43 protein-coding genes and 1 pseudogene (2 of these 44 cut by a window edge) are annotated in these 57671 nt (G+C 55.8%); 31 read left to right on the top strand and 13 right to left on the bottom strand.

Annotated features, from left to right (window positions below; genetic code table 11):
* Positions 1-118: the start of a substrate-binding domain-containing protein gene (locus tag FHW04_RS03980; protein WP_031375948.1), read on the bottom strand. It extends 899 nt beyond the left edge of the window; 118 of the gene's 1017 nt are visible here — the first part of the coding sequence; the start codon lies at positions 116-118; the stop codon falls past the left edge of the window.
* A gap of 466 nt (positions 119-584) precedes the next feature.
* Between FHW04_RS03980 and FHW04_RS03975 the strand changes: the two genes are divergently transcribed.
* Together FHW04_RS03975 and FHW04_RS03970 are read left to right on the top strand one after the other, a co-directional pair.
* Entirely contained in the window at positions 585-779 is a 195-nt protein-coding gene (locus FHW04_RS03975) for a hypothetical protein (protein WP_031375949.1), read from the top strand.
* 659 nt (positions 780-1438) lie between these two features.
* Positions 1439-1738 (top strand): hypothetical protein, encoded by a 300-nt coding sequence (locus tag FHW04_RS03970; protein WP_031375950.1) that lies wholly within the window; start codon positions 1439-1441, stop codon positions 1736-1738.
* Positions 1739-1878: 140 nt separating this feature from the next.
* Here the strand turns inward: FHW04_RS03970 and FHW04_RS03965 are convergent, their stop codons facing one another.
* From FHW04_RS03965 to FHW04_RS03950, 4 genes are all read right to left on the bottom strand, one after another.
* On the bottom strand, positions 1879-2133 hold the full coding sequence (locus FHW04_RS03965; protein WP_046289544.1) for a biofilm/acid-resistance regulator YmgB/AriR: 255 nt from the start codon (positions 2131-2133) through the stop codon (positions 1879-1881).
* Between the two features lie 170 nt (positions 2134-2303).
* Positions 2304-2561 carry a hypothetical protein gene (locus FHW04_RS03960; RefSeq protein WP_371316820.1) on the bottom strand — a complete coding sequence of 86 codons (258 nt, stop codon included), beginning with the start codon at positions 2559-2561 and terminating at the stop codon, positions 2304-2306.
* A 218-nt stretch (positions 2562-2779) separates the two neighbouring features.
* On the bottom strand, positions 2780-3025 hold the full coding sequence (ycgZ, locus tag FHW04_RS03955) for a regulatory protein YcgZ (RefSeq protein ID WP_031375952.1): 246 nt from the start codon (positions 3023-3025) through the stop codon (positions 2780-2782).
* A gap of 251 nt (positions 3026-3276) precedes the next feature.
* Complete coding sequence (locus tag FHW04_RS03950) at positions 3277-3681, bottom strand: hypothetical protein (protein WP_240493219.1); 405 nt, start codon at positions 3679-3681, stop codon at positions 3277-3279.
* Positions 3682-4030: 349 nt separating this feature from the next.
* Between FHW04_RS03950 and FHW04_RS03945 the strand changes: the two genes are divergently transcribed.
* Genes FHW04_RS03945 through FHW04_RS03930 form a run of 4 tightly spaced genes read left to right on the top strand, consistent with a single transcriptional unit; the run spans position 4031 to position 7459 of the window.
* Positions 4031-4945, top strand: a complete 915-nt coding sequence (locus FHW04_RS03945) for a metal ABC transporter substrate-binding protein (RefSeq protein WP_031375954.1) — start codon at positions 4031-4033, stop codon at positions 4943-4945.
* The gene (locus FHW04_RS03940; protein ID WP_031375955.1) at positions 4942-5757 is read left to right on the top strand and encodes a manganese/iron ABC transporter ATP-binding protein; all 816 of its coding nucleotides are present in this window, start codon (positions 4942-4944) and stop codon (positions 5755-5757) included. Before FHW04_RS03945 ends, FHW04_RS03940 begins: the two co-directional genes overlap by 4 nt.
* 2 nt (positions 5758-5759) lie before the next feature.
* A complete protein-coding gene (sitC, locus tag FHW04_RS03935) occupies positions 5760-6620 on the top strand; it encodes an iron/manganese ABC transporter permease subunit SitC (RefSeq protein WP_089562259.1) in 861 nt (286 codons plus the stop codon).
* Entirely contained in the window at positions 6620-7459 is an 840-nt protein-coding gene (locus FHW04_RS03930) for a metal ABC transporter permease (protein WP_089562260.1), read from the top strand. The genes sitC and FHW04_RS03930 overlap by 1 nt, the downstream gene beginning before the upstream one ends.
* A gap of 22 nt (positions 7460-7481) precedes the next feature.
* On the opposite strand, the gene FHW04_RS03925 is transcribed toward FHW04_RS03930, so the two are convergent.
* Positions 7482-8378, bottom strand: coding sequence for a LysR family transcriptional regulator (locus FHW04_RS03925; protein WP_031375958.1), 897 nt, complete (start codon positions 8376-8378; stop codon positions 7482-7484).
* A gap of 458 nt (positions 8379-8836) precedes the next feature.
* Here FHW04_RS03925 and FHW04_RS03920 point away from each other — a divergent pair, with 458 nt between their 5' ends.
* From FHW04_RS03920 to FHW04_RS03900, 5 genes are all read left to right on the top strand, one after another.
* Positions 8837-9301 carry a (2Fe-2S)-binding protein gene (locus FHW04_RS03920; RefSeq protein ID WP_201306432.1) on the top strand — a complete coding sequence of 155 codons (465 nt, stop codon included), beginning with the start codon at positions 8837-8839 and terminating at the stop codon, positions 9299-9301.
* Positions 9298-10290, top strand: coding sequence for an FAD binding domain-containing protein (locus FHW04_RS03915; RefSeq protein ID WP_031375960.1), 993 nt, complete (start codon positions 9298-9300; stop codon positions 10288-10290). Before FHW04_RS03920 ends, FHW04_RS03915 begins: the two co-directional genes overlap by 4 nt.
* On the top strand, positions 10287-12614 hold the full coding sequence (locus FHW04_RS03910; protein WP_089562261.1) for a xanthine dehydrogenase family protein molybdopterin-binding subunit: 2328 nt from the start codon (positions 10287-10289) through the stop codon (positions 12612-12614). The genes FHW04_RS03915 and FHW04_RS03910 overlap by 4 nt, the downstream gene beginning before the upstream one ends.
* A gap of 110 nt (positions 12615-12724) precedes the next feature.
* A complete protein-coding gene (locus tag FHW04_RS03905; protein WP_084227921.1) occupies positions 12725-13291 on the top strand; it encodes a nucleotidyltransferase family protein in 567 nt (188 codons plus the stop codon).
* Entirely contained in the window at positions 13288-14277 is a 990-nt protein-coding gene (locus FHW04_RS03900; RefSeq protein ID WP_089562262.1) for an XdhC family protein, read from the top strand. The genes FHW04_RS03905 and FHW04_RS03900 overlap by 4 nt, the downstream gene beginning before the upstream one ends.
* Here the strand turns inward: FHW04_RS03900 and FHW04_RS03895 are convergent.
* Together FHW04_RS03895 and FHW04_RS03890 are read right to left on the bottom strand one after the other, a co-directional pair.
* Positions 14215-15420 carry an ABC transporter substrate-binding protein gene (locus FHW04_RS03895; protein WP_089562263.1) on the bottom strand — a complete coding sequence of 402 codons (1206 nt, stop codon included), beginning with the start codon at positions 15418-15420 and terminating at the stop codon, positions 14215-14217. The two genes, FHW04_RS03900 and FHW04_RS03895, sit on opposite strands and share 63 nt — an antisense overlap.
* Positions 15407-17536 carry a TonB-dependent siderophore receptor gene (locus FHW04_RS03890; RefSeq protein WP_089562264.1) on the bottom strand — a complete coding sequence of 710 codons (2130 nt, stop codon included), beginning with the start codon at positions 17534-17536 and terminating at the stop codon, positions 15407-15409. The genes FHW04_RS03895 and FHW04_RS03890 overlap by 14 nt, the downstream gene beginning before the upstream one ends.
* Positions 17537-18007: 471 nt before the next feature.
* On the opposite strand from FHW04_RS03890, the gene FHW04_RS03885 reads away from it, so the two are divergent.
* The 4 genes from FHW04_RS03885 to rluF all read left to right on the top strand — a co-directional run bounded on the left by FHW04_RS03885 (position 18008) and on the right by rluF (position 22621).
* Positions 18008-18898 (top strand): MurR/RpiR family transcriptional regulator, encoded by an 891-nt coding sequence (locus tag FHW04_RS03885; protein ID WP_031375964.1) that lies wholly within the window; start codon positions 18008-18010, stop codon positions 18896-18898.
* Positions 18899-19089: 191 nt separating this feature from the next.
* A complete protein-coding gene (locus FHW04_RS03880) occupies positions 19090-21072 on the top strand; it encodes an autotransporter domain-containing esterase (RefSeq protein ID WP_031375965.1) in 1983 nt (660 codons plus the stop codon).
* 76 nt (positions 21073-21148) lie between these two features.
* Positions 21149-21634 carry a GNAT family N-acetyltransferase gene (locus FHW04_RS03875; protein WP_089562265.1) on the top strand — a complete coding sequence of 162 codons (486 nt, stop codon included), beginning with the start codon at positions 21149-21151 and terminating at the stop codon, positions 21632-21634.
* A 111-nt stretch (positions 21635-21745) separates the two neighbouring features.
* Positions 21746-22621, top strand: coding sequence for a 23S rRNA pseudouridine(2604) synthase RluF (rluF, locus tag FHW04_RS03870; RefSeq protein WP_031375967.1), 876 nt, complete (start codon positions 21746-21748; stop codon positions 22619-22621).
* Positions 22622-22690: 69 nt separating this feature from the next.
* On the opposite strand, the gene FHW04_RS03865 is transcribed toward rluF, so the two are convergent.
* Positions 22691-23749 carry an SDR family oxidoreductase gene (locus FHW04_RS03865; RefSeq protein ID WP_031375968.1) on the bottom strand — a complete coding sequence of 353 codons (1059 nt, stop codon included), beginning with the start codon at positions 23747-23749 and terminating at the stop codon, positions 22691-22693.
* A gap of 98 nt (positions 23750-23847) precedes the next feature.
* Between FHW04_RS03865 and FHW04_RS03860 the strand changes: the two genes are divergently transcribed.
* The 7 genes from FHW04_RS03860 (at position 23848) to FHW04_RS03830 (ending at position 41975) form a co-directional block, all read left to right on the top strand.
* Positions 23848-24762 carry a LysR family transcriptional regulator gene (locus FHW04_RS03860; protein ID WP_094106303.1) on the top strand — a complete coding sequence of 305 codons (915 nt, stop codon included), beginning with the start codon at positions 23848-23850 and terminating at the stop codon, positions 24760-24762.
* Positions 24763-24871: 109 nt separating this feature from the next.
* A complete protein-coding gene (locus FHW04_RS03855; protein ID WP_031375969.1) occupies positions 24872-25543 on the top strand; it encodes a hypothetical protein in 672 nt (223 codons plus the stop codon).
* A 1324-nt stretch (positions 25544-26867) separates the two neighbouring features.
* Positions 26868-36956: a BapA/Bap/LapF family large adhesin gene (locus FHW04_RS03850; RefSeq protein ID WP_179420063.1), complete on the top strand. Its 10089-nt coding sequence runs from the start codon at positions 26868-26870 to the stop codon at positions 36954-36956.
* A 281-nt stretch (positions 36957-37237) separates the two neighbouring features.
* A complete protein-coding gene (locus FHW04_RS03845) occupies positions 37238-37924 on the top strand; it encodes a TolC family protein (RefSeq protein ID WP_158087045.1) in 687 nt (228 codons plus the stop codon).
* A 46-nt stretch (positions 37925-37970) separates the two neighbouring features.
* Positions 37971-38546: a TolC family protein gene (locus FHW04_RS03840; protein WP_089561833.1), complete on the top strand. Its 576-nt coding sequence runs from the start codon at positions 37971-37973 to the stop codon at positions 38544-38546.
* A gap of 31 nt (positions 38547-38577) precedes the next feature.
* The gene (locus tag FHW04_RS03835; protein WP_089561832.1) at positions 38578-40788 is read left to right on the top strand and encodes a type I secretion system permease/ATPase; all 2211 of its coding nucleotides are present in this window, start codon (positions 38578-38580) and stop codon (positions 40786-40788) included.
* On the top strand, positions 40785-41975 hold the full coding sequence (locus tag FHW04_RS03830) for an HlyD family efflux transporter periplasmic adaptor subunit (protein ID WP_084227939.1): 1191 nt from the start codon (positions 40785-40787) through the stop codon (positions 41973-41975). Before FHW04_RS03835 ends, FHW04_RS03830 begins: the two co-directional genes overlap by 4 nt.
* A gap of 88 nt (positions 41976-42063) precedes the next feature.
* Here the strand turns inward: FHW04_RS03830 and FHW04_RS03825 are convergent, their stop codons facing one another.
* On the bottom strand, positions 42064-42627 hold the full coding sequence (locus FHW04_RS03825) for a TetR/AcrR family transcriptional regulator (protein ID WP_069729714.1): 564 nt from the start codon (positions 42625-42627) through the stop codon (positions 42064-42066).
* A gap of 103 nt (positions 42628-42730) precedes the next feature.
* On the opposite strand from FHW04_RS03825, the gene FHW04_RS03820 reads away from it, so the two are divergent.
* Entirely contained in the window at positions 42731-44155 is a 1425-nt protein-coding gene (locus FHW04_RS03820; protein WP_227021902.1) for an amidase, read from the top strand.
* Between the two features lie 81 nt (positions 44156-44236).
* Here FHW04_RS03820 and FHW04_RS03815 read toward each other — a convergent pair whose 3' ends face one another.
* Positions 44237-45088 carry a Vmh family MBL fold metallo-hydrolase gene (locus tag FHW04_RS03815; protein ID WP_069729712.1) on the bottom strand — a complete coding sequence of 284 codons (852 nt, stop codon included), beginning with the start codon at positions 45086-45088 and terminating at the stop codon, positions 44237-44239.
* A gap of 201 nt (positions 45089-45289) precedes the next feature.
* Here FHW04_RS03815 and FHW04_RS03810 point away from each other — a divergent pair, with 201 nt between their 5' ends.
* Complete coding sequence (locus FHW04_RS03810) at positions 45290-46174, top strand: LysR family transcriptional regulator (protein WP_046289357.1); 885 nt, start codon at positions 45290-45292, stop codon at positions 46172-46174.
* 421 nt (positions 46175-46595) lie between these two features.
* The gene (locus FHW04_RS03805; RefSeq protein WP_089561831.1) at positions 46596-46907 is read left to right on the top strand and encodes a hypothetical protein; all 312 of its coding nucleotides are present in this window, start codon (positions 46596-46598) and stop codon (positions 46905-46907) included.
* 332 nt (positions 46908-47239) lie between these two features.
* Here FHW04_RS03805 and gabP read toward each other — a convergent pair whose 3' ends face one another.
* Together gabP and gabT are read right to left on the bottom strand one after the other, a co-directional pair.
* Entirely contained in the window at positions 47240-48655 is a 1416-nt protein-coding gene (gene gabP / locus FHW04_RS03800; protein WP_089561830.1) for a GABA permease, read from the bottom strand.
* Positions 48656-48734: 79 nt separating this feature from the next.
* Positions 48735-50021, bottom strand: a complete 1287-nt coding sequence (gene gabT, locus FHW04_RS03795) for a 4-aminobutyrate--2-oxoglutarate transaminase (protein WP_046289335.1) — start codon at positions 50019-50021, stop codon at positions 48735-48737.
* 110 nt (positions 50022-50131) lie between these two features.
* Between gabT and FHW04_RS03790 the strand changes: the two genes are divergently transcribed.
* The 6 genes and pseudogenes from FHW04_RS03790 to FHW04_RS03765 form a co-directional block, all read left to right on the top strand.
* Complete coding sequence (locus FHW04_RS03790) at positions 50132-51622, top strand: PLP-dependent aminotransferase family protein (protein WP_031375555.1); 1491 nt, start codon at positions 50132-50134, stop codon at positions 51620-51622.
* 801 nt (positions 51623-52423) lie between these two features.
* On the top strand, positions 52424-52648 hold the full coding sequence (locus FHW04_RS03785) for a hypothetical protein (protein ID WP_128088269.1): 225 nt from the start codon (positions 52424-52426) through the stop codon (positions 52646-52648).
* Between the two features lie 298 nt (positions 52649-52946).
* Positions 52947-55094 carry a glycoside hydrolase family 3 C-terminal domain-containing protein gene (locus tag FHW04_RS03780; RefSeq protein WP_094106321.1) on the top strand — a complete coding sequence of 716 codons (2148 nt, stop codon included), beginning with the start codon at positions 52947-52949 and terminating at the stop codon, positions 55092-55094.
* A 106-nt stretch (positions 55095-55200) separates the two neighbouring features.
* Complete coding sequence (locus FHW04_RS03775; RefSeq protein ID WP_227021908.1) at positions 55201-56568, top strand: glycoside hydrolase family 10 protein; 1368 nt, start codon at positions 55201-55203, stop codon at positions 56566-56568.
* Positions 56569-56651: 83 nt separating this feature from the next.
* Positions 56652-57392: a nitroreductase family protein gene (locus FHW04_RS03770; RefSeq protein WP_031375551.1), complete on the top strand. Its 741-nt coding sequence runs from the start codon at positions 56652-56654 to the stop codon at positions 57390-57392.
* A gap of 201 nt (positions 57393-57593) precedes the next feature.
* Positions 57594-57671: pseudogene (locus FHW04_RS03765) on the top strand (MFS transporter) (it continues 1091 nt past the right edge of the window).

The raw sequence follows: 57671 nt of genomic DNA, 5'->3' as shown, positions 1-57671 counted from the left end.
GACGGATGCGATGCTGCGTTTGAGCATGCACCCGGCCACGCTGATGCAGCGCCCGGTCAATCGTCGCCAGGCTTAAGCCGGACTGGGCAGCAATCTGTTTTAAGGTGAACTTAGCCATACGTCACTCGTGAGACGGGGAAACAGGCTTAGTTTTATCACACTGTTGGCGCTAAACCGCACCGGCTTTGGCTGGCGAAAAATTTTTTATCCGCCAACTGGCAGGTCAGTGAAGGAAACCGGTGGCCGTGAAGAAACAGGCACTGACGATGACGCATCAGACGGTGCCGGTTAACCTCCATCAGTTAACGGATCACATCCGGCGGCGTTGATAAGTTTCATAATATATATATGTTTAACCGTGGGCTTAAAGGCGGGATAAATATATTGCAGCAGTTCCCGCGCCATATCTGGCGATAATATCTTTGCCGTTACCCTGCTAACGAAATAGTACCAGATATTATTCTGAGCCTGTGCGAATAATAACCTTTTCTGCCGCTTCGCTTATATTTCCCTGAACCGGACACTTTTGTTTTTTGTCTTCCAACGGTGTTAAACTGTATATGCATACACCGTCTGGAGGTCGTGTGAAGTACGATGAAGAAAAAGATATTCGCGCGTTGGTTGGCGCAATTGTCAGTGATCTGATTAAGACAGGGCAGCCTGTTCATTTTCATCATATTACTGACGCGCTGTTTCGCCTCAGCGAAGAGACGCGTGATAGCCGGCTGAAAGCGCTGTGCCATGAAGCGATCGGCTTTTTTACCCGCAAAATGCATTAAGGCCAGGGGCGTTGTGAATAAACGCCCGCCTTGCTCAAACCTTTTGCTTTATTTATCAACCTCGGGCAACACGGATTAATCCGTGAACGCTGTATTGTTGTTGTATAGCGGCGCTAAATATTCGCGCTCATCGACGAAGAAATTACGCGTTGCCGCCAGTGCGCTTATTATCCGCGCAATACCGGCCGCTCTGATCGCGCGCGGGTGTTGCAAAAATTTCCTTTGCCAGATAAGACTATTCTTACTTAATCGGTTGCCCGCGGATAAGCTGAATAATATGCGGCATGGATGACAGATAGAGGTAAGGTTCTGGCGGACGTTCCTGTGCTCCGGCTGGAATAACATGTGCCGAAGGCGTTGCGTGGGCTGGTGTAGCAGGGAAAGCGGCGCTTCCGCCTTGAGCTGGCAATGACGGCTGGCAAGTTCCGGGTGGCGACGGGCGTGCTGCGCCCTGGCATTAGCCTGGCGAGCCCGGCAGAAAAGGGAAATGTTTCATTGGCGACCGCAACGCGTTATAAAGATTCTTCGCAGCGGCAAAGCCGGAGCGGGCTGCAGTCAGGCTGTTCACGCTGCGAGACGAGACGACAGTACGCTGCATCACCTGACTGTTAAGCAACAGCGGGTGGATTAACAGAGGTCAGCGCAATTAAGGATATGAGATGATCTTTTCAGATGTTGAAACGCACTATATCAGCAGCAATCAAAACAGTCGGCTGGTGAGATACGATGTTATCAAGACCGATGACGATACTTTCGTGGTGAAAGTGATTGATAATAAAGCACTTAATAACACTCAGCGTGACTATTTTACTGAAATTGCAACCCTGATCATTACCCGCGATGACTTCAACCTGGAAAACAACATCGGCTCAGCTTCGGTGGTCAGAAACCGTATGCCGACCACCTTTAATGGTCATGTGCTGGTGAAATGTCAGCAGCATCGCGATTCACTCGATTAATCACAGCGTCAGCTTTTGCAGGGGCTTGTTGTTCAGAGCCTGGCGGGCTGGCAAGGGTTGAGCAAGGCGGGTGAGGGGATAAGGCATTGTCGTCTGACGCTTCCTGCGCAACCGGCATGTGATTGCGCAGGAAGCCGGCATCAGACTCCGGCGTCGTCCGGCGTGCGGCCAACAACGATTTCCAGCGTTTTGCGTAACACATCCAGCTTAACTACGTCTGAGGTACTCTCCAGTTCCGCAATCAGATAGAGGATGATGGCTTTATTGGTCACGCGACCCTGGTCAGCCACGATATTTCTGATGATACCGCCCAGTAATTCGGTTTCTGGAGCAAGCTGATCGCCTGCGCTGCGAAAATAGTCAATGAGAGTTGAATCTGAAGATGAGTGTTGCATGATTTTTCTTTCTCTGCGGAAAATTTGTTAGATGCATCGACTGAAGTCAGAAAGCAGTGTAGTCGCTGTTACGGGTTTGCCCAGTGCGATCCGCAAAGTTTTTTCTGATGACCTTCAGCGCCTGGTGGACAGGTAAATTATGGCCACAGCTTCCGCAAAAAACGGATCGTTTAGTGTTTTTTTGAACCTTCAGGCGGGCCATCATTATTTAAACGGTGTGAAGCATTTTCGCGTTCGGGAAGCCCGCCACTGGCGCGCTTACGTGCCGCAACCATGCCATTACGCACTTCGGTAATCGCTTTGCGGATCGTCTTCACCTTTGTTTCCTCGTCCGTCTCAGCGGCCATCAGCTCCAGCTGATTGATCAGGGCATTGCTCGATACCGGTTTGTCTGACTTAAGTAATGTCAGTACGGCTTCGCCGATCATGACATCTGTCAGTTTCTCATCATCACTTCTGTACATACTGGCTTCTCTGATTTACGAATTATTGGCCACGTTGCGGCTCCTGATGTAGAAACAGGCGCCATTGACGGGGCGCCTGAAACGGGACAGCAACACTGGGCTTCGTTAATGCGAAAAATAGTCCGATCAGAATTGCTGTGAGCTGAGGCGTAATGCACCTTCATCAACGCCGGGTATCAGTATTACTCTTCCCGACGGAAAAGCAGCCCGATCAGTTCATGCAGATGACTCTCTTCCTCTGGCGTAGAAGCAAGTTCCAGACGGCGCAGCAGTTTGCTGCAAATAGCTTTACGACTCAGATTATGACCTGCGCGCAGAATTTCAACCACAATCTCACCCAGCGTCTCCTGCTGTGACGGCTGGCTGGCTTGATTGAAGTAACGGGCAATGTCGCTGATGGCTTCCGGTGCATGTCCGTTCTGACGCATAGTGTTGTCCTCAGATGGTTAAAATGTATCGCGCTCTGGATGCGCAAGTTATACATCTTTCAAAAACTTGTACAGAATTTTGAATTCCCGGAACAATTTTTTTTGTGCAAAAAATGCTATGCGTTATTAATCAGCATGTTACGAAGAGTTTACTGCGGGGTTAAAACGGTGTTTTGCTGGCTTTTTCAGCGCTAAACGAATCCGGCCTGTACAACACCTGCACAGGCCGACAGTGGGGAAGACCGGTCAGGTCAACCTTTAAACACAATATCATCAGCAGAATCAGTGCTCATTTTGTCAGCGTTCAGCGGCTTTGATAACCAGCCTGCCTGCTCAGTGTTACGTGCGCCAATCGTTTTGAAACCCATTAACCATTGTCGTACCTGATGCAGCTGTTCCAGACGGTTTTCATCCACTTCTGAAGCAGACATCGAAAGCAACTCACCAATCAGCAATTCTACATTAACCTCCTGACTGGCTTCAATCAGGTTCATTGCTGCTTCGCCAATGATGAAATTCGCTTTTTCGTCGCTGGAAAAATACAAATTATCCTCCCTGGTTTTATTGCGGTAAGTAACATTCACTGTAGCAAAAAAATTCGTCAAATTTAATTTATCCTGACTATCAATTTGTCTCTTTTGATAGCCATTAGTCACCGATCTCTCCCTGACAACCCGGCTGACCGTGCATTTCACTTCTTTTATCGCCTGGCCTATATCGTTTGATTCGACAGTAAAGCGGGCTTTTCAGGACGGTTCTGATCCGGTGCTGACCACCCGGCGCACAACCTCATTGATTCAGCGTTGCCGATCAGCGGGCAAAGCACATGCCTAAATAATCCAGTCTAATCAATCAATAACCACGCTTGTTGACATAACTTCGCATTACGACGCTGACGTTGAAGAAACTTCACAAATGGAGCCTGTCGTAAAGGTATAGCCTGTGCTATAAAAAATAGCACAGGCTAATTGTGTTTCAATTTTAATCATCTCTGGAGATCGTGCGATGGCCCCGATAAAAAAAAGCGTAACGCTCGTTTTCAGCCTGTTGCTGAGCGCGGTGATATCCACCAGCAGCTATGCAGCAGAAAAATTTAAGGTCGTGACCACCTTTACCGTGATTGCTGATATGGCAAAAAACGTGGCGGGCGATGCGGCAGAGGTGAGCTCAATTACCAAACCGGGTGCCGAAATTCATGAATATCAGCCGACGCCGGGAGACATTAAACGTGCGCAGGGCGCGCAACTGATTATGTCGAACGGGCTGAACCTTGAACGCTGGTTTCAGCGCTTCTATCAGCATCTTGAAGGCGTACCGGAAGTGGTAGTATCGCAGGGCGTCGAACCGATTGGCATTGGCGAAGGGCCATATAACGGCAAGCCCAATCCTCACGCCTGGATGTCCCCGGATAATGCGCTGATATATGTCGATAATATCCGGGATGCGCTGGTGAAGTACGATCCCGCTAACGCTGAAACCTACCGTCAGAATGCCGCCGCCTATAAGCAAAAGATCACGTCGGCGCTGGCGCCGCTGCGCCAGCAGGTGGCCGCAATCCCTGAAAATCAACGCTGGATGGTGACCAGTGAAGGTGCGTTCTCCTATCTGGCGCGCGATCTCGGTATGAAAGAGCTTTACCTCTGGCCGATCAACGCCGATCAGCAAGGTACACCGCAGCAGGTGAGAAAGGTGATCGATCAGGTGAAGCAGCATGCCATTCCGGCGGTATTCAGCGAAAGTACCGTCTCTGACAAACCTGCCCGGCAGGTGGCGCGCGAAACCGGTGCCTGGTATGGCGGCGTGTTATATGTCGACTCATTAAGTCAGGCGCAGGGGCCGGTGCCAACCTACCTTGACCTGCTGCGGGTTACCACCGCGACGCTGGTCGACGGTATTAATCACGGGAGGAGCGCGCCATGAGCGACACTATCGTGGTTTCCGGGGTCAGCGTCACCTACCGAAACGGCCATACGGCGCTGCGTGATGCCAGCTTCAGCATCCCCGGCGGCTCCATTGCCGCCCTGGTCGGCGTTAACGGATCGGGCAAATCGACCCTGTTTAAGGCGCTGATGGGCTTTGTCCGGCTCTCCGCCGGGACGATTTCAGTGCTGGGTATGCCGACCCGTCAGGCGCTGCGCCAGAGCCTGGTGGCTTATGTTCCCCAGTCTGAAGAGGTTGACTGGTCTTTTCCGGTGCTGGTGGAGGATGTGGTGATGATGGGCCGCTACGGCCACATGGGCCTGTTGCGGCGGCCTAAACGCCACGACCGCGATATTGTCGATGAGGCGCTGGCGCGGGTCGATATGCTGGCGTATCGCCAGCGACAGATCGGCGAACTTTCCGGCGGACAGAAGAAACGGGTTTTCCTCGCACGGGCGATTGCCCAGCAGGGCAGCGTGATCCTGCTGGATGAGCCGTTCACCGGCGTTGACGTCCAGACCGAGGCGAAAATCATTGCCCTGCTCGATGAGTTGCGTGACGAAGGTAAAACCATGCTGGTCTCAACCCATAATCTGGGATCGGTGACGGAATTCTGCGACTACACCGTGATGGTCAAAGGCACCATCCTCGCCAGCGGTCCGACCCGCACCACCTTTACCACAGCCAACCTTGAGCGGGCGTTTAGCGGGGTGCTGCGTCACGTGGCGGTCAACGGGCTGGACGATCAGATCATTACCGATGATGAGCGTCCGTTTATCGCGCCGCGCGCCTCGCTTCACGACGGGAAGTGACCATGAATCTGTTACTGGAGCCGTTCGGATACCACTACATGCTCAACGCGATGTGGGTCTCCGCCATGGTTGGCGGACTGTGCGCGTTTCTCTCCTGCTACCTGATGCTCAAAGGCTGGTCGCTGATTGGGGATGCGCTGTCGCACTCGATTGTGCCCGGCGTAGCGGGCGCTTATATGCTTGGGCTGCCGTTTGCACTGGGTGCGTTTCTGTCGGGCGGACTGGCGGCCGGCAGTATGCTGCTGCTTAATCAGCGCACCCGTTTAAAAGAAGATGCGATCATCGGTCTGATTTTCTCCTCGTTCTTTGGCCTTGGCCTGTTCATGGTGTCGCTGAATCCCACCTCGGTGAACATTCAGACTATCGTGCTGGGCAATATCCTGGCGATTGCACCGGCCGATATCCTGCAACTGGCGCTGATCGGCGGCGTGTCGATCATCATTCTGCTGTTTAAGTGGAAGGATTTAATGGTGACCTTTTTCGATGAGAATCATGCGCGCGCTATCGGTCTGCGGCCCGAGCGATTAAAGATCCTGTTCTTTACTCTGCTGGCGGTTTCGACCGTGGCGGCACTGCAAACCGTCGGGGCGTTTCTGGTGATCTGTCTGGTGGTGACGCCCGGCGCTACGGCATGGTTGCTCACCGATCGCTTTCCGCGCCTGCTGATGATTGCGGTGGCGATTGGCAGCATAACCAGCTTCCTCGGTGCCTGGGCGAGTTATTATCTCGACGGTGCAACCGGCGGGATTATTGTGGTGGCGCAGACGCTGTTATTCCTGCTGGCGTTTGTCTTCGCCCCGAAGCATGGCCTGCTGGCGAGTCGGCGTCGCGCCCGCAACCCTGCCGATGAGGAGCCTGCCTGATGTGGATGTTTGAACCTTTCCAGTTCGCTTTTATGCAGAGCGCGCTGCTGATCGCGCTGGTCGTGGCGATCCCCTGCGCCTTGCTGTCGGTCTTTCTGGTGCTGAAAGGCTGGGCACTAATGGGCGATGCGATGAGCCATGCGGTGTTTCCCGGCATCGTGCTGGCCTGGATGCTGGGCATTCCGCTGGCTATTGGAGCCTTTGTGGCCGGGCTGTTTTGTGCTGTGGCCAGCGGATTTCTGCAGGACAACAGCCGGATTAAACAGGACACCGTGCTGGGGATTGTCTTCTCAGGCATGTTCGCAGTCGGCTTGATTCTTTACATCGCGGTGAAGCCTGAAGTGCATCTCGACCATATTCTGTTCGGCGATATGCTCGGCATCACCCGCGCCGACATCATCCAGACGCTGATTATCGCCGCACTGATTGTCGCGGTGATTGCGCTGAAGTGGCGCGATCTGATGCTGTTCAGCTTCGATCCGCAGCAGGCACAGGTATGTGGCCTGCCGGCCCGGCTGATGCATTACGGCCTGCTGTGTATGGTGTCGTTAACCATTGTGGCGACCCTGAAAGCGGTGGGTATTATCCTGTCGATCTCGCTGCTGATCGCGCCGGGTGCGATTGCGGTTCTGCTGACAACCCGCTTTTCCCACGCGCTGCTGATTGCGGTGCTGGTGTCAGTACTGGTGTCACTCAGCGGCGTCTATCTCTCTTTCTTTCTCGACAGCGCACCGGCGCCGACTATCGTGGTGCTGTTTGCATTGGTGTTCATCGTCGCGATGATCGTCTCTGGTCAGAAGACACGGCGGCTGGAGCGCCAGCAACGGCCGGTTGCATAACCGAGCGCTGCGCTATCGCTGCTTACTCACCGCGATAGCGCACTGCCTCAATCAGATGAGCAAACGCGCGGGTATGCTGTTTGCGGCTGGGATAGTAGAGGTAATAGCCGGGAAACGGTTCACACCAGTCGGCCAGGACCTGCACCAGACGCCCCGTAGCAATGTGCTCAGCAACACTGTCCTGCGGCACATAGCAGATGCCCATGCCACAGAGCGCCGCATCAATGCGCGCCGCCAGAGTATTTAAGATCAGCTGACCTTCGACCCTGACCCGAATCTCCTTTTTGTCGCGCATAAACTCCCAGTTATAGAGTCCCCCGCGCGTCGGTAAGCGCAGATTGATGCAGTTGTGTTTTTGCAGATCGTAAGGGGTGGCAGGCACGCCATACTGTTCGAAGTAGTCGGGCGAGGCGACCACGCACATATTCCAGTCCGGCCCAATGCGTACTGCGATCATATCTTTTTCGACCTGCTCACCCAGCCGCACACCCGCATCGAAGCGGCCACTGACAATATCGGTCAGGGTATTATCAACCGAAAACTCGATATTCACTGCGGGATAGCGCTGCAGAAACGGCTTAGTCAGCGGCCACAGCGTCGACATCAGTGCATGTTCACCGGCCGTAATGCGGATGTTGCCCGCGATCTCTCCCTGAGTATCGGTGACGCTGACCAGCTCGGACTCAATCTCGTTGAATAACGGCGCGATATTTTTGATCAGGCGCTCGCCTGCGTCAGTCGGCGCAACGCTGCGAGTGGTTCGGGTCAGTAATCGCAGGTTAAGACGCTCCTCCAGTCCACGGATCGCGTGGCTAAGCGCCGATTGCGATACGCCCAGTTTCGCTGCGGCGCGGGTAAAGCTGCGCTCCTGAGCCACCACCACCAGATACATCAGGTCGTTAAAATTCTCTCTCAGCATATTTTTCTGGCTCATTAAACCTGCCGGTACTGGCTCTGCAGGTCGTTGACATCATTTTGCGCACCCCGGCTGCAGGTGCGGACTTTAAGTTCAGGGCGCAACAGCATAGTGCATCTTCCCCGGCGGCATTGATGAATTCTGTGCATTACGCTTGTGAAGGTGATTAATAAAACCCGACGTTAAAGAATCTATCTGTATCAAACAGATAGCCTGGCGATAAGGCCAGTTCAGTGCTTAACAGTGGATCGGTCTGGCAGGATAAGAGTGGGCTTTTTGCCCGCTGCGCTGCCGGATCGTAAAAAAGCTGCTAAAACTAAAGACGTGCATACGCGCGCAAAGCTTAGGGTTATCCGGATTCTCCCCGATTTATATCCCGTCCGAAACAGACTAATAAAAAAATTACACTTTTAGCCCCCAACAATGGGAAGCAGACAATGTCAGAAAAAATTTCGCTAACAATGCAGGTCAATGGCCAGCCATACCCGATGGAGATCGATCCCCGGGTCACCTTACTTGATGCATTACGTGAGCACCTCAACCTGACCGGCACTAAAAAAGGCTGCGATCAGGGACAGTGTGGGGCCTGCACGGTACTGGTTAACGGTCAGCGGGTGCTGAGTTGTCTGACGCTGGCCGCTCAGGCTGACGGCGCTGAGGTGACCAGCATTGAAGGGCTGCAATCTGCCAGCGGTGAATTACATCCGGTGCAGCGTTGCTTTGTTGAAAACGATGCCTTCCAGTGCGGCTACTGTACGCCAGGCCAAATCATGTCGGCCGTCGCCTGCATTAAAGAGGGCCATGCCGGATCGGACGATGAAATCCGCGAATACATGAGCGGCAACCTGTGCCGCTGCGGTGCCTATCCGCACATTGTCGATGCCATTAAACAGGCGGCGGCTGAAATGGCGAAGGAGTCCGCATGAATCCCTTTCACTGGAAAGTCGCACAGTCAGCCAGCGAAGCCGCAGCGTTAAAGCAGCAGTCAGGCAGTCAGATTCTGGCGGGCGGTACCACTCAACTCGATTTGATGAAATGCGGCGTGTTTAACCCGCCGCAGCTGATTGGCATTAACGGCCTGTCTGAACTTCGCAGCCTGAGTTTTGACAATGATAAAATCAGTGCTGGCGCGCTGATCACCATGAGCCAGCTGGCTGATCATCCCGACTGTCAGCAACATGCGCCCGCTATCTACGGCAGCTTATGGCAGGCCGCGTCGCCGCAAATCCGCAATATGGCCACGCTGGGCGGCAATTTACGTCAGCGCACCCGCTGTGCTTATTATCGCGATCCGGCGACCTTTTCGGCCTGCAATAAACGCAATCCCGGCTCCGGCTGTGCCGCACGGCAGGGTGTCAACAGTAATCACGCCATTCTGGGTGCCAGCGACAGCTGCATTGCGGTCTATCCGGGTGACCTTGCGGTCGCGCTGGTGGCGTTTGATGCGGTGGTGATAGTGCAGAACCCGCAGGGCGAAACTCGCCGGATCGCCATTGATGATTTCTTCCTGCTGCCGGGAGAGACGCCGGATCAGGAACACGATCTGCGCGATGACGAGATCATCGTGGCGATTGAAGTGCCACAAACCGCTTCCCTGCAACGCTCTCACTATCTCAAAGTGCGCGATCGCAGTTCTTACGAGTTTGCCGCCGCCAGCGCAGCCGCTGGTTTCACGCTGGAGAATGGCGTGATGCGTCAGGTGCATATTGCGCTGGGCGGCGTTGCCACCAAACCCTGGCGCGCCACGCGGGTTGAGCAGGCGTTAGAGGGACAGCCGTTCAACGAAGAGACGGTATTCCAGGCTGCGGAGCTGATCAATCAGGAAACCCAGGCGCTGGAGCATAACGCGTATAAAGTGAAGCTGGCCCCGCGCGTAATAGCGCGTGCGCTAATGGCAGCAGGAGAGATCGCATGAGTGAAGTAAACCACGACGCACGCCAGGCTAAACACATCCCTGAAGCCACCGCTGGCGACACGGCGACGGCCGAAGCTGGCAGCCCGATTGAAGGATTGGGCGCGGCCCGATCGCGGGGCGACGGCCGGGTTAAGGTGATCGGTGAAGCACGTTATGCCATCGAACATCAGCCGGAAAATCCGCTGTACGGCGTCGTGCTCCAGTCAACCGTCGCCAGTGGCCGCATTTCCCGCCTGTCAGCCGAAAAAGCCCTGCAGGCTGACGGTGTGCTGGCAGTCTATACCCATCTGAATCCGTTAAAGATTAACAAGCCGACCGCGATTGCTGACGGCGGCGCAGCGCAGTCCACTTACACCCCGATTCAGGACGATGTGATCATTCATAACGGCCAGAACATTGGCATCGTGATCGCTGAAACCTTCGAGCAGGCCACCTGGGCAGCCTCGCTGGTTGAGATCGAGTATGAGACCACGCCGGCGCGGGTGTTTGCCACCGACGAGGGCGTCGAGGCTAAACCGATGTCGGCGCAGGATATTGATCTGGGCGATGCGGCGACCGCAATGCACAGTGCCGAGGTGCGTATCAACCAGCGTTATACCACCCCGCGTGAATACAACATGCCGATGGAGCCACATGCCTGCATCGCGCACTGGCACGAAGGTCAGATCACGGTCTGGGAACCCAGCCAGTGGGTGGCGGGCGCGCAGGTTGAAATCGCCGAATGGCTGGGGATTGAGACCGAAAAAGTACGGATTATTTCACCCTATGTCGGCGGGGGTTTTGGGTCCAAACCGGTGCCTTACACTCACGTTGCCTTAGCCAGCGTCGCGTCGCGCGCCCTGAACCGTCCGGTGAAAGTCTCACTGACCCGGCCGCAGACCTTTACCGGTCTGGGTGGACGTCCGGCGACCTCGCAGCAGCTGGAGCTGGGCGCTTCACGTAACGGTAAAATTGAGGCGATTATTCAGCGCAGCTTCAGCGAAACCTCGCTGATTGATTTATTTGCTGAGAACTGCAGCAAAGTGACCGCCCGGATGTACGCCGTCAGCAACGTGTCGGCACAGCATCAGGTCCGACTGATTAACACCGTCACGCCAGGCTGGATGCGGGCGCCGGGCGAGAATCCCAGTGCGTTTGGCCTTGAAGTGGCGATGGATGAGCTGGCCTATGCGCTGGACATCGATCCGCTGGAACTGCGTCTGCGCAACTGGGCAGATAAAGATTATCAGCTCGATCTGCCGTGGAGTACGCGTCGGCTGAAAGAGGCGTACCATAAAGGGGCAGAAGCGTTTGGCTGGGATAAGCGCATTATGACGCCGCGTTCCATGCGTGAAGGCCGTGAGCTGATAGGCTGGGGCATGGCCTCCGGCACTTATCCGGTCAACCGACTGCCGGCCGAAGCGAAAATCATCCTGACGCCGCAGGGCCGCTTTGTGGTGCAGTGCGCCGGCGCAGATATCGGAACCGGCACTTACACTATTCTGGCGCAGACGGCCGCGGATCATCTCGGCGTCGGTTCGGAAACCATTGAGGTAGAGCTGGGCGATACAGCGTTGCCGCGCGCAGGCGTGGCAGGCGGATCGCAGCTGGCCGGTAACCTGACGGCGGCGGTGAACGATACCGCGAAGAAAATGCGTGAACGGTTGCTGGCTCTGGCCAGTGAGCTGCCCGCGTCGCCGCTCAGCGGCCTGCCGGTGTCGCAGTTTACCCTGAAGGATGGCGCAATTCAGCACAGCGGTGGATCGGGCCTCTCGCTCGCCCAACTGGCGACGCTGGCACCTGCCGATAGCCTGAGCGTGAAAGGCGGGACCTTCCCGGACGACATGCCGCAAAGCGAACGCGACAAAATCGTGCGTAACCTTAACGACATGAGCCGGCCAGAGGCGTTTTCCGCCCACAGCTGGAGCGCACAGTTTGTTGAGGTGCGGGTCGATGAAGATTTCGGCACCATCCGGGTGAAACGCATGGTGGCGGCACTCGACAGCGGTCGGCTCTACAACCCTAAACTGGCGCGCAGCCAGTGGATCGGCGGGATGATCATGGGCGTCGGTCAGGCACTGATGGAAGAGGGGATTGTCGATCCTCGCAACGGTCGGGTGATTAACAATAACCTGGCGGACTATCTGGTGCCGGTTAACGGCGATATTCCCAGCATCACCACCATCAATGTCGGTGAACCCGACTTTGAGGCGACCACCATGGGCGGTAAAGCGGTCGGTGAGCTGGGCATCGTTGGCGTGGCGGCGGCGATCAGTAATGCAGTCTTCCATGCCACCGGCAAGCGGGTACGTGACCTGCCGATCACCCTCGACAAAATCATCTGATTACGGCGGATGCCGGGCCGGCTGCAATTGATGCCGCCGGCGTTGAGATCAGGTTTACGGGCGCAGGGCCAATCCTGCGCCCGTTTTTATCGCCAGCGGGAGAGGCTGTTTTGAAGATAGCGATTGTGATGATGGCGGCGGGCTTCAGCCGCCGTTTTCGTCAGCAGAGCGGTGAACACAAATTGCTGGCTCAACTGAATGGCAAGCCGCTGTTACAGCATACCCTGCAACAGGCGGCGGCCAGCGGTCTGGATCTGTTTGTGGTAACCCGTCCGGAGCAGGCAGCGATTCGGGCGTTGATCGATCCGGCGACGGCGGTGCTGTGCGACAGCCACGGGTTGGGTGATTCCATTGCCGCCGGTGTTGCTGCCAGCAGCGAATACGACGGCTGGCTGATCGCACTCGGTGATATGCCGTTGATCACCGCCGACAGCTATCGGGCCGTCAGCGCAGCGCTGGCCGATGCGGCGGTGGTCAGACCCTGGGTCGACGGCATACCGGGCCATCCGGTCGGCTTTCAGCGGCACTATTACCCGCTGTTAACCGGCTTACAGGGTGATGTGGGCGCGCAGGCAATAGTCAAACGTGACGCGGTTCGCTTGCCCCTTAGCGATCGCGGCTGTGTTTATGACATTGACCTGCCGGGCGATTTGCAGGCGATAAAGGAATTTTCATGATTACGCTGGACCAACGGGTGATTAATGCGGCGTTAAGCAGCTGCGAGGCGGGACAATCCGTCTGGCTGTGTACGGTATTGCGAACTTACGGCTCGTCGCCGCGCGCGCCCGGGACGCTGATGACGGTCAATCAGGCGGGCGCATACTGCGGTTCGCTGTCAGGTGGCTGCATCGAAGAGGATTTTTTAGCCCAGCTGGCGACCGGCGCTTACCGTGCCAGCAGTCAGCAGGTGCGTTATGGCGAAGGCGGCATGCGTCCGAATGTCAGTCTGCCGTGCGGCGGCAGTCTGGAGATTATGATTGAATATTTGCCGCCCGATACCGCCAGTCTGGATTTGCTGATCGCGATGCAGCGGGCGCTGAGCGGCCAGCAGCCGATGGTGAAGCTGATCCGGCCCGGTGAGCGCGCGCAGTGGGAAGCGATGGCGGCGGATCGGCGATTACCCGCTCTCAGCGTCAGCGACCAGCTGGTACGGTTACCGGTCGGCGCGATCCCGGAACTGCTGGTGGCCGGCTACTCCAGCGTGGCGTTTGAATGCATCCGGCTGGGCCAGATGCTGGGATTTCATGTGCGGGTTTGCGAGCATCGTCCCGGGATGCTCGATGAACTGGAGCGCCACTTCGGCGCAGCCGATAACGTTACGCTGGTGCGCCAGCATCCGGCGCGCTGGCTGGAGCTGAACGGGGCGCATGCGGCCGTGGCGATTGTGGCGCTGACCCACGATCCACGCATTGATGACCTGACGATGATGGAAGCGATCGCCACGCCTGCCTTTTATATCGGCATTATGGGATCGGTGAAGAACAGCGAAAAGCGCCGGGCGCGGCTGCAGCAGATTGCGGGGATGGATCGCAGCGAGCTGGACCGCATCCATGCCCCGATTGGCCTGCCGATTGGCAGTAAAACCCCGGCGGAGATCGCGCTATCGGTGATGGCTGATATCGTCAGGGTGAAGAACCTCGGGCGATCGCTCCCGGCTGCCTGACGGCGGGGCGTTGACCGGCGCCAGCCGATAGAGGTAGCTGCCGGACAACGGAATCGGCAGAAACTTCTGGAATATCTGCCTGAGCGTCTGCTGCGGATCAACATCGTGAAACAGCTCAGGATAGAGCGTGGTGGCAAAAAACTCGGTTGCTACCACGTGCCATGGGCTGAGATAGAAGTTGTGCCACAGCGCACCGCTATGCCCGTCACGCAGCGCCCGCAGCTGCTTCAGGCCGTTTTGCTGTTGGGTCAGCCTCAGCAGGCTTTCGCGGGTCTGGGCCGCTGAGACGGCCGGGCCCAGCGTTAACCTATCCGGTTCATCAGCGTTACCGATACCGGTCGCGAAGTAGTAATCCGGCTGGGCGGCAATCACCTGCTCCTCACTCAGCCGTCCGAACACCCCTTTAACCTGCTGGCTGGCAATGTTCTCGCCGCCTGCAAAGCGCAGCAGTTCGCCAAGGTTGCCGTTTACCGAGGTGACGCAGCACTCGCTGCGCCGTCCGAGATGCAACTGCAGCAGCACGGTCGGTTTCGGCCCGTGATAGCGTGCCAGCCGGTTCGCTATTCGCTGCATGTGGCTGCGATAAAAACGATTGAAGTCGGCTGCCCGCTGCGGCTGATTGAACACTTCGCCCAGCAGCGTCATGCTGCGCTCACTGTTTTTCAGCAGATGAACCCGCAAATCAACCTTCAGCACCGGAATCTTTGCTGCTTTCAGCATCGTTTCCAGCTGCAGCCCGGCATCGCTGTTGCGTGCCAGCTGCGGCAGGATCACCAGATCGGGCTTCAGCGCGATCACCTGTTCCGGATTAATGTCATTTACCCCCTCCTGACCGAGAGCCGGAATCGTCAGCATCTGCGGAAACTGGCGGGCAAAAATCTGCCAGGTCTGCGGATCGTACTTCTTCAGATCCTGCGGCCAGCCGACAATCTGCTGGAGCGGATTTCCGGGCGTCAGCAGCGCGATGCTATACAACATCCGGCTCTCGCCCAGCACAATCCGCTGTGGCCGATCCGGCACGCTGACCGTTTGTCCGGTGATATCGGTCAGGGTGCGCGCCCCGGCTGGCGAACTGGCGCAGACCAGGCCGATCAGTAACAGGCTGTTACGCAGCAGACGGGCGAGCGGATTAAAATTCAACACTGGCTTGTACCATCAGATTACGGGTTTCGCCTTCGCGGACGCGCAGGTTGCCGCCGCTTGAACTGTAATAGTGTTTATCGAACAGGTTATTCAGATTGAGCCGCAGCTGCGTTTTCTGCCCGAACAGACGATGATTCCAGGCGACAAAGCTGTCGGCCACCACATAATCCGGCAGGGTGAAACTGTTATCCGGATCGCCAGCACGGCTGCCTACATAGCGCGCACCGCCGCCAAGCCGGAAGGTGCCGGGCAGGTTACTGAACTGCAACTCATGGCTCAGATAAAGCGCCCCGGCATGGCGTGGCGCATTTTGCAGCCGGTTACCGTTGTTATCCGGATTGACCCGATCCTCAATGATTTCGGCCTGGTCATAGCTGTAATTAGCACTGAGATCCCAGCCGGGTGCGACTTCACCATTCAGCTCAAATTCAGCGCCGCTGGAGCGGGCTTTATCAATCGCGCGGGTCGTGCCGTTAATGCTGAGCGACATCGATTTTTCATCAATGCGATACAGTGCGACAGAGGCAAACAGCTTCGGTGAGACTTGCCATTTGCTGCCGATCTCCCAGCTGGTGCCCTGTTCGGGTTTGCCAACGTTGCCATCGTCGTCCACGTCGGTGGATGGGGTGAAGGATTTACTCACGCTGGTGTAGAACGATAACGCGGGCGTGAGTTTATAGATGATCCCGGCCTGGGGCAGAAACTTGTTACCCTCATCGTTAAGCGTTTCAACCTGCGGATCAAAGCCTTTAGAGGCGCGTTGCTCATAGTGCTGATAGCGGCCTCCAAACACAACGGTCCATTCTGGTGACAGTGTCACGCTATCTTTGGCGTAGATCGAACGGCTATGAATGCGGTTCAGGTTGTTGGCGTTAGCACTGTTTTCTGTGCTGCTGTCAGTCAGCGGTGACAACTGGTCATATTCAGGCTGGAAGAAATTGAAGTTAGTGGTCGCCTTGCCCTGATACTGATGGGCGCGATAAGTCTGGTTCATCTCATAGTCGGTGCCGACCACCAGCGCGTGCGACAGTCCGGCGATTTCCGGGTTGCCCAGCAGATCCCAGCTCAGGTATTTGGTCTTGTGGTTGAAGCCTCGATTGGCATCGGCCCGACGGGTCACCGCACCGGTGGTGGTATTGACCGCCGTCACCCGGACTTCATTGTTGTCATAGCGCCGCTGGTTCCAGCCGAGGGTAAAACGGGTGCGCCACTCATCATTAAACTGCCATTCGTAGTGCGCATTAAGGGTTTTGTTGTGCCCCCAGGCGTGGTTAGCGGTGTCATCCAGACGATCCTTATAACCGATGTCGATCGGCTTGCCGTCAATAAACGCAGTGCCGCGATCGTAAGGAATGTCATAGCGGTAATCGGCATAGCTGATTAAAAAACTCGCCTGATCGCCGTACCACTGTAAAGACGGAGCCAGCAGAGTATGTTGCTCACTGCCAAAGTTGCGCCAGTAATCCTGATTCTGCTTCTCAGCGATCAGTCGAAACGCAAAGCCATTACCCAGTGGGCCGGTTACGTCCAGCGTACCTGCGCCGCCACCCTCGCTGGCATAACGGCCACTGACTTTGGTGTGCCAGCTATATTGCGGTTTCTTGCTGACCACATTGATCACCCCGCCGGGATTCTGAATACCGTACAGCAGCGAGGCTGAGCCTTTCAGCACCTCAACACGCTCGGTGGTGGCATCGAAATTGAGTCCCTGACTGCTGCGGATGCCATCACGATAGATCGAACCATCGGCATTGCTGCCAAATCCGCGCCGGACAAAACCATCTTCGGTGCCGGCCAGCGTATTCGCTTCCGTTACGCCACTGACAAAGCGCATCGCATCCGCCAGCGAACTGGCCTGATAATCCTCCAGCTGCTGCCGGGTAACCGTGCTGATTGATTGCGCCTCATCCAGTCGCGCGGTGGGCATTTTGCTGGCCACGCTACTCTGGCTGCTGGTGTAACCCGTTTCCGGGTTGTCGTCGGCGGTTACGGTCATATCCGGCGTGCCGGCAACGGTTGCAGCCTGTGCCTGCATCACGAACAGTGCGCTGCAGATCGCCATCGACAGCGCCGAATGGCGTGCCGGAGTTTTACTTTTATCTGAACGGTTGGTCATTTTTTCTTTTCATGTCTGAAGCGAGTCATGCTTTACGGTTCAGCACAGCGCGGGCTGCTGCTGTCCGCCCTGGCGGTATTCTGCAAAACGCAGAGAATAAACAGTGATCGGACGGCGATAGCGACGCGGATCAGAAGGGCAATCTGCGGCGACGACAATACTTCTCATCTGTAATTGAGAATCATTCAACCATTGCCGATTGTAGTAGTAAACATAAATAATGATGAAAACACTACATTTTCAGTTGCCGCATTTTGCCGGTTTAATGAATCAGGGTTTTCACTATAAAGTATTGAAATATGTGTTGTAATATAAATTACCCTAGCTTGATTAGCGGTTAATTCCCCAGCATTATCAGGTGAATTACAGCATGGTTAGGCTTGCTCACTACAGCGTTCAGGTTAAAATCAACGCTTTTCAGGGTGGGTAAACCTTCTTGTCCGACCCAAAACTCAGCCAGCAGGTATGAAAATGAAACAGGCCAGGACCGGCAAAAATCGGGTCGATATTTTCGGGGAACGTCTGCGTTCGCGGGAAAAGCAGCTGTCGCCCCGGCTGCTGGCGGTGGCTCGCTATATCGATCAACAGCGGGAAACGGTGCTGGAAAGCACCGCGATGGAGATAGCACTGGCTAATCAGACCTCCGATGCAACGGTGATCCGGGCAGTTCAGGCGCTGGGTTTTAGCGGCCTGCGCGATCTGAAACAGACGCTGCAGGCGTGGTTTGGTCCGTCGCTGACCTCCGAAGAAAAGATGATCACCACCGTCAGTGAGGTGACCAGCGACGTTAACAGCGCGATTGATTTTGTACTGGAGGGGCACCGGCGCGCCTGTGAGGTGATGTCGCAGCCGCAGAACCGTGTCGCCGTCGCCGATGCGGTGGCGCTGCTGGGGGAGGCGCGTCAGGTGGCGATTTTTGGCATCAACGCCTCCGGAATTCTGGCGGATTACAGCGTCCGCCTGTTAAATCGTATCGGGCTGCCGGCGTTTTCCCTTAATCGCGCCAGTATTGCGCTGGCCGAACAGATGCTGGCACTTCAGCGCGGTGACGTGCTGGTGATGATGGCGCAACAATCGGCGCACCGCGAAGGCACTACCGTGGTCCGCGAGGCAAAACGGCTGGGAATTCCGATTATTTTGCTGACTCATGCCACCGAGTCGTTTTTTGCCCGCGAAGCCGATGTGGTGATTAACGTTCCGCGCGGCGGTGAAAACGGCCGGATTCCGCTGCACGGCACCATTATGGTCTGTCTGGAAATGCTGATTCTTTCGGTGGCGTCCACGCTACCTCAGCGCACGGTCAAAACCATGAAACGGCTGCAGGATCTCTATCGCGGCCTGAAACCTGCCGGTAAAAAATAGTCCCTGCAGTGCCCGGCGGTCATCATCTCTGCCGGGCGAGACACCGCAGCTGACCAAATTTTCCCGCTTTGAGATCCCGATCGCGGCTTTTCTGCTGCCATTTTCTGCTGCCGACTACGCTTACTTTGCTTTGCGAGATTGAGCCTCTTTTTTGCTTCTTTTAATCCCTGTTACCTTGTGCGGAGCCGAAGATGAAATCCTTTCACGCGCGACACCTGCTCTCCAGTGCAGCGATAACCACCCTGAGTCTGCTGTCGCCGCTGCCGGCAGCGGCCTGGAGTCAACTCACCGTGTTTGGCGATAGCCTGAGCGACGGTGGCAATGTGGGCCGCTTCACCTACGACGCGGCGTCCCATCCGTTATATGACGAGATACTGGCGCAACAGCTGAATCAAACCCTGCTGCCGTCTTCTCAGGGCGGCAGTAACTATGCCGCCGGAGGTGCGGTGGCGGTGCCGGCGCTTAATCCGCAGTACAACAGTCAGGATCAGCTAGACCGTTATCTGGCCGCCAGTGGCGGTCGCGCTGACGGCAATGGTCTCTATATTCACTGGATCGGCGGTAACGATCTGGCTGCTGCCGCAGCCGATCCGCTGAATGCGGTGCAGGTGATTGATCACAGTGCCCGCTCTGCGGCCGACCAGGTCAGCCGGCTGCTGGCGGCCGGGGCGGGTACCGTGGTGGTGCCGACGGTGCCAAACGTCGGGGCGACGCCGGCATTACTGCAGGCCATTCTGCAACCGCTTGGCCCGGTAGCAGAACCGGCTATGGCGGCGCTGTTCCAGTCGTTAAGCAGCGTCACAACTCCCGATCGGGCGGCGCGCGAGCAGGCTATTGAGGCGGCATTCCGCCAGGCTGCGGATCAGATCCCGGCCATTCCACTGGTGCGTGAGGCTATCGCCCGCCAGCTGTTTGCCGCCTGGCAACTATTAAGCGACACCGCGGCGACGCTGACCGACCGTTATAACCAGCTCGAAGAGCAGGGGCTGGTGGCAACCGGCGGCAATATCGCGCGGGTCGATATCAACCGGTTGTTCAATGAGGTGATCGACAATCCCGTTCAGTACGGCATCAGCAACAGCGCAGGCATGGCCTGTCCGCCTGGCGTCTCGGCAATGGATTGCACCTCGGCCACGCCGGGTTTCTCTCAGGCGCAGCAGTATCTGTTTGCGGATCGTCTGCATCCCAGCCCGGCGGTGCATGCCCTGATCGCTGACTATATTCAGTCGGTGCTGGATGCGCCGTTACAGGTGGCGGCGCTGAGTCAGTCACCGCTGATGCTGGTGAAGGATGCGCGTAGTACCCTGGAAGGACATTTACAGCAGCAGCGCCAGCAGCCTGCGGAGGCCGGACAGTTTACCGTGTTTGGTGGCTATGCCGGTCTGTCACGGAATTTTCGTGGCGACAGTTATCAGGATGGCGATGCCACCACCGCCAATGGCGCGGTCGGCATCGGTTATCAGCTAAACGACAGCTGGCAGGCCGGGGCGATGTTTTCAGCGACGTCGCAGCGTCAGGAGCCTTCGTCGCGTTACGACTACCGGCTGCGTGGCAATCTGGTGGCGCTGTGGAGTCAGCTGCGGCTGTTTGATCAGGGCTGGATTAACGCCGATCTGCATTATGCCGATCTCGATTTCGATGATATTGAGCGTCAGGTCAGGCTGGGTCCGGCCACCCGGACTGAACAGGGCAGTACCGACGGTAAGCTGCTGGGAATGCGAATTGAAACTGGCTGGGATCTGCCGCTCGGCCAGTATGTTTCTACCGGTCCGGTTGCCAGCTATGCGCTGGATTATAGCCGGGTCTCAGGCTATCAGGAGCAGGGCAATCGCAGCAGCGCCATGCGCTTTGGCGATCAGACGCTGCACTCGCAGGTCGGGTCTGTCGGCTGGCGCATCGACAGCAGGCAGCTGTTGATCAATCCGTGGGCGCAGATCAGTTACAACCATCAGTTTGGCGACAGTGACTCAGCGGTGACGGCCGGGCTGAAATCGACCCGCACGGCGTTTACCCGCACCAGCGAAACAGGCGATGACAACTGGCTGGATATGGCGGTCGGGGCCAGCGTGCCGCTTGGCACTGCGGTAACCGCATTTGCTGGCGTCTCTGCGGTGGCGGGCAACAGCGAATATCATCAGGTGAGCTGGAACGTCGGGCTCAATGCGCGCTTCTGATCGGCGGCGATCGCACTGCAGGGAAGCGGTGTGATAACGTAGCGAGACGGTCGCATTGATGAAGCAGGAGAGGATGATGAAGGTCAGACGGGCTTCACCTGAAGAGGCATTAATCTTGTGGGATATCAGAAACCAGGCGATTCGCCACGGCTGCCAGACGGCGTATGCGCCCGAGGTAATTGCAGCCTGGACGCCGGACCGGATGCCCGCCAGCTTTCCGGCGATGATCCGCGAAAATCCTTTCCTGGTGATCGACGGCCCTGACGGCCAGCCGGTGGCGACCGGCTCGCTGGATCTGGCGGCCGGCAGCATTGAAGCCATTTTCACCCTGCCTGGCTTCACCGGGCAGGGGCTGGCGGGCGAGATTATTGAGACCATCAAAGCAGAAGCACAGCGCCGTGGCTACCGGCGCCTGACGCTCTCATCTACCCCTAACGCCGCCAGCTTTTACCTGCAACATGGCTTCGAGTTGCTGGGAGAAAGTGTTTATCCTTCAAAGCTGGCCGGCAGTGGATTGCGCTGTATGGATATGGCCATTGACCTGTCAGCGCCGTCTGACTGAGTCACGCCGTTCAGCCGGACCGGGCCGCGCTTCCGGCGTGGAAAAGTTTCGCTCGCAAACACTTCGCAAGCCCACGCCGGTAAGGTATAGTCCGCGTTTTTTGGAGGAACCATGCTGACTCACTCATCAACTCGTCTCAATAAATACATCAGCGAGAGCGGAATCTGTTCTCGTCGCGACGCCGATCGTTATATCGAACAGGGCAACGTTTTCATTAACGGCAAACGCGCCACTGTCGGCGCGCAGGTTTTTGCAGGCGATGTGGTGAAAGTGAACGGTCAGCTTATCGAACCGCGTGATGAAGATGATTTAGTGCTGATTGCGCTGAACAAACCGGTCGGCATTATCACCACCATGGAAGAGGGTGAGCGCGACAACATCAGCGATTTCGTTAACCACAGTAAGCGGGTCTTCCCGATTGGCCGTCTGGACAAAGATTCTCAGGGGCTGATTTTCCTGACCAACCACGGCGATCTGGTCAATAAAATCCTGCGCGCCGGTAATAATCACGAAAAAGAGTATGTGGTCACCGTTGATAAGCCGATTACCGACGAGTTTATCGCCGGAATGGGCGCGGGCGTGCCGATGCTGGGTACCGTGACCAAAAAATGCAAAGTCAAAAAAGAAGCGCCTTTTGTGTTTCGTATCACCCTGGTGCAAGGGCTGAATCGCCAGATCCGCCGCATGTGTAAGCACTTTGGTTACGAAGTAACGAAGCTTGAGCGTACCCGCATCATGAACGTCAACCTGAAAGGTCTGCCGCTGGGCGAATGGCGCGATCTGACTGATGACGAACTGATCGAATTGTTTAAACTGCTGGAGAACTCTTCTTCAGAAGATAAGCCGGCAAAGAAAGCGCCGGCTAAAACCGCCGCAGCAAAAAAACCGCAAAAAAGCCCGTCCCGTCCGGCTGCTGGCAAAGCCGAGCCTGACAGCGCCTCCCGCAAGCGTTTTGCGCAGCCGGGACGCAGGAAGAAAGGGCGCTAATCGTTATGCCGCGCAGCCAGCCAGGCGTTCCGGCCGTGCTGTCTGCGTATGCCAATCGTACTGAGGCGGTCAGGGAATAATTCTGGCGGCGCGAAAGCGGGCAAACAGATCGCAGAACATCCGGTCGGTTGCGCGGTACTGATGAAACCCCGCCTGACGGATTTTGCTGCCGTCGCCAAACATATCGTAGTGCCAGCCGAAGACGAAATCGGCAAAACTGCCGTCACTGAGCGCCAGAATATCGGGCTGAACCAGTTGGTTAGCCGCAGCGATATCCTGCCAGTTGTGTCGATAATCGCTGAACAATTGCTGCAGCGATAAGGAAACGGGCGGCGCGATCTCAAGATCAAACCACGCCGCGATCACCGGCCACAGCTCACTCCAGCGCCATAAATCACCATTATTCACGTTAAACGCCTGATTGCGTGCGTCGGATGCCTGTCCGGCCCAGATCGTGGCGTCTGCCAGTAATTCAGCGTCGGTAAAGTCGACCAGGCTGTGCCAGGTCTGCACCGAACCCGGGAAGCGCAGAGGCAGCTTTTCAGCACGACAGAGTGAGGCATAGAGCGCCAGACTCAGCGCCATGTTCATGCTGTTGCCCGGCCGGTCGCTGCCAACCACGCCGGGACGCAGCGCGCTCCAGTGCCAGGCTTTACCCTGTTGCCGATCGGCCAGCCAGCGAAGTTGTTCGGCATTAAATTCAGCACCCGGTACGCCAGCATCGCTTTCCCGCGCTGGCGTTTTAAACGGTCCGAGATGGGCACCGTAGACCTTATATCCCTGCATCAGACTGACATGCTGCAGCGGCGCGACCTGCTCCATGCTGCTGACCAGATTTTGCAGCATCGTTACGTTGGGTTTCACCATGGCGGCCCAATCCGGGGCATTGAGCCAGGCACTATAAAAAATATGCGTAACCTCGGTGAGCGCTGAGAGCACCTGATTACTCTGCTGCTGATCGAGCAGATCAACAGCGAGCACGTTGGGCTGACCGGGGTCGGGCTGTCGCTGGCGGCTCAGGCTGATAACCTGCCAGTGCTGCGCCGACAGCGCGCGAATAAGTTGCTGGCCCACGATACCGGTTGCGCCTGCCACCAGCGCGACGTTTTTTTCCTGCCTGTTATTCATGATAGCGATCTCATCTGGAGTGAAATCACAGTCTCACCTGGGCTTCTTTGTGATTAAATCCCCCCTATACCGATAACACTTATTAAGAAATCCACTAAATGCAGAACAAACTGACTGCGATTCAGTCATTCATTCGCGTTGCCGAAGCGGGATCGTTTTCAGCAGCCGCACGGCAACACGGCCTGAAACAGTCGGCGATGAGTCAGCAGGTGGCGGCGCTCGAAGATGATCTGGGCGTGGTTTTGCTGCACAGAACTACGCGTGCGATGGCGTTAACCGAAGAGGGACAGCGTTATCTGCAACAGGTCAGGCAACTGTTACATGCCATGGATGAGCTGGAGCAGCAATTACGGCCGGCGTCGCAGCCGTTGCAGGGAAAGCTGCACATCCAGTTACCCAGCGGGCTGGGCCAGCGCTTTATGCCGCAGCTGCTGGCGTTTCAGCAGCAGCATCCGGCATTACAGCTCGAGGTGGCGCTTGACGATCGCTTGTCGGATCTGATTTCTGAAGGCGTCGATGTTGCCATCCGTCTCAGTGAAGCGCCGCCGGCAGGCCTGGCTGTGCGCATGCTGGCCACGATTGAAACGGTGCTGGTGGCCTCCGCTGACTGGATAGCGCAACACGGGCAACCGCTGACGCCCGCCGATTTACAGCGTCATCCTCACATTCGCTTCAGTGGCCTTCAGCCGGATGCGCCGCTGCGCCTGGTCTCAGCACAAGAGAGCGTGTCGCGTGCAGTGGAATGCGTCTTTCGCTCGAATAACAGTCACTCGCTGACAGAGGCTATTGAAGCCGGGCTGGGGATAGGCGGGATACAGAGGCTGATGGCCAGCGAGGCGCTGGCAGCCGGTAAGCTGGTCAGAATTTTGCCTGACTACCGGCTGCCGGACCGCTATCTCTATGCCATCTTTCCCGATGCACGCTTCATTCCGCAAAAGGTACGCCAGCTGGTGGGCTGTTTTGAGCAGAGGCTTGCCGCTTTGCAACAACAGACCCAACAGCGGCAGGATTAGCAGCTGGCACCGCACGACCGCCGCCTCCCCGACACATTCAGAAGATGACCCCTTTTCAGGGTTCAGAGGGCGTGGCAGGATAAGCGCAAAATGTTAAGGAGAGCGCCTGATGTTGCTGAAAGGTATGAACGATCCGCTGCTGAAAGCGTATCAGCATCCTAAATCACGGATGATGATTAGCCGTTTCAGAGGGCTGGCAGGCGATCGTAAACTCAGTGACTGGCAGGTATTTTGTATTCTGGTGACCGGATTTACCAATTACTGGTACGTACAGGCGGGTCATTTCAGCATAAACGTCAGTTGCAGCAAAACCCGGCAATTTGATTTCATGCAGGACTTTCTGCATGTTTCGGTGACGCTGGAAGGGTTGATTTGCGACGATAACTTCCGCTGTCCGGACTTCTTTTTGCCGCGTTACGATGTGCCTTATGAATTTTGCCGCTGGCGCAGCAAGCGAGGCTACGACTCCTCGCTGACCTATGTCAGTAACCACGGTGTGAAATCACATAAGGCTATCTTTGTCGCTTCAGATGACGCCGCAGATGAAGAGCGTGTGATGAAGTGGGAAGGGATGGTCAACGTCTATGATAAAACCTTTTTCTCGGTCGCCAACTTCAGTACCACACAGGCGTTCCTGGTCAAAGACATCACCAAAACGATTCACGAAGGCCTGGTGAAACATCTCAACTTCTACCGGGATTTATTCAGCTATATCTTTCCGTCCCCGGCGGCAGCACGACTGCAGGCGCGTGATGACAGACGCCTGCTGAACAAAATATAACCTGCCGTTTTCACCGCTGTATTGCGCAGCCAGCGGGCTGGGTATCTGGCGCTGTAATCTTCGCTGAATGTTGGAGTTCAGCGCTTTAATCAGCGTATGGCTCGCGGCTTGCCTGGTAATTTCGATCTGGAATTATTAACGGTGTAATTTATAGCTGTAATTTATTGCTGTAACTGATTGGGACGATTATTTGATCGTTCGTGATTCAGAGCGTGGCTTTCTGCCGGGTGATTATTGCCATTGCAGGTCAGATGAATTTTTCCGTAATTGATAGCGGCTTAACGCCCGTTAACGGAAGCGGTAAACATAATCTCTTATCAATTATCCTCAGCTAATCAGTAACCTCTATCCTTAATATCGTCCCCGCCGATAGACAAAGCCGTGGGTACTGAAAATCTCATCCTTCAGATCAAGGGGAATAGAAAGCTAAACCTGTTAAATAACGTTGTCATATGATGATGTTTTATTTTAGAAAACGGTGTTAGTTGCTCTGTGAACTGTTGCAAAAAACAATGTAACGCATTTCATTAACACCAGGTTCCATTCGGGTAAGTGTGTTTGCATAGAGATTAGTTGGAGTTTCTGGCCAATCATGCCGCTGTTATTAAAATCTATTCCAATTCTGGAATGCGATATAAGGATGAAATGGAAATTAATGGGTTTCATTTGGCATTGCATGTTTTAAATTCGCTAATCTGTATTTAAAACTAAGTTAATGTGAGCAGGGGGATGTTGATCTGGATAGTCAGGTATAGGTCATGTTTTACATATGGATGTTTTATTATGCGCCTGTTTTTACTGGTTTTGTCTGCTGCGGTCATTTTACGTTGGTAGCGTGGTTTTATCTATTTGTGTGTTGTTTTACTTTGTTTTATGTAAAGCTTCTCTGGCTCGCCGATATTGATTCTTAATCTTTCCTTTAAACGGCTTCTGTAATAAAGTTCCTAATAACCTCCGATAACACCTGTACCGGTTAATCACGCTGGTTTATCGGGGGCGTACTGATAAATGTATTTGCTTTACTCTGCCTGTAAATTTTTTGCAATGCATGGGTTGGCATTTTATCAAAGCCGATAAATCTGCTAAGCGTTAAGCTTTACCCTGTTTTGAATCGGGACTTTATATGCCTGCGGATTGATTAATCATTTAAGACACGCTTTTAAGACGTAACACAGCTTGCCCCACATATTGGATGGAACCTAACAAATTTAATTGGTGAAAAATGAGCTTGCAATTAATAATCAAAGACATCAAAGGCGATGTCATCACTAAACATACCTTAAACTCACATCAATCCCTGCAGGTCAATGTGCCTCAGCAGGCTGTGTCCTATGAAGTCCATAACAGTGACGGAAAACCGCCCAAAAAGATCAAAGCCGCAAAAGTTGACGATAAGTTCCAGTTCGAACTGGAAGATGCGGTTACCGGTGAGCATTACCAGATCATCCTCGACAATGTCGGTCAGACAGAAGCGCCAGTTATGCTCGCATCGGGCCCGGACGGTGTCTTATATGCTTATGACTATGACGCCGCTGACGGTTTTTATACGCTGACATCAAATACGGTTGATGCCGCGGTTATCGATAATATGCTGCTTGCCGGTGGCGCGCTGGCAGGCGTTGCCGCATTAGCCGGCATTGCCATTTCCTCTCATTCGGGCGGCAAACATCACAGCTCCTCCTCTTCAGCCGCAACAAACCCGGATGACAACACCGGCGTCGTGGTTGATGACAATAACAGCAGCGATCCCGCAGTCGTGCCAGCCACCAAACCGGCGCTGAGTGACGATGTGGGCAATCCAATTGCCGATGGCACCACGACCAATGACAGCACGCCGACCTTTGGCGGCGAAGGCATGCAGCCGGGTTCAACCGTCACCATCACCGATGGCGACACGGTGATCGGCGAAGTCACCGCGGGCGATGACGGTGAGTGGAGCTTCACGCCTGATCAGCCGCTGACGGACGGCGAGCACGCCATTGTGGTCGACGGCACGGCAGCAGATGGCAGCACGGTCAGCGACGGTGTGAATATCGTTATTGATGCGGGCACCGCTGAAGGCGAACCCGAAGGCGAAACCGGTTCAGAACAAGGTGCTGGTGAAGCAGAAGGCGAAGCGGGTGCCGAAGAAGGTACCGGTGAATCAGAAGGTGAAGCGGGTGCTGAAGAAGGTAATGGCGAACCTGAAGATGAGTCTGGTTCAGAAGAAGGTAACGGCGAATCTGAAGGCGAAACCGGATCAGAAGAAGGCACCGGCGAACCTGAAGGCGAAACCGGTTCAGAAGAAGGCACCGGTGAACCTGAAGGCGAGACCGGTTCTGAAGAAGGCACCGGTGAACCTGAAGGCGAGACCGGTTCTGAAGAAGATAATGGTGAACCTGAAGGCGAGACCGGTTCTGAAGAAGGAACCGGTGAATCTGAAGGCGAAACCGGTTCTGAAGAAGATACCAGACCGGTAATCACCGATGACGAAGGCAATCCGATTGCCGACGGCAGTACCACGACTGACACCACGCCGTCGTTCGGCGGTGAAGGCATGCAGCCGGGCTCAACCGTGACCATCACCGACGGCGACACGGTGATCGGCGAAGTCACCGCGGGCGACGACGGTGAGTGGAGCTTCACGCCTGATCAGCCGCTGGCTGACGGCGAGCACGCCATTGTGGTCGACGGCACGGCAGCAGACGGCAGCACGGTCAGCGACGGGGTGAATATCGTTGTTGATGCGGGCACCGCTGAGGGCGAACCAGAAGGTGAGACCGGTTCTGAAGAAGGCACTGGTGAACCTGAAGGCGAGACCGGATCAGAAGAAGAGATCACCAGACCGGTAATTACCGATGACGAAGGCAATCCGATTGCAGACGGCAGCACTACAACCGACAGCACGCCGTCCTTCGGCGGCGAAGGTATGCAGCCGGGCTCAACCGTCACCATCACCGATGGCGACACGGTGATCGGCGAAGTGATCGCGGGCGACGACGGTGAGTGGAGCTTCACGCCTGATCAGCCGCTTACGGACGGCGAGCACGCCATTGTGGTTGACGGCACGGCCGCCGACGGCAGCACGGTCAGCGATGACGTCACCATTATTGTCGATGCGGGCACCGCTGAAGGTGAACCAGAAGGCGAAACCGGTTCAGAAGAAGGCACCGGTGAATCCGAAGGCGAAACCGGTTCAGAAGAAGATACCAGACCGGTAATCACCGACGACGAGGGTAATCCAATCGCCGACGGCAGTACCACGACTGACACCACGCCGTCCTTCGGCGGCGAAGGCATGCAGCCGGGCTCAACCGTCACCATCACCGATGGCGACACGGTGATCGGTGAAGTCACCGCGGGCGATGACGGTGAGTGGAGCTTCACGCCTGATCAGCCGCTGACGGACGGCGAGCACGCCATTGTGGTTGACGGCACGGCCGCCGACGGCAGCACCGTCAGTGACGACATCACCATTATTGTCGATGCGGGCACCGCTGAAGGCGAACCAGAAGGCGAAACCGGCTCTGAAGAAGGTAATGGTGAACCAGAAGGCGAGACCGGTTCAGAAGAAGGCACCGGTGAACCAGAAGGCGAAACTGGCTCCGAAGAAGGCACCGGTGAATCTGAAGGCGAGACCGGATCAGAAGAAGGTATCACGGCCCCGGTTATCACCGACGACGAAGGTAATCCGATTGCCGACGGCAGCACCACAACCGACAGCACGCCGTCGTTCGGCGGTGAAGGCATGCAGCCGGGCTCAACCGTCACCATCACCGATGGCGACACGGTAATCGGCGAAGTGATCGCGGGCGATGACGGTGAGTGGAACTTCACGCCTGATCAGCCTCTGGCGGACGGTGAGCACGCCATTGTGGTTGACGGCACGGCCGCCGACGGCAGCACCGTCAGTGACGACATCACCATTATTGTCGATGCGGGCACCGCTGAAGGCGAGCCAGAAGGTGAGACCGGTTCAGAAGAAGGCACCGGTGAATCTGAAGGCGAGACCGGATCAGAAGAAAGTAATGGTGAACCAGAAGGTGAGACCGGTTCAGAAGAAGGCACCGGTGAACCAGAAGGCGAGACCGGATCAGAAGAAGCTACCACGGCCCCGGTAATCATCGATGACGAAGGTAATGCGATTGCCGATGGCAGCACCACAACCGACAGCACGCCGTCCTTCGGCGGCGAAGGCATGCAGCCGGGCTCAACCGTTACCATCACCGACGGCGACACGGTGATCGGCGAAGTGATCGCGGGCGACGACGGTGAGTGGAGCTTCACGCCTGATCAGCCGCTTACGGACGGCGAGCACGCCATCGTGGTCGACGGCACAGCAGCAGACGGCAGCACGGTCAGCGATGGTGTGAATATCGTTATTGATGCGGGCACCGCTGAAGGTGAACCAGAGGGCGAAACCGGTTCTGAAGAAGATACCAGACCGGTAATCACCGATGACGAAGGTAATGCGATTGCCGACGGCAGTACCACGACTGATAGCACACCGTCCTTCGGCGGTGAAGGCATGCAGCCGGGCTCAACCGTCACCATCACTGATGGCGACACGGTAATCGGCGAAGTGATCGCGGGCGATGACGGTGAGTGGAACTTCACGCCTGATCAGCCTCTGGCGGACGGTGAGCACGCCATTGTGGTTGACGGCACGGCCGCCGACGGCAGCACGGTCAGCGACGGTGTGAATATCGTTATTGATGCGGGCACCGCTGAGGGTGAACCAGAAGGTGAGACCGGATCAGAAGAAGGTTCCACGGCCCCGGTAATCACCGATGACGAAGGTAATCCGATTGCCGACGGCAGCACCACAACCGACAGCACGCCATCCTTCGGCGGTGAAGGTATGCAGCCGGGCTCAACCGTCACCATCACCGACGGCGACACGGTGATCGGCGAAGTGATCGCGGGCGACGACGGTGAGTGGAGCTTCACGCCTGATCAGCCGCTTACGGACGGCGAGCACGCCATCGTGGTCGACGGCACAGCAGCAGACGGCAGCACGGTCAGCGATGGTGTGAATATCGTTATTGATGCGGGCACCGCTGAAGGTGAACCAGAAGGTGAGACCGGTTCAGAAGAAGGCACCGGTGAACCCGAAGGCGAAACCGGTTCTGAAGAAGGTAATGGTGAACCAGAAGGCGAGACCGGTTCAGAAGAAGGCACCGGTGAACCAGAAGGCGAGACCGGATCAGAAGAAAGCATCACGGCCCCGGTAATCACCGATGACGAAGGTAATGCGATTGCCGATGGCAGCACCACTAACGACAGCACGCCATCCTTCGGCGGCGAAGGCATGCAGCCGGGCTCAACCGTCACCATCACCGATGGCGACACGGTAATCGGCGAAGTTACTGCGGGCGATGACGACGAATGGAGCTTCACGCCGGATCAGCCGCTGACAGACGGTGAGCACGCCATCGTAGTGGACGGCACCGACGCCAGCGGTAACGCGGTAAGTGATGAAGTCAGCGTCATTGTCGAAACGCCGGTAATCTCTGTCATTGAAATTACTGATAATAACGGCAACCTGATCCACAGCGGCGACACCGTCAACGACAACGATCCGACAATCAGCGGTAAAGATTTCGTGCCCGGCTCAACGATTGTTATTGCCGATGGTGAAGTCGTACTGGCTAACGTCGAAGTGGATGCTGACGGTAACTGGAGCTTTACCCCTGAGTCTCCACTGAGCGAGGGCGAGCACAGCATCAATGTTACTGTGACCGATCCGCAAGGAGTGACCAATGAAGGAAGCTTCAACGTCATCGTTGACACGACACCGCCAGCAGGCGTTGATATCACAGGCATAACCCTTGTTGATGATAATGGTGATGCCGTTATCGCCTCGGATGTGATGGCAGACAATACCCCTACCTTCAGCGGCCAGAGCCTTGAGGCTGGTGCCACCGTCATTGTTCGCGATGGTGACACCGTGTTGGGTGAAACCACCGTTGACGAAGACGGGAACTGGAGCTTCACCCCATCTGAAAAACTTGTGGATGGTGACCACAGCTTCACCTTTGAAGTGATAGATCAGGTGGGTAACAGCAGTGGAATCTCTGATGCGCTGGATTTAGCCATCTCGGTCAATAAAGGCATTAACACCGGTATGGTGGTTAGTGATGACGACGGCAATATCATCACTGATGGCGATCTCATCAACGACAGCACACCAACCTTCAGCGGTAAAGATCAGTTACCGGGATCTACTGTCACCTTAACCGATGGCGATAGCGTGCTGGGCGTGGTCGACGTCGCCGAAGATGGCAGCTGGAGCATTACGCCCGCAGCGCCACTGGACGATGGCGATCATGCGCTGAGCGTGTCGATTGAGGATCACCAGGGTAATTCGGGCAGCGATACCATTAATGTTGTTATCGACACCCTCGCACCGGAACCGATCAGCCTGGCTGACATCACCCTGACCGACGAGGCAGGCACAATCCTGGAGGCGGGCAGTGAAATTACCGAGACGACCCCGACCTTCACCGCCGAAGGGCTGGAAGCGGGATCCACCGTAGTCGTCCGGGATAATGGCACGGTACTTGGCGAAGCAGCCGTTGACGAAAACGGTAACTGGAGCTTTATGCCAGACGCGGCGCTGAGTGAAGGTGAGCACGACTTCACTTTTGAAGCGGTAGATGCCGCCGGTAACAGCAGCGGTGAATCTGCGGCCGTGGAATATGTTGTGGATTCTGTGGCGCCTGAGGCGGTCAACCTCAGCACAGTGGTGATCACCGATGAAGCTGGGGAGATAACCAATCCGGCAGAAACGCAGAGTGACAGCAAGCTGACGTTCAGTGGCAGCGATCTCGAACCAGGTGCCACGGTGACCCTCTACGATAAAGGCGAAGCGATCGGTGAAACCCCGGTTGCTGAAGACGGAAGCTGGCAGTTTACAGCCGAAGCAGGGCTGTATGACGGCAGTCACGAGCTGACGTTTGTCACTACCGATGCCGCAGGCAACAGCAGCGATCCTTCTGCCGTGCTGCCGTTGAATGTTCAGGCCATTGAGCTGAGCGCGTCAGATAACATCAGTTCAGGCGCTGCGGTAGGCTTCACCTATCCGGTGAGTGTGGAGCAGGATCTGGGGACCGTGCTTAGCGATGGGGGATTGATCGCGTTTAACAACCAGATAACCAGCGATCCGATTGTGGTTAAAGATGGCACCATTATGGATCTGCAGGTTAACGCGACCTCTTCCTCATTCGTTAACGTCGCCAGTAACTCGACGCTGGTACTGCAGAAGTTGGATCCCTCTACCGGAGAGTGGGTCACGGTATCGCAGGAGGAGAGCGGTAACCTGTTCGGGATGTTTGGCATGGGCGCATCGACCTCCTCCATTACGCTGTCGGGATTAACCGCCGGTCAGTATCAGCTGGTCTATACCACTTCAGGGATTAACCTAGGGGCCAGTTTTGACCTCGAAGCCTCGAAGACGGTTTACACCCTGGCAGAACAGGGTACGCCTACCGACTACACCACGGCGATCGGCAACGTCATTACTGACGTCGATAGCGCTTACGGCACCGATGGGATTCCGCACGGCGCTTACACCTCAGTGACGTCGGTGAGCGTGACCAACAGCGAAGGCATAGTGACCTCCGCTGAAATGAACCAGGCATCGCCTAAAACCACTCTGGTTGGCCGCTACGGTACGCTGGTGATTAATGCCGATGGCAGCTATGAGTACACGCCTGATTCGTCAATGGACAGCATCGGTAAAGTGGATTCGTTTACCTATACCATTACCGACTCAGCAACCGGTAAGACCGCCTCAGCGCAGCTGCATGTGCAGATTGGTAGCACCAACGACGCACTGCAGCTGAGCTGGAATGCTACCGATCCGGCGGCTAATGCGGTCACCGATATTGCCTCAAATAACGAAGCGAATGCCAGCATTACGGTGATCTATGAAACCTCCAGCGCCAGTGATACCGACGTTAAGCTCACTGCCGGTGGTACCGAGAACTACTCTTCCACCTTCAGCCTGACCGGCACGGACGATATTGTCACCGGTTCGCTGACGCTAACCACCGAATGGGGATTATTTGGCAACAACTTCGCCACCGATCTGAACATCACTTATGCCGTTCAGATGCAGAACGGTGACGGAAGCTGGAGCACGGTGAAGAGCCAAAACGCAGTGGTAGCGGCCGGACAACATAATGCTGAAGTCATTCAGGATGTGGCGATGGCCGATCTGCTCGAGGGTTTAGGTGAAGGCACCTACCGTGTGGCGATCAGCACTACCGGCGCGGAAAATGTGGTGAAACTCGATCTTGCGGTAGAGACGGTCAGCGCCAGTGATTATGTGATTACCACCGGCGACGTCGCGACAGGCAACATTCTGACCGACGAAGGAACGGACGGCACCGCCGATAAACTGAGTTCGGTGTATACCCGCATCTTTGTCAAAGCCGGCGACAGCAGCAGCGATCGCGCAATTGATGATAGCTATACCCACGTTACCGAAAGTGGCGTCACCATTACTGGCCAGTATGGCACCCTGGTGATTTACAACAACGGCGCTTACACCTACACGCCAGGCACCACTACCTTGCCGGCTGGCTCGGAAGATGTGTTCACCTATGCGCTTAAGGGCGCTAACGGTGAAGTGGTTACCGCGACGGTTACCATTCATCTTGGCGTCGAAGTTGACGGCAGCAACGGAGGCGCACTGGTGTTCCACGGTACTGAAGCAGACGATGTGTTTGATATCCATGACGTCAATTTTACCGCTGTCGAAGGCGGCAACGGCAACGATACGCTGGCGTGGCATGGCAACGGTCAGCTGGTGCTAAGCAGCATCGCCGCTAAGGTCAGCGATATTGAAGCAATCAGTCTGACCTCGACCGATGGAAGCGACAACCTGGTCATTGATGCGCAGAGTGTGGCTGATGTCACCAACGACGCCAATGCGCTGTACATCAAAGGAGTGGCAGGCGATAGCGTTACGCTGGAAGGTGTCTGGGTAAACAGCGGCACGGTGGTGGTCGAGAATGTTTTCTATACCCACTATACCGCCACGGCTGCAGACAATTCGTCGGTTGATATTTACCTGCAGCAGGGCCTTACGCTCTCCCCGGTCGAATATCAGAACAGCGAGGACGGTACGGCGTACAACGTGGCGGCGTCGCAAGCAGCAACCGGGACGACCAGTGATGACACGTTCAGCCTCAGCGATACCGGCTTTGCCAGTATTGATGGCGGTGAAGGCTTCGATACGCTGGTGTGGAGCGGTACCGGCACCCTGACCCTGAGTGATATCGCCAGTAAAATCAGCAATATCGAAGAAATTGATCTGGTCAACGACAGCAGTGTGAATAATCTGGTGATCACCGCGCAAAACGTGGCGCAGATCACCGATGATCAAAATACCCTGTTTGTGAAAGGTGCGATAACCGACACGCTGACCCTGTCAGGCAGCTGGGCGCTGAGTGGTCACGAAGTCTTCAATAACGTTGATTACGTGCACTATGTCAGCACCACCGCGGAGGGTCAGGTCGTTAATCTGTATGTCGACAGCGATATTAAGCAGAGCGGCAGCATTACGCTGGCTGAAGATAACGCGGCAGATATTACCGGGCAGGTTTCTCTGCTTAGCGACAGCATCGACCAGACCACCACCTTAAATACGGCGTTTGGCCACTTTAGCAGTGAAAGCTTCACGGTTAACAACATCAGCGATCTGCAGGAAATCAGTATCAGCGTCTCCGGTGCTGAGATCGATACCAGCAATCTCGTATCGATCAACTGGTCATTACAGGTTTACAACAGCCAGACACTGCGCTGGGATACCGTGACTGAAGGGTCTCAGCCGATTACTGCAGGCATCGGGCTGAACGTTTCGCTGGAAGGGCAGCCGGCAGGCACCTATCGCGTGGTGGTGGACAGCACCCAGTCCGGTTATCCAGGCCTGTTCTGGACAACCAACTACGATGTGCTGACTGTCCGGGTGGCGGCCAATATTGTCAGCACCACCGATTACAAAGTCAGTACCAGCTCAAGCGTGACGGGCTCGGTCTTTACCAGTGACAGCGCCAGTGACAGCGCACTTCTGGTGAAATCGATCGCCGCCGGGATCGTCTCCGGAGCAGCAAGCTATACGCTGATTGCCGCCGCAGGCACCACCGTTACCGGGACCTACGGTACGCTGACCATCCATAACGACGGCAGTTACACTTATCAACTGAACAGTAACTCGGTGATAAAACTGTCCGGCAGCGAAGACACATTTACTTATGTGCTGGCTGACGGTACGGTTAAAAACCTGGTCATGACGCTGGGTGTCGCCGTGGATGGCTCAGAAGGCGGGGCGCTGATCTTTGCTGGCACGGTGGGCAATGACAGCTTCATGATCCACGATACCCAGTTCACCTCGGTGGATGGAAAAGCGGGTCAGGATACGCTGATCTGGAACGGTGAAGGTGACCTGCAGCTTAGCGAAATTGCCGGCAAGGTCAGCAATATTGAAGCGATCGATCTGCAAAGCAACGCGGTAGCAACGGTGCTGATGCTTGATGCCGATGATATTAAAAACATCACCGACGACAGTAACGTGCTGTATGTGCGCGGCGGCAGCGAAGATTCACTCTCGCTGCAAGGGGTCTGGCAGGCGAATGGGGCGGAAACGCTCAACAACATTACCTACACCCTCTACACCGGCACGGCGCTTGATGGCACGCCGATCACGCTCTACGTCCAGCAGGGGCTGACTTTCAACGAAGTGGCTGAGGGCATAACCGGATCGCTGTCTGAAGATGCGTCGGTAGTGTCGGTCAGCCAGAATGGAGAAGTGATGACCGTTGCTGATGATGCGGTGAGCTTCAAAGGCGCTTATGGCACCCTGACGATCGACGGTGAAGGGCATTACAACTATGTTGCGGATGTCACACATGCGCAAAGCGGGCTGACCGATACCTTTACCTATACCCTGTCAGACGGCAGTAATGCTGCACTGAGTTTTAATCTGGGCATTGATGTTGATGGCAGCGCCGGTGGCGAGATTCTGTTCAGCGGCACCAAAGGCGGCGATATTTTCGAGGTATATGACACCAGTTTCACCTCCATTAACGGTGCAGACGGTCAGGACACGCTGGCGTGGCACGGCAGTGCGCCATTGAACCTCAGCGATATTTCGGCGAAGGTCGATAATATTGAAACCATCAACCTGCTGAACGACAGTGAAAACGACAAACTGATTATCAGCGCGGAAAGTTTGCTGAAAGTGACTGATGACAATAATACGCTTTATGTCAGAGGGGCTGATGGGGATACCGTCACGCTGAAAGGGAGTTGGGATCAGTCGAGCGATGTATTGGTTAACGGTGTCAGTTATCACCAGTATACCAGTGCGGCCGCCGATGGTTCTGTCGTGCAGTTGTATGTCGAAGATGATGTCAATATTGGTTAATAAAAAGTAATTAGTAATGATGGCGGGCTGGGTTTTTATTTCCAGCCCGTTATTCCTGCCTCTTTTTAATAACACTTATATTCATTTACACCAGAGTGCTTCAGATAAATATGAGAAAATTATTTATTACCCTTTATTGTGTAATAAGCATGCCCTGCGCTTTTTCAGCGGAAAAGGGGCACAATCCCTTTACCCAGGCTGAAATAAAAGAAGCGCCGGCAGGGTTTTGGGGCGCTTTTTCTGATACGCCGGATCCAGCGACTACGCCAGCAGGCAGTGCTGTGCTGGCGGACAAACTGCAGATCAAACCGGCTCAGATTGAGATGCAGCCAGCCGAAAAAAATCAGGCCAGTCGTAATCCACATTTACCTGCTGAATGGCCCACCGACTGGCAGCAGGCTATTCAGCAGGCGGTTAATTATCATCCCTCAATTGGCAGCAGCATCGCCACGCTTGAATCAGCTGGCTTCAGTATTGATGCTGCCAGTGCAGGCTATCTGCCGGCTATAAAAGCTGGCATCACCTCAGGTCGCCAGGAGGATGAAGGCAATGGGCAGATCGCCACGGTAGGCCTCTCTCAGATGCTGTATGACTTTGGCAAAACCGGCAGCGCAGTGGATCAGGCCAGCGCGAAATATCTGCGCCAGCAGGCCGCTGTACTGGCACAGATCGATACTATTATCCAGCAAACTGCGCTGGCGATGAATGAAGTGTATCGATACGCGCAGCTGCTTGATAATGCAAAAAAAGAAGTCAAAGCATTACGCAACATCCTGGCGCTGACGCAGATGCGGGCCGACGCGGGCGCCAGTACCCGGGTTGATCCGGTCCAGGCGCAGGCGCGTGTGGAAGCCGCGCTGGCGCAACAGCAGGATATTGAGATCAAACTGCAGCAGCAGAAGTATCACCTGCAGTCACTGATCGGCCAGCCGCTGGGTTCCACTCGCCTCTCTGCTGCCGTTAATTGAGCGCCAGCGCAACCATATCGATCTCAACCGTAATCCAGAGATTCTTATGGCGCAGGCAGATGCAGCCGTCGCCCAGGCTGAATTACGCAGCTATAAAGCGCAGCGTTATCCCACGGTGTCGCTGGAAGCGAACAGCAACAAATATATGGGGGATATCGCCAGCAGCCAGCGTCACAGTCAGTATCAGAACGTCTATTTATCGGTGAACAGTACCCTTTATCAGGGTGGCGCATTGGTTGCTCAGGAAAGTGCCAGCGCCCGGGCGCTTGAAGCGGCAAGATCGGCCATTGCCAGTAAAAAACTGGAAATAACCGATCAGCAACGCAACTATTTTCAGAGCGTCAACGGCCTGCAGCGTAATATTTCATTACTCAGCCGCAGAATGAAAACTATTCTGGAAACGCGTTCACTCTACCGTGAGCAATATTTATCGTTAGGTACCCGTAACGTGCTCGATTTACTGAATGCCGAACAGGAAATTAGCCGGGCCGAACAGGATCTTATTAATGCCCGCTGCGATTTATGGGCTTCATCGGTTAATTATGTGGTGCTGGCCGGGTTGGCCCGGGAAGCATTTAATTTTGATAACCAGCTTATCCAGGGTTTGCGTATCACGTCTTAATACGCCTCGCAGTGAGTAAGAGAAAATTATTATGATAAAAACCGAACGCAACGAGGATTTTTCATCCTCCCGGCAACCTAAAAAAACCTATACGCCGTGGCTGGAAGCGCTGCTGCTGGTGGCAAAACATTATCGTCTGGATGGCTCGCCGGAGCGGGTTAAAGGCGAGGCGGAGTGGCAGTTACACCAGCTTAGCCAGGAGCAACTGATTGAAAACATGGCGCGCCAGCTGGGATTATTGGTCATTTTTGATGATTTTCATCCGGACCTGCTGGACCCGTGGCGTCTGCCGCTGATCGTTGATTTCGGCCCGCGTGGCGTTGGGGTGATTACCACGCTGGGCGAAGAGGGCAAAGTCAGTCTGATGCTGAATGGCGAGCAGCAATTGCAGACCGTGCTTACCCTTGATGAACTGGCGGAACATGCGCAGCGTGTGCTGTTAGCCAAACCGGAGACCTCGGTACCGGATGCGCGGGTAGATGACTATATCAAACCGCATCGCGCCGACTGGCTATGGCAAACCATTCTGAAAGAGTGGCCTGCTTACGTGCACGTCATGTTCGCCTCGCTGATTTCCAACGTGCTCGGCCTGTCGGCGATGTTATTTACCATGCAGGTTTACGACCGGGTCATCCCCTCACAGTCGGTTCCGTCTTTGTGGGTGTTGTTCGGCGGGGTGATGATTGCCCTGACCTTCGTCTTTATCATGCGGATTATCCGCACTCATATTTCAGATATGGCGGGCAAGAGCGCTGATTTGCGGATCTCGGACCGGGTGTTTGGTCATGCGCTGCGCATCCGCAACGATCTGAGGCCAAAATCGACCGGCTCTTTTATTGCTCAAATCCGTGAGCTGGAACAGATCCGGGAACTGATTACCTCAACCACCATCTCTGCTATCGCCGATCTGCCGTTTCTGATCATCTTTCTGTTTATTCTCTGGCTGCTGGGCGGCTGGCTGGTGCTGGTCCCGCTGGCGGCTCTGCCGTTGATCATTATTCCCGGACTGCTGGCGCAATCTTCACTGGCGAAACTCTCTAAAGCCACGATGCGTGAATCGGCGGTACGCAACGCCATGCTGGTTGAAGCGGTTCAGGGCATGGATGACATCAAACTGCTGCGCGCTGAGCCTTACTTTCAGAATCAGTGGAATCATCTGAACGAGGCGATCAGTAAATCATCGAAGAAGCAGCGTTTTATCAGCAGCTTGCTAATGAGCTGGACCAGTGAAGTCCAGACCGTGGCGTATATCGGGGTGGTGCTGGTGGGGGCCTTCTTTGCGATGAGCGGCGATCTTTCCACCGGCGTGCTGATCGGCTGCTCAATGCTGGCGTCACGCATGATGGCCCCGCTCGGGCAACTGACGATGATTTTCAGCCGCTGGCAGCAAGCCAAAGTCGCGCGCGAAGGCCTCGAAAACCTGCTGAAAAGCGAGGTCGATCAGCCTGAGCACAGCGTGCAGATCCATCGGCCGCGAATTTATGGCGAATACAGCTTCTCTGAGGTGAGCTATCGCTACGATCCCAATTCGCCCAATCCGGTTATTGCGGTCAACAAACTGACCATCGCGGCGGGCGAGAAGCTTGCGCTACTGGGCCGCAACGGCTCAGGCAAATCAACCTTATTACAGATGATGGCCGGATTGTTACAGCCAGGCGAAGGTGCGCTGCTGCTCGACGGGGTTCGTCTCTCTTCGATTGATCCGCTGGATGTACGCCGTGATGTCGGCCTGGTCAGCCAGACGTCCTCGCTGTTCTACGGCACGATTCGGGAAAACCTGCGGTTAGGTATGCCGCTGGCGACCGAGGAAGAGATGTTACAGGCGCTGGAGATCAGCGGGGCGATTGAGTTTATTCGCCAGCTGCCAGAGGGAATGGATTACCCGTTGCAGGAAGGCGGAAAAGGGCTCTCCGGCGGGCAGCGGCAACAGCTTTTGCTGGCGCGCGCCATCCTGCGTCAGCCCAGCGTGCTGCTGCTCGATGAGCCAACCGCCTGGCTGGATGATGGAGTAGAGAAGCACCTGATTGAAAAACTGAAGGTCTGGATGGGTAACCGGACGCTGATCATTGCCACTCATCGCCCGGCGGCGCTGCAGCTGGTGGACCGTATCCTGCTGATTGAGAAAGGTAAAATTGTCCGGGACGGAAGCAAAGAAGCCATGCTGGTCAGCCGGCCGTCCAGCGCTGAACCGACGCCTCACCACGGCAGAGTCAATCTGAACACTTCAGGAGCCGCAAAATGATCACCACTCCTCTTTCTGCTTTGAAGAAAAAGAAAACGGCACGCTTCCGGCAGTGGTTCTCTGCTGGCGGCATGATCGTGATGGCGGTAATGGTGATGCTGCTGCTGTTCTTTATCTGGGCATCAAATTTTGAGCTGGATGAAGTCACCGTCGGGGTAGGTAAGGTGATTCCCAGTTCGCATGAGCAGATTATTCAGTCGCTGGAAGGCGGGATCCTGAAAGAGCTTAAGGTGCACGAAGGGGATGTGGTCGAGGCGGGCCAGGTCCTGGCGCTGCTGGATCCGACCCAGATCGACTCCGGCCTGCAGGAAAGTACCTCACGACTGCGCGCTGCGCTGGCAACCGCCGCGCGCTTACAGGCGGAAACCGCCGGTACCGAGCTGACATTTCCTGCTGAGGTGGGCGAGGATCCGGCGCTGGTGGCAGCCGAAACCGCGCTTTATCACTCGCGTCGTGAAAATCTGGAGAAGACGGTAAGCGGACTGCGTGAAGCGTTAAGCCTGGTTAACCGCGAGCTGCAGTTGACGTCGTCACTGGTTTCCAGAGGGGCGGCCAGTAACGTCGAAGTTCTGCGGCTCAAGCGCCAGGCTAATGAACTGAATAACAAACTCAGCGATGCCGAAAACCAGTATATCGTACGGGCGCGTGAGGAGCTGGCGAAAGCCAACGCGGAAGCGGCCTCGCAGCGCTCAATTATTATCGGGCGGGCCGATACGCTGAAGAGAACCGTTGTGGTCGCGCCGGTGAGAGGGATTGTGAAAGATATTGAAGTGAACACGGTGGGGGGCGTTATCCCGCAACGTGGCAACCTGATGGAGATCGTGCCGCTGGATGAACAGCTGATCATTGAAGCGCAGATCGCGCCGCGTGATGTGGCTTTTATCACCCCGGGTCAGCGCGCCGTGGTCAAGCTGACCGCGTATGACTTTAACATTTACGGCGGGCTGGAAGGAGAGGTTGCCTCGATATCGCCTGATACGATTCAGGATGAGGTTCATCGCGACCAATATTTTTACCGTGTTTATATCCGGACCGATAAAGACTATCTGGTGAACAAAAAAGGGAAGCACTTTCCGGTTTATCCGGGAATGATCGCCATGGGGGAGATCCATACCGGCAGCAAAACTATCATCGAGTATCTGCTCAAGCCGCTTAACCGGGCCCGCGAAGCGCTGCGCGAACGGTAAGCAAAGCCGTAACGCAGAAATCCCCCACCGGGTTGGTGGTGGGGGTGAGAAACCCGATCGGGACGTGCCAGGCCCGATAACCCGGCGCTTAAGCCGGCAGCAGACCGGCAGCCTGATAATCGGTTATCAGCGCATCAAACAGCGAAATGTCGGAACGGCTGCGGGCCAGCAACTGTGCCCCGGCCACGGCGGCAAAAATGGCCCGCGCCCGTGCCTGACTCTGCTCCACGTCGGTCATGCCGGTTTCCTGCAATCGCGCAGCCAGCCAGGCAATATTCACCTCCGCAAAATGCTGCACCTCGGTCTTCACCGCCTCGGGAAGATCGTCATATTCTGCGGACATAAAGCTGCCCATACAGAGCCGGTTTTCGCTTTCCAGCGAACGGCGGAAAATATGCGGATACTGGCGCAGACAGGCCGCTGCATCCGGGTTTGATTCACGCAGTGCGTCAAGATCGGCGGCAGTATCTTCCCAGTAGCGTCGGGCAACCGCCGCCCCTAATTCCGCCTTGCCAGGAAAATGGTGATAGATGCTGGCGGCTTTGATGCCGACTTCACTCGCCAGTTCGCGGAAGTTGAGGCCGACATAGCCATGGGCCTGCGCACTTTTACGTGCCGCCGACAGGATCGCTTCTTTTGCATTCTTACTCATAGTGTCTCCTCCGGTGAAGTCATTATCCTACCATCTGGCAGGTAGTTATTGACAGCGTAAAATAAGCGATCTACTGTTTACCTACCAACTGACAGGTAGGTAAATGAAAATGCAAAATGAACTCTTTTTTAACGACGCGACTGAACTGGCTCAACTGATTCGCAACGGCGACGTTTCACCGGTGGAAGTGGTTAAAGCACACCTTGATCGCATTGAACAAACTAATCCGCAGGTTAATGCGATTGTCACGCTGGCGGAGAACGCACTGAGTGAGGCAAAAGCGGCTGAGCAGGCTGTCCGTTCAGGTCAGCCGCTGGGGCCTCTGCACGGCGTACCTTTTACCGTCAAAGATTCGATTGATACCGCTGGTGTGATGACGCAGCGCGGATCGCCAATCTTCAGGCATCGTATGCCGTCGCAGGATGCTACCAGCGTGGCGCGGATGAAAGCGGCCGGCGGCATTCTGCTGGCTAAATCCAATCTGCCTGAATTCTCATACTGGATCGAAAGCGACAATTTACTCAGCGGCCGCACGAACAATCCCTGGGACCTGACGCGCACGCCCGGCGGCTCTAGCGGGGGCGAATCTGCCGCCATCGCCGCCGGGATGTCGCCACTCGGACTGGGCACCGATCTGGCCATTTCTGTCCGTGGTCCGGCGTCTCAGACCGGTATCACCTCAATCAAAGCCACCCATGGCAGCATACCGATGACCGGTATCTGGCCGCGCGCACCGCGTCGTTTCTGGCATGTCGGCCCGATGGCGCGCTCCGTACGCGACATAGCGCTCGCTTTCTCATTGCTGTCGGGCCCGGATGGGCAGGATGCTTTTGCTACCCGTGCCGCCCATCCGCTATCCGATCATAGTGTCCAGCCTCGTCCGCTGCGGATTGGCTGGATGACCGGACCCGGCTTCGGTCCGGTTGATGCGGAAGTGGCGGCGGTGGTGAAAGCGGCGGCCGCGGCACTGCAACAGAGCGGGGTGCAGGTTGAGGAGGTGGGGATTGCCGCGCTGGAACGTGACTTTGCGCTGGACGTGTTCAACCGTCTGCACGTGATGGAGATGAAGCCTGCTTTTGCGGCAGCCGTGGCGGGCCGGGATCCGGCGGAAATCTATAAAATGGCCAGAACCATGCTGTCACTGCCCGATACGCCGCTGCAGGCGTACATCGAAGCGGAACAGGCAGCAGAGCGTATCCGCGATGGCTACGCCGATTACTTCTCACGTTATGATGCACTGATTACCCAGGTACTGCCGACGCCGGCGCATAAGCACGGGATTGAACAGCTGGTGATTGATGGGCAGACGGTGGATGTCAGCTGGCTGCAGGCGGCCACGGTCCCGCTTAACGTGACCGGATTGCCAGGTATTGCCTTACCCTTTGGTCAGAGCAGTGAAGGCTTGCCGATCAACATTCAGATCACCGGGAAATGGCACGATGAAGCGACAATTCTGGCTATTGCTGCCCGGCTTGAAGCATTAAGTCCGGTTGCGGGGCTGCATCCCAGACAGCTAACTGCAGAATAATTCCACAGCACCGCAACGCGGCTGACGACCCGCCGTCCCGGGAGAGACGGCGGGTCAGGGCGCGTGAACAATGCGTTCAGCTTACCATTTCATTTCGCCGGTATTCACTTTGGCACTGAGTTCCAGTGACCCTTCTTCTGCCAGCTGTGGCCAGGTAGCTTTAACCGCGCTGATGACCTGCGATGAGGTTTTATATTGCGCCAGAGCCGCGTCAAAGCTTTTGAGGTAATTGAGGGTGAAATCTACCGCCTGACTCCCGGCCGGGCGTTCGCCGAGGTAGTGCCCCGGAATGACATTTTTCGCCTTCAGCCCCTGCATTTCAGTCAGCACGTTGCGCCAGGCGGTGCGGCTTTGCACCGTCTGCGTATCGGCGGTCCAGACATGAATGCCGGATGAAATCGCCGTTCCACCCAGAATGGTCTTTTCCGACGGGACCCAGACGTAAGCGGCATATTCATCCGGATGACGCAACTCCAGCACTTCTCCATCGACGCTGAAGCGGGTTTGATCGGTGACTTTCGGCAGGGTCAGTTTATCCGGCGCGCCCTTCTTCATCTGCGGTCCCCAGTATTTCAGCTTGGCCTGATGCGTCTGCTGAATGTGTTTCACCACGCCCGGCGTCGCAACCACCTTCACGTCAGGATAGGCCTTCACAATCGGTTCCAGACCAAAATAAAAATCAGGATCGCCAGAGGTGATGACAATCTCTTTCAGCGTTTTACCGCTCCGTTTAATCATCTCAACCAGTTTTTCACCGTCAATGGTGCTGAACTGCGCATCGAAAAGAATGGCTTCTTTCGGTCCGCTCACCAGGGTTGAGGAAACGGCGAAAATACCGTCGTGCTGCGGGTTGTAGGTTTCGAATTGCAGCGGGGCCGCCGTGGCGGCGGCCGAGGCCAGAATCAGCGTTAACGGTAACAGCGTGGTTTTCATTATTAATCCTCAGAGTAGCGGAAAAGGTTGCCTGACGAACTTCAGCGCAGTCACCGGTGGAGAATGCAGGCGTTACTGCTCGCTCATCCGCTGGCGCTTTATTTATCTGCACATCACCGGGCGCTATTTTACGGCTTTTGTTATCTGATAGAATTCCCGCAATCAGAGATGCTGAGTTTCATAAATCGTACAGGTGATGAGATGGATCGCGTGACAGCCGCGGCGGTGTTTAACCGGATATGTGAGTTGGGCAGCCTGAGCGCGGCGTCACGGGCGCTGGGCATTTCGCGGCCGATGGTCAGCCGCTATCTGGAAGAGATGGAAAAGTGGGCTGGGACGCGCCTGCTGCACCGTTCATCGCGTCGGTTGACTATCACCCCCGCCGGCGAGGCAATTTTGCTGCGAACCCGTCAGCTGGCGCGGCTTTCGGAAGAGATTGAGCAGGAATCGACGCAGGCGATGCCCGCCGGTACGCTGCGTATCGCCTGCGCGCATTTTACCGCGACTCACCTGGTCGGCCCGGCAATTCCTGATTTCCTTAGTCGCTATCCGGCGCTGCGTATTGAGCTGGAAATTAATAATCAACCGGTCAGCCTGATAGGCGAGCGCATCGATCTGGCGATCCGCATCACAGACGCGCCGGAGCCGGGTGCGATCGCGCGTCGTCTGGGCGAATGTCGTTCGGTACTTTGTGCCTCGCCGGGTTATCTGGCGAAACAGGGAACGCCACAGACGCCAGAGGCGTTATCGTCGCACAACTGTCTTTATTACAGCCGATTTGCCGGACAAAGCTGGCATTTTACGGCACCACAGGGTGAAAAGATCGCCGTGGCGGTCAGGGGGAATTTCAGTGCCGGCATCTCATCGCTGTTGTGTGATGCCGCCATTGCCGACTGCGGTGTGGCAATGGTGCCCGAGCAGGAAGCCCGCAGCAGCCTTGCTAGCGGCAAGCTGGTGCAGTTGCTCCCTGATTACCGGCCACAAACATTGGGTATCTGGGGACTTTATCTGTCGCGCGAGCACCAGTCCGCCGCGCTGCGGCTGTTTCTTGATGAGCTGTACAAAAGTATCGCTCAGGTAAGTTGATTCATTGATGCTGTCATCATGTGTTTATGCGCGCTGGCCAGCTTAAGGTAAAACAATTAACGCCTGATAATTAATAAAGTCAGCAGGTGCGTTACCAGAATGCGATGTGGAAATGCTGTCGGTAATTTCTGCCTGTTTCATGATGCGTTTATTTAGATGCTCGGATAGAAGACCAGTCAGTAAACCGACATTTTATGGACTGCATGAATAAGTAAATTTCAGATTGCGTTAAAAAATCAGCGGCTACGCTATACTTGATTTTGTTCAGTCATTTTCATTGTTTTATATTGCACGCCAGCGGTCGTCTGAATCTCTGGCTCTTTATCGCATCAAACCGTTTCTTTCCCAGTGTTTTTATCTCTGAGCTTAATGTATCGGTGCAGCTGCCGATAACAGGTATACACATCCAGGAGAATGCACAATGAAATCATATCGGTATGCTTGTCTGGCGACACTGCTATTTACCCTGGCCGGCCCGTCTGCCAGCGCAGAGATGGCGTCATCTTCAGGTGCGATCGGCTTCAGTGGAGGAATATTCACGGCCTCCTGTAATATGAAAGTGATCCACAATCCTGCGACTTTTTATTGCTCCGATCCGCAGAATGGCCAGACGGTAGTCCGCACCGCTGACCTGATGAAGTCGCAGTCACTCGACTCTCTGCCCGTGACTGTGGCGACGCACTGGCTTGATGCCGCTAAACGTAAAGGGATTGTTTCGGTCACTTATCTTTAAATGACGCCACTGTTGAGGTTATAAACAACTGCGGGTCAGCGCTGTGAATGACGCTGTCCCGTTTTGCCGGTTGTTATAGATAATAGATCCTCGCTTTGTACGGATTTCTTAATGTAAATCGGCAAGGTTGAATTGGCTTTTTATCAACCTGTTTGCCACGCGGGTTAATTCAGTCTTCATTACGGCTGAACGGGAGCTGTCACGCAATAAACGGCCTGTTAATAATTTCGTCAGGCTCGCCGCCAGAATAATGCAGCCTGAAGCCGGAACGGAAAAAATGGTGAGTTATTGAACAGCGCCCCTCCCTGGGCGTGTTGATGGAGAGCTTATAATCAGGAGTGATCGGAATAGTGCAGGGGATAAAACTTCGCGCTCTGCCGTTTCTCTCTTTTGCGGTGCAAAAGGTAGCTGGTGGCGATGATCACCAGCGTCAGCCCGCCGGTTGCCAGCAGTTCAGCCTGATGACGGTCATCAAACAGCATCACCACCAGCACCGTAACGATAAACAGGATGGTGAACCAGGTGAGGCCGGGAAACAGCCACATCCGATAGCTCAGCACTTCACCCGCTTTTTCGCGTTTTTTACGCAGCACCAGATGCGAGGCGGCGATCACCAGGTAGACCAGCAGCGCAATAGCGCCGGAACTCGCCAGCAAAAACTCAAATACTACGCTTGGGGCCAGATAGTTGGCGATCACCGCCAGAAAGGCGGCACCCGTAGAGAGCAGCACCGCAATCCACGGCGTGCCGCTGCGGTTGGTGCGGGAGGCGGCGGCGGGCGCATCTTTACGGCGTGACAGTGAATAGAGCATCCGCGATGAGGTATAGAGCGCCGAGTTGAGGCAACTGCACACCGCCATCAGCACCACCAGATCAACGATCAGCCTGGCGTGCGGGATGTTCATCGCCTGTAGCACCGTCTGCCAGGAACCCTGTTGCACCAGGCCCGGCGTATTCCACGGTACCAGCGCCACCACAAAGAATATCGACAGCAGATAAAACAGCGCGATACGCCAGATGACCGAGTTGGTTGCCTGGGTGATCTGCTTACCAGGATTCTTCGACTCGGCGGCGGCGATAGTCACAATCTCGGTGCCCATAAAGGAGAACATGGTGGTGAGGATCGCGGCCATTACCGCGCCCATTCCGTTCGGCATAAAGCCGTGGGTATCATACAGATGTGACAGTCCCTGAGTCCCGCTGCCGGGCAACCACCCCAACACCGCCGCCGCCGCCACGCCGAGAAACAGAATAATGGCGGCGATTTTGATCAGCGCAAACCAGAATTCAAACTCGCCATAATTTTTCACACTCAGCAAATTGGTCACGGTCAGAATAAGTGTGATGGCGAGAGTGAACTGCCAGATAGCCACCTGTGGATACCAGGCATGCAGTATCGTTCCGGCCGCATTGGCCTCCAGCGGGATAACCAGCACCCAGAACCACCAGTAGAGCCAGCCGATGGTAAAGCCCGCCCAGCGGCCGAGCGCCTTGTCGGCATAGGTCGAAAACGAGCCGGAATCAGGCGATGCGACCGCCATCTCAGCCAGCATTCGCATAATCAGCACCACCAACGCTCCGGCCGCCGCATAGGAAATTAATACTGCCGGTCCTGCCTCTGAAATGGCGTGGCCGGAGCCCACAAACAATCCAGCACCAATTACCCCGGCGATGGAAAGCATCCTTACGTGGCGAGGCTTCAGATTTTGCGCAAGCGAATCATCATTCGCGTTGTGAGTCATTGTCATGTCATCGTCTCCGACGCTGCGTCCGGGATGTGGCCCGGACGAGCAGGGGGATAGAACCCGGATGAATCAGCCGGGGGAATCAGGCCGGAACGCTACCCTGAGTCACGGGCGTCAGAGCCTGGCTGAGCACCGCGTTCAGAATATCCAGCGCCTGGCTGAACTGCGCATCGGGGATGGTGAGCGGATAAAGGAAGCGGATCACATTGCCTTTCGCGCCACAGGTCAGCAGCAGCAGGCCATTCGCCATTGCCGCCTGCTGCACCGCCTGTGCATCGCCGGGCTGATGAAACTCCATCGCGACCATCGATCCCAGCGCGCGGACGTCGGCAATCGCCGGATAAGTGGCATGATGTTTTTGCAGTTCCGCCTCCAGCCAGGCACCTAATTTGACGGCGCGCTGACACAGCTGTTCCTCTTCAATCACATCCAGCACCGCATGTGCGGCGGCAATAGCCAGCGGATTACCGGCGTAGGTGCCGCCAAGGCCGCCGGGTGAGGGCGCATCCATTACCTCGGCCCGACCGGCAACGGCGGACAGTGGCATCCCGCCTGCCAGGCTCTTGGCCATGGTGATGATGTCCGCTTTCACCGGATAATGTTCCATGGCGAACAGCTTGCCGGTACGGGCAAAGCCGCTCTGAACTTCATCCGCAATCAGCAGGATGCCGTGGCGATCGGCCAGCTCGCGTAGCGACTGCATAAAGGCCAGCGGCGCAGCGTGGAATCCGCCTTCGCCCTGCACCGGTTCCAGCACAATGGCGGCGACGTCGTGCGGCGCAACGTCCTGACTAAAAATGTCGTCAAGGCTGCTGAGTGCCGCTGCAACACTGATCCCCTGTACTTCGCTGGGGTAGCGGGCGTGCCAGACTGAGGCCGGCATCGGGCCAAAATCCCGCTTGTAGGGGGCCACTTTGCCGGTCATCGCCATGGTCATAAACGTCCGGCCGTGAAACGCGTTGCCAAAGGTAATGATGCCGTGACGACGGGTATAGGCTCGCGCCACTTTGACAGCATTTTCTACCGCTTCCGCGCCGGTGGTGAAGAATGCCGTCTTCGCCGGCCCGGCAATGGGTACCCGCTGATTAATGCGCTCAGCAAGGGCGATGTAACTTTCATATGGGGTGATCTGGAAAGCGGTATGGGTAAACTTCGTTAACTGATCGGCGACCGCCTGTTCAATGCGCGGATGGCGATGACCGGTGTTCAGCACCGCGATGCCGCCAGCGAAATCGATCCAGCTGTTGCCAGCCTGATCCCATAAGGTGGCGTTCTCGGCCCGGGCGACATACCAGTCGCAAAGCGTACCGATACCCTTAGGCAGCGCCTGTGCTTTGCGTTGCTGCATCAGACTATTTTTTTCGCTCATTTAATCCACCTCGCTGTATTGCGTATTTACAATTCCCGACAAACACGCTTATTTATGCGTGAGGCGCGGTGAGTTGCCAGAGCCAATTGTTGAAGGAAAGGTGGAGCCAATTGCAACTGTTGTACGCAGATCATCTATTAGCGCGGTTACAGTTTGAACCCGCCGGCTCTTTGCATCAGCGTCTGCTGAATTGTATGCAGGCGGCGATTATTGAAGAGGTGTTCCCGCGCGGCGGAAAACTGCCACCGACCCGCGATCTGGCGCGTGAACTCGGGGTGTCGCGCAATACTGTGATGCATGTTTATGAGAGCCTGATGGCGCAGGGCTATGTCACTGCGCGTACCGGCAGCGGCACCTGGATTGCTGAAACGCTGCCAGAAAACTGCCTGCAAAGTGATGCAGTGCTTGATACTCAGCCGGTGACGTTACCGCTGCCGGCAACGCTGTCAAAACGCGGCGCAAGTTTGCTCGGACATGCCACCGCTTCACCCTATCAGTGGGGGGCATTTGTGCCCGGCGCGCCGGACGTTACCGAGTTCCCCCATAAATTATTCAGTCAGATTCAGGCCCGACTGAACCGGGAACCGGACGTTCACCGGCTGGTGTATAGCAGCGGCGGTGGCTGCCCCGATCTGCGTCATGCTCTGGTGGACTATTTGCGGGTGGCGCGTTCGGTGCGGGCCGATGCCGACCAGATTTTAATTACCGAAGGGGTGCATCAGGCGGTGGATCTGGTGACGCGAGTGCTGTGCGATCCGGGCGACCGGGTATGGATGGAAGAGCCGGGCTACTGGGGCACCCGTAATCTGTTGCGGATGAACGGTCTGGATATTCGGGCGATGCCGGTTGATGAGCAGGGCATCGTGCCGGACAGCGGACCGGCGCCTAAAATGGTATTTGTGACACCGTCACATCAGTATCCGCTGGGCGTGCATCTTAGTCTGGCACGACGTCAGGCACTGCTGGCGCTGGCTCGTCGTCATCATAGCTTGATCGTAGAAGATGATTACGACAGTGAGTTTCGCTTCTCAGGCCAGCCTTATCCTTCGCTGCAGGGGCTGGAAGCGGACGCACCGGTAATCTATATGGGCACCTTCAGCAAAACGCTTTATCCGGCATTGCGGATTGGTTATCTGGTGGTGCCTAAGCCGCTGGCACAACCGTTACGCATCGCAGCGGCGGAGCTGTATCGCGGCGGACATTTGCTGATTCAGCGGGCGCTGGCGGAGTTCATCCGGCTGGGCCATTACATGGATCATATCCGCCGCATGCGGCTGCTCTACCGTCAGCGACGTCAGTTTTTATGTAAGCTGATCGAGCGCTATCTCGGAGCTTCGTTCTTACCGCCGGTCAATCATGAAGCGGGCCTGCATCTGGTCATGCCGCTGCCGCCCGGAACAGATGATGTGGCGATTGCGGCGCAGGCGTTAACGCGTGGCGTCAAAGTCCGGCCGTTATCGCAATACTATATGCATCCGCAGGACCAACGCGGTCTGCTGCTCGGCTATGCCTGCGTTAACGAACGGCAATGCCAGGATGCGTTCGGCACGCTGAAAGCCTGCCTGACCTCGGCTGGCATCGAATTCAGTCCGCCGCGCTAAAAGATCTGGAGCGCTTTCAACGGTCGGCAGGTTGCCAGATGAGCGATATCAGGTTAAACGTGCCAGCCTATCTTTTTTACCCCATAAGAGGGTTGTCTGGTGCTATTACCTGCTGCATAGAAGGCATCACACATTGAATTTGATTATTAAATGCGACAGAAATATGGGAGAGCCACATACGGGTCTGCATTTAATGGGGAATGTGAAATTACGCACATATCTTTAAAAAGCATCAGGGTATTTCAGCTTTATTTATTATTAATTCATTGCCAATTGGGTCTGCTTTATCACAATCTTCTTTTGTTTCAACTACGTCACTTTAAAATATTAGCTGAGACACGTTTTGATTATGCTTCACTTAATTGATATACCTGTTCTGCAGTACAGTTCTCTTCAGGTAAGAATAAATATTTAAGAGGATTAAAAATGGAAATGTTAAATAAAATGCAGTTGACGTTTATCGCAGGTGCAAGTGGAGCTTATGATCCTGCTTATGCTGGCGCAGGCGCCTGAACCAGTCAGCACGGTAGCAGTTCTGGCAGTCATCCTAATATCTTTGTTCCAGACAATGGCGTTCTTCAGCTGGTCGCCGCTCATCCTGAACTGAAAGACTGTCTCAATGGTATTTTGGGCGGAATGGTTGCGGGTTCGGTAGGTGGCGCAGGTACGGCCGTAGCCAGTGCTATCGGTGGTGGTATCGGTTCCTGTAATAACAATACCGGCAGAAATAATGCTGGAGGAAGTATTGGTGGCCAGTGCACCTGGTAAAGTACTTAGCAGCAACGATAGCTGAGGGAATAGATGGCAAAATTAATCTGCGGTTTAGCTGCAATGGCAGGAGTGCTTACAGGTGCCGCTTTCCTTAGTGGCGCTGGCGTATCATATTTAGAGTGGTATTCTATGCCAGCAACAATTTCAAAGGCAGTGGTAACAGTCGCAACGCTTGCAGCGTTTGTTAAGGTGTTTTTATTTTTAATATCACGTTTTTTTACCAATCCGAACAGTAGTAAAGAAAGTAAATCTTAGTTTCCGCATTAAAAGTAAATAAAAAAGCCCGCATCGTCGGGCTTTTTTATTTCCGTCATAATAACGGTAGCGGTCACTGACCACGAGGTTGTAGCAGTAGTGATTGTCATCCAATGGTATCTGTAACGGCCCAAAGAGGTACAGATGTTATGCCAGCTCAGCACTTTTATCGTCTTTGCATGGACTGTAACTCGCAGGTGGAACGGGTACCCGGAGCTGGATTGATTACCGTTTCGGGGCTAACCGTCCCGTTTAACGCTAGTCTTGAATAACTCTCACCCACTTCAGGAAGAATATCATGACAAGCCGTTGGCAGGACCGGACGCGGAGCGCTGATCAACGCGCCCAAAGCGTAGTGGAACAGATGACGATGGATGAAAAAATGCGCTGGCTGAGTGGTCCGATGGCGATTCCCGCGCCGGGTGAAGCCCGAATCCCTGGCGCTTTAGGTTCGGCTGCCTGTTATCCGGCAATTGAGCGGCTGGGCATACCGGCAATGCAACAATCGGATGCCAGTCTTGGCGTCGGCAACCTGGCTAATGTGCGGCCCGGCGACAATGCCACCGCGCTGCCTTCTTCACTATTACTGGGTGCGGGCTTTGATCCGGCGATGGCGGAAACCACCGGCAATATGCTGGGGCGGGAGGCGCACGCAAAAGGATTTAACGTGCAGCTGGCGGGCGGTGCCAATCTGATCCGCGAACCGCGTGGCGGTCGAAATTTTGAGTATATCGCAGAAGATCCGCTGCTGACCGGCATCATCGCCGGACATGCGGTAAAAGGCATTCAGTCACAGCATGTGGTCTCTACCGTGAAACATTTTGCGCTCAATGCGCAGGAGACCGGACGGGTGTTGGTCAGTTCCGATCTGGATGAACAGGCGATGCAGCAGTCTGACCTGCTGGCGTTCAGGATAGCTATTGAACTGGGAGAACCGGGTGCGGTGATGCCAGGTTACAACCTGGTCAACGGCGAATGGGCCAGTGAAAACCACCATCTATTGCAGCAGGTTCTGAAAACCGAGTGGGGCTTCAAAGGCTGGGTGATGTCCGACTGGGGAGCGACCCATTCTACCGAAAAGGCGGCGCTGGCCGGGTTAGATGTTCAGTCCGGCAGCAATATGGACCCAGAGCCGTTTTTTGGCGAGCCGTTGAGGCGGGCGGTGGAGCAGGGACGGGTCCCGGCTGAGCGGCTGGATGAGATGGTCAGACGGCAGTTAAGAAGCCTGTTTGCGGTCGGGGCGATTGACTTCCCGGCCCGGCCTGGCGTGCCAATAGATTACACCGCGCACCGGCTGATTGCGCAGCGGGCGGCAGAAAATGGCCTCGTGCTGCTGAAAAACCACGCTGGTTGTTTGCCGCTGGCACTGAATCTGCCACGACTGTTGGTGATTGGCGGCCACGCTGACCAGGGCGTGTTATCCGGCGGCGGCTCCTCTTCAGTCACGCCGATTGGGCATTATGCGGAACAGGGTGCTGCCATCATGGGCGTGGCGGTACCGAAAGTTTATCATCCTTCCTCGCCGCTGCACGCCATCCGCTGCCAGTCGGGCGCGGCCCGGGTGGATTATCTCGACGGCAGCGATCACGCCGCGATTGCCTCGCAGGCCGCCGGAGCTGATGCAGTGATTGTGTTTGTTGAATCGTGGAATACCGAAGGACAGGATCTGCCCGATCTGGCCCTGCAGGATCAACAGGACCACCTGATTAGCGCGGCGGCGCGTGCCAATCCGCATACTATTGTGGTGATTGAGTCGGGCGGCCCGGTTAAGATGCCCTGGCTGGAGCAGGTCAGCGGCGTGCTGGCAGCATTTTATCCGGGCTCGGGTGGGGGAGAAGCGATTGCCGGAGTGCTGTTTGGTCGGGTGAATCCATCAGGACGCCTGCCGGTAACCTTCCCGCGTGATGAAAACCAACTGCCGCGCCCGGCGATGACCGATCCGTCAGTCACTACCTCCAATCCGGGTGAAACGCTGCGCGGTGGTGTGTTTCATGTCGATTACAATATTGAAGGCGCTGATGTGGGCTACCGCTGGTTTGAAAGGCAGCGACTGAGCCCGCTGTTTCCTTTTGGTTACGGTCTTTCCTACACCACCTTTTCTGCCGACAGTCTGCAGATCACCCAGCAGGATGATCAGCTACATGCCAGCGTGGTGGTAAAAAACAGTGGCGAGCGGGCCGGCGCAACGGTGGCTCAGCTGTATGGCCGACGGACTGGAGAGCCCGGCCAGACGTGGCGTCTGGTGGGGTTTCATAAAGTGATGCTGGAGGCGGGCGAACAGCGGACGATACCGATCGGGATTGAATCCCGTTGTCTGGCGGTGTTTGATCCCGCAAGCCGATACTGGCAACTCGCCGCTGGCGATTATCAGTTCAGGCTGGCTGACCATGCGCTTGACGATGGCATCAGCCAGACCGTCACCTTGTCAGCGTGGCGCAGCCACTAGCCAACCGGCATCAGGCGGCGGTGATGCAGCAAGCAGGGACGGGACAGCGGCGGTTTCATCGTCGTAACGCATTGACTTTTAATCCCGGTCATCGAGAATGTCCCTTTTGCGACCCGACCAGAATTTACCGGAGTTCATCATCGCCGTTTATCACCGTCCCGGCCCGACACGGACCTTTATCAGGCGAGGCCTGGCGTTGGCCACCGCACTGCTGCTGGTCAGTTGCGCCTCGCAACCGCCGCGCTCGCTGGTGACCCCTTTGCCACCGGTCACGAAACAGCCGTTGCCGGTGACCCCAAAGCCGCAGACTCAACAGCCGGTGCGCGGCGTCTGGATTGCCACCGTTTCGCGTCTCGACTGGCCGCCGGTTGAATCGGTCAACGGTGATGCACCCGCGCTACGTATCAGCCAGCAGCAGCATGCGCTGATCGCTAAGCTGGAAAATCTAAAAAGTCTCGGTATCAACACGGTATTCTTTCAGGTTAAACCCGATGCTACCGCGCTGTGGCCATCAAAAATTCTGCCGTGGTCAGATATGCTGACCGGCAAAATCGGTGAGGACCCTGGCTACGATCCGCTGCAGTTTATGCTGGATGAAGCGCATAAGCGCGGCATCAAGGTACACGCCTGGTTTAATCCCTACCGCGTCGCGGTGAACACCAAACCTTCGACAGTCAGTGCGCTGAATCGCACCCTGTCGCTGCATCCGGCCAGCGTATTTGTGCTGCATCCGGACTGGATACGTACGGCCGGCGACCGTTTTGTGCTTGACCCTGGCATACCGGCGGCGCGTGACTGGATCACCAGCATCGTGGCCGAAGTTGTCGCGCGTTATCCGGTGGATGGGGTGCAGTTTGATGATTACTTCTATGCTGAATCGCCCGGTTCGATGCTCAACGATAGCCAGACTTTCCGCCGCTACGGCCAGGAATTTGCTGCTAAAGCAGACTGGCGGCGACACAATACCCAGCTGCTGATTGAGCAGGTATCCCGCACCATTAAGCAACTGAAGCCAGAGGTCGAATTTGGCGTCAGCCCGGCAGGCGTCTGGCGCAACCTGTCACACGATCCTGCCGGTTCTGATACCCGTGGAGCCGCCGCCTATGACGAAGCCTATGCGGATACCCGGCGCTGGGTGCAGCAGGGGCTACTGGATTACATCGCGCCCCAGCTCTGCTGGCCGTTCTCGCGCCAGGCCGCACGGTATGACGTACTGGCTAACTGGTGGGCTGAGGTGGTGAAACCGACCAAAACCCGGCTTTATATCGGGCTGGCGCTGTATAAAGTGGGCGAACCGTCAAAGATTGAACCTGACTGGACCCGACAGGGTGGCGTGCCTGAGCTGAAAAAGCAGCTCGATTTGAATGAATCGAACCCCAATATCGATGGCACCATTTTGTTTCGCGAGAATTACCTTAATCAGCCTCAGACCCGCCAGGCGGTGGAGTATCTGAGAAGCCGCTGGGGCAGGTAGCAGAAGGCGCGAGTGTAAGGCCAGTGCGGTTAAGTTTTTCCCCGCAGTTAACTGTTATTCTTGGGCTTTATAAGGGGAGAACTATGAGCAACCTGATCGATATTTTTACCAGCCACAAAAGTGAACGCAGTTTTACAGAGCAACCGGTCGATGATGCGGTTCTGGATCGGATAATCAGTACCGCCTATCGCGCGCCGACGTCGGTGAACTCGCAGCAGGTTTCAGTGGTGGTGACGCGTGACGCCAGCCGACGCGCTCAGATCGCTGCCATAGCTGGCGGTCAGCCGTGGATTGCCAAAGCACCGGTATTTATTACCTTCGTGCTCGATATGCATAAATCAGATCTGGCCATATCTGCCATCGATCAGCAGCAGATTGCCCATCAGAGCATTGAAAGTATTGTCTCCGGCTCCACCGATATTGGCATTGCGCTGGGCTCGGTAATGGCAGCCGCGCGGGCGGAAGGATTGGGTATTGTACCAATCGGCGGTATTCGTCGCGATCCGCAGGCGATGATTTCGCTGCTGGAGTTGCCGGCTCTGACTTTCCCGATTGCCGGTGTGGTTATCGGCCACGTTGATCAGCCTGCGCATCAGAAACCGCGTCTGCCGATGGCAACCTTCCGCCATGAAGAGACCTATCGGACTGAGCAAATGGCGCAACACATCGCTGCCTATAACGATGAGATGGTCCAGCACTGGAAAAACATCGGACGCAGTGATGGCGAAAGCTGGAGCGAAAGCGTCAGCGGTTACTATAAAAACATCTACTTCCCGAACGTGCTGCCCGCGTTGATTAAACAGGGTTTCGGCAACGATAAATAAGCCGCCTAGCTAAAGCGTAGCTGGCCTGTGCCAGCTCTTCTCAGGGCCATCCGTAAAGCGATCTACGGATGCCCTTTTTCATTTTGTTACTATAACCCGGCGTGACTTTGCGGACGGTAAACCATAATTTCACTTTTAAACGAAGCGCAAACACATTGCCCTTCGCTTTCAGGGAAATTCTATGTCACCGCTCTCTGTCTGATGAGTTTTTTCTGGCCGACGTACGTGACGGCCTCGGCCCGTTTTTGGGTATCTTTCTGACCGGGCGGCACTGGCGGC

This window comes from Pantoea sp. AN62 (genome assembly GCF_050432985.1).
Taxonomy (GTDB): domain Bacteria; phylum Pseudomonadota; class Gammaproteobacteria; order Enterobacterales; family Enterobacteriaceae; genus Pantoea; species Pantoea brenneri.
Note: the sequence above shows the minus strand (reverse complement) of the source record. Positions and strands in the feature narration are given on the sequence as shown.

What these genes read in the sequence shown, in the direction of transcription:
- FHW04_RS03970 (WP_031375950.1), top strand. Translation starts at nt 1,439, where the DNA reads ATGATCTTTTCAGATGTTGAAACGCACTATATCAGCAGCAATCAAAAC.
- FHW04_RS03965 (WP_046289544.1), bottom strand. Translation starts at nt 2,133, where the DNA reads ATGCAACACTCATCTTCAGATTCAACTCTCATTGACTATTTTCGCAGC.
- FHW04_RS03960 (WP_371316820.1), bottom strand. Translation starts at nt 2,561, where the DNA reads ATGATCGGCGAAGCCGTACTGACATTACTTAAGTCAGACAAACCGGTA.
- ycgZ (WP_031375952.1), bottom strand. Translation starts at nt 3,025, where the DNA reads ATGCGTCAGAACGGACATGCACCGGAAGCCATCAGCGACATTGCCCGT.
- FHW04_RS03945 (WP_031375954.1), top strand. Translation starts at nt 4,031, where the DNA reads ATGGCCCCGATAAAAAAAAGCGTAACGCTCGTTTTCAGCCTGTTGCTG.
- FHW04_RS03940 (WP_031375955.1), top strand. Translation starts at nt 4,942, where the DNA reads ATGAGCGACACTATCGTGGTTTCCGGGGTCAGCGTCACCTACCGAAAC.
- sitC (WP_089562259.1), top strand. Translation starts at nt 5,760, where the DNA reads ATGAATCTGTTACTGGAGCCGTTCGGATACCACTACATGCTCAACGCG.
- FHW04_RS03930 (WP_089562260.1), top strand. Translation starts at nt 6,620, where the DNA reads ATGTGGATGTTTGAACCTTTCCAGTTCGCTTTTATGCAGAGCGCGCTG.
- FHW04_RS03925 (WP_031375958.1), bottom strand. Translation starts at nt 8,378, where the DNA reads ATGCTGAGAGAGAATTTTAACGACCTGATGTATCTGGTGGTGGTGGCT.
- FHW04_RS03920 (WP_201306432.1), top strand. Translation starts at nt 8,837, where the DNA reads ATGCAGGTCAATGGCCAGCCATACCCGATGGAGATCGATCCCCGGGTC.
- FHW04_RS03915 (WP_031375960.1), top strand. Translation starts at nt 9,298, where the DNA reads ATGAATCCCTTTCACTGGAAAGTCGCACAGTCAGCCAGCGAAGCCGCA.
- FHW04_RS03910 (WP_089562261.1), top strand. Translation starts at nt 10,287, where the DNA reads ATGAGTGAAGTAAACCACGACGCACGCCAGGCTAAACACATCCCTGAA.
- FHW04_RS03900 (WP_089562262.1), top strand. Translation starts at nt 13,288, where the DNA reads ATGATTACGCTGGACCAACGGGTGATTAATGCGGCGTTAAGCAGCTGC.
- FHW04_RS03890 (WP_089562264.1), bottom strand. Translation starts at nt 17,536, where the DNA reads ATGACCAACCGTTCAGATAAAAGTAAAACTCCGGCACGCCATTCGGCG.
- FHW04_RS03885 (WP_031375964.1), top strand. Translation starts at nt 18,008, where the DNA reads ATGAAACAGGCCAGGACCGGCAAAAATCGGGTCGATATTTTCGGGGAA.
- FHW04_RS03880 (WP_031375965.1), top strand. Translation starts at nt 19,090, where the DNA reads ATGAAATCCTTTCACGCGCGACACCTGCTCTCCAGTGCAGCGATAACC.
- FHW04_RS03875 (WP_089562265.1), top strand. Translation starts at nt 21,149, where the DNA reads ATGAAGGTCAGACGGGCTTCACCTGAAGAGGCATTAATCTTGTGGGAT.
- rluF (WP_031375967.1), top strand. Translation starts at nt 21,746, where the DNA reads ATGCTGACTCACTCATCAACTCGTCTCAATAAATACATCAGCGAGAGC.
- FHW04_RS03865 (WP_031375968.1), bottom strand. Translation starts at nt 23,749, where the DNA reads ATGAATAACAGGCAGGAAAAAAACGTCGCGCTGGTGGCAGGCGCAACC.
- FHW04_RS03860 (WP_094106303.1), top strand. Translation starts at nt 23,848, where the DNA reads ATGCAGAACAAACTGACTGCGATTCAGTCATTCATTCGCGTTGCCGAA.
- FHW04_RS03855 (WP_031375969.1), top strand. Translation starts at nt 24,872, where the DNA reads ATGTTGCTGAAAGGTATGAACGATCCGCTGCTGAAAGCGTATCAGCAT.
- FHW04_RS03840 (WP_089561833.1), top strand. Translation starts at nt 37,971, where the DNA reads ATGGCGCAGGCAGATGCAGCCGTCGCCCAGGCTGAATTACGCAGCTAT.
- FHW04_RS03835 (WP_089561832.1), top strand. Translation starts at nt 38,578, where the DNA reads ATGATAAAAACCGAACGCAACGAGGATTTTTCATCCTCCCGGCAACCT.
- FHW04_RS03830 (WP_084227939.1), top strand. Translation starts at nt 40,785, where the DNA reads ATGATCACCACTCCTCTTTCTGCTTTGAAGAAAAAGAAAACGGCACGC.
- FHW04_RS03825 (WP_069729714.1), bottom strand. Translation starts at nt 42,627, where the DNA reads ATGAGTAAGAATGCAAAAGAAGCGATCCTGTCGGCGGCACGTAAAAGT.
- FHW04_RS03820 (WP_227021902.1), top strand. Translation starts at nt 42,731, where the DNA reads ATGAAAATGCAAAATGAACTCTTTTTTAACGACGCGACTGAACTGGCT.
- FHW04_RS03815 (WP_069729712.1), bottom strand. Translation starts at nt 45,088, where the DNA reads ATGAAAACCACGCTGTTACCGTTAACGCTGATTCTGGCCTCGGCCGCC.
- FHW04_RS03810 (WP_046289357.1), top strand. Translation starts at nt 45,290, where the DNA reads ATGGATCGCGTGACAGCCGCGGCGGTGTTTAACCGGATATGTGAGTTG.
- FHW04_RS03805 (WP_089561831.1), top strand. Translation starts at nt 46,596, where the DNA reads ATGAAATCATATCGGTATGCTTGTCTGGCGACACTGCTATTTACCCTG.
- gabP (WP_089561830.1), bottom strand. Translation starts at nt 48,655, where the DNA reads ATGACAATGACTCACAACGCGAATGATGATTCGCTTGCGCAAAATCTG.
- gabT (WP_046289335.1), bottom strand. Translation starts at nt 50,021, where the DNA reads ATGAGCGAAAAAAATAGTCTGATGCAGCAACGCAAAGCACAGGCGCTG.
- FHW04_RS03785 (WP_128088269.1), top strand. Translation starts at nt 52,424, where the DNA reads ATGGCAAAATTAATCTGCGGTTTAGCTGCAATGGCAGGAGTGCTTACA.
- FHW04_RS03780 (WP_094106321.1), top strand. Translation starts at nt 52,947, where the DNA reads ATGACAAGCCGTTGGCAGGACCGGACGCGGAGCGCTGATCAACGCGCC.
- FHW04_RS03770 (WP_031375551.1), top strand. Translation starts at nt 56,652, where the DNA reads ATGAGCAACCTGATCGATATTTTTACCAGCCACAAAAGTGAACGCAGT.